Source organism: Rhodococcus sp. SMB37, assembly GCF_004345605.1.
Lineage (GTDB): Bacteria > Actinomycetota > Actinomycetes > Mycobacteriales > Mycobacteriaceae > Rhodococcus.
In genome coordinates this window covers 57,249-114,919 of sequence record NZ_SLVY01000017.1, presented here as the reverse complement: position 1 = coordinate 114,919, position 57,671 = coordinate 57,249, and the positions used below count along the sequence as shown (strand labels likewise).

The 57,671-nt window shown below is 65.5% G+C and carries 52 protein-coding genes and 1 pseudogene (2 of these 53 cut by a window edge); 34 read left to right on the top strand and 19 right to left on the bottom strand.

Translation table 11 applies throughout. From position 1 onward, the window contains the following. Nucleotides 1-819, bottom strand: the 5' portion of a protein-coding gene (locus EV641_RS23475; protein ID WP_132474979.1) for a mycofactocin-coupled SDR family oxidoreductase. Its footprint begins 12 nt before the window's first position; only the first 819 of its 831 coding nucleotides appear in the window; the start codon lies at nucleotides 817-819; its stop codon lies off the left edge, out of view. 197 nt (nucleotides 820-1,016) lie between these two features. Between EV641_RS23475 and EV641_RS23470 the strand changes: the two genes are divergently transcribed. Further along, nucleotides 1,017-2,006, top strand: a complete 990-nt coding sequence (locus EV641_RS23470; RefSeq protein ID WP_132474977.1) for an intradiol ring-cleavage dioxygenase — start codon at nucleotides 1,017-1,019, stop codon at nucleotides 2,004-2,006. 26 nt (nucleotides 2,007-2,032) lie between these two features. On the opposite strand, the gene EV641_RS23465 is transcribed toward EV641_RS23470, so the two are convergent. The 4 genes from EV641_RS23465 to EV641_RS29940 form a co-directional block, all read right to left on the bottom strand. Then, nucleotides 2,033-3,322, bottom strand: a complete 1,290-nt coding sequence (locus EV641_RS23465; protein WP_132474975.1) for a hypothetical protein — start codon at nucleotides 3,320-3,322, stop codon at nucleotides 2,033-2,035. Nucleotides 3,323-3,385: 63 nt separating this feature from the next. Beyond that, complete coding sequence (locus EV641_RS23460; RefSeq protein ID WP_132474973.1) at nucleotides 3,386-5,185, bottom strand: Hsp70 family protein; 1,800 nt, start codon at nucleotides 5,183-5,185, stop codon at nucleotides 3,386-3,388. A 19-nt stretch (nucleotides 5,186-5,204) separates the two neighbouring features. Continuing rightward, nucleotides 5,205-5,513 (bottom strand): nucleotide exchange factor GrpE, encoded by a 309-nt coding sequence (gene grpE / locus EV641_RS23455; RefSeq protein WP_054716499.1) that lies wholly within the window; start codon nucleotides 5,511-5,513, stop codon nucleotides 5,205-5,207. Nucleotides 5,514-5,519: 6 nt separating this feature from the next. Continuing rightward, a complete protein-coding gene (locus tag EV641_RS29940; protein ID WP_241997415.1) occupies nucleotides 5,520-6,545 on the bottom strand; it encodes a hypothetical protein in 1,026 nt (341 codons plus the stop codon). A gap of 330 nt (nucleotides 6,546-6,875) precedes the next feature. Here EV641_RS29940 and EV641_RS23445 point away from each other — a divergent pair, with 330 nt between their 5' ends. The 3 genes from EV641_RS23445 to EV641_RS23435 all read left to right on the top strand — a co-directional run bounded on the left by EV641_RS23445 (nucleotide 6,876) and on the right by EV641_RS23435 (nucleotide 11,416). Beyond that, a complete protein-coding gene (locus EV641_RS23445) occupies nucleotides 6,876-8,090 on the top strand; it encodes an acetyl-CoA C-acetyltransferase (RefSeq protein WP_132474971.1) in 1,215 nt (404 codons plus the stop codon). Nucleotides 8,091-8,124: 34 nt separating this feature from the next. Further along, entirely contained in the window at nucleotides 8,125-10,257 is a 2,133-nt protein-coding gene (locus EV641_RS23440; RefSeq protein ID WP_277874523.1) for a 3-hydroxyacyl-CoA dehydrogenase NAD-binding domain-containing protein, read from the top strand. Between the two features lie 121 nt (nucleotides 10,258-10,378). Next, nucleotides 10,379-11,416 carry a type IV toxin-antitoxin system AbiEi family antitoxin domain-containing protein gene (locus EV641_RS23435; protein ID WP_132474967.1) on the top strand — a complete coding sequence of 346 codons (1,038 nt, stop codon included), beginning with the start codon at nucleotides 10,379-10,381 and terminating at the stop codon, nucleotides 11,414-11,416. 38 nt (nucleotides 11,417-11,454) lie between these two features. On the opposite strand, the gene EV641_RS23430 is transcribed toward EV641_RS23435, so the two are convergent. Together EV641_RS23430 and EV641_RS23425 are read right to left on the bottom strand one after the other, a co-directional pair. Next, the gene (locus EV641_RS23430) at nucleotides 11,455-12,762 is read right to left on the bottom strand and encodes a class I SAM-dependent methyltransferase (RefSeq protein ID WP_199233365.1); all 1,308 of its coding nucleotides are present in this window, start codon (nucleotides 12,760-12,762) and stop codon (nucleotides 11,455-11,457) included. Continuing rightward, nucleotides 12,759-14,189 carry an FAD-binding oxidoreductase gene (locus EV641_RS23425; RefSeq protein ID WP_132474965.1) on the bottom strand — a complete coding sequence of 477 codons (1,431 nt, stop codon included), beginning with the start codon at nucleotides 14,187-14,189 and terminating at the stop codon, nucleotides 12,759-12,761. Before EV641_RS23425 ends, EV641_RS23430 begins: the two co-directional genes overlap by 4 nt. 153 nt (nucleotides 14,190-14,342) lie before the next feature. Here EV641_RS23425 and EV641_RS23420 point away from each other — a divergent pair, with 153 nt between their 5' ends. The 5 genes from EV641_RS23420 (at nucleotide 14,343) to EV641_RS23400 (ending at nucleotide 18,056) form a co-directional block, all read left to right on the top strand. Further along, the gene (locus EV641_RS23420; protein WP_132474963.1) at nucleotides 14,343-14,777 is read left to right on the top strand and encodes an SRPBCC family protein; all 435 of its coding nucleotides are present in this window, start codon (nucleotides 14,343-14,345) and stop codon (nucleotides 14,775-14,777) included. A gap of 186 nt (nucleotides 14,778-14,963) precedes the next feature. Beyond that, nucleotides 14,964-15,287 (top strand): YbaB/EbfC family nucleoid-associated protein, encoded by a 324-nt coding sequence (locus tag EV641_RS23415; protein ID WP_054713262.1) that lies wholly within the window; start codon nucleotides 14,964-14,966, stop codon nucleotides 15,285-15,287. 8 nt (nucleotides 15,288-15,295) lie between these two features. Beyond that, nucleotides 15,296-15,904, top strand: a complete 609-nt coding sequence (gene recR, locus EV641_RS23410; RefSeq protein ID WP_054713255.1) for a recombination mediator RecR — start codon at nucleotides 15,296-15,298, stop codon at nucleotides 15,902-15,904. Continuing rightward, nucleotides 15,901-16,497 carry a TetR/AcrR family transcriptional regulator gene (locus EV641_RS23405; RefSeq protein WP_054713254.1) on the top strand — a complete coding sequence of 199 codons (597 nt, stop codon included), beginning with the start codon at nucleotides 15,901-15,903 and terminating at the stop codon, nucleotides 16,495-16,497. The genes recR and EV641_RS23405 overlap by 4 nt, the downstream gene beginning before the upstream one ends. A 179-nt stretch (nucleotides 16,498-16,676) precedes the next feature. Continuing rightward, entirely contained in the window at nucleotides 16,677-18,056 is a 1,380-nt protein-coding gene (locus EV641_RS23400; protein ID WP_241997425.1) for an MFS transporter, read from the top strand. Between the two features lie 49 nt (nucleotides 18,057-18,105). Here EV641_RS23400 and EV641_RS23395 read toward each other — a convergent pair whose 3' ends face one another. Both EV641_RS23395 and EV641_RS23390 read right to left on the bottom strand, forming a co-directional pair. Then, on the bottom strand, nucleotides 18,106-19,068 hold the full coding sequence (locus EV641_RS23395) for an oxygenase MpaB family protein (RefSeq protein WP_132474959.1): 963 nt from the start codon (nucleotides 19,066-19,068) through the stop codon (nucleotides 18,106-18,108). 4 nt (nucleotides 19,069-19,072) lie between these two features. Beyond that, nucleotides 19,073-20,605 carry an aldehyde dehydrogenase family protein gene (locus EV641_RS23390; RefSeq protein WP_132474956.1) on the bottom strand — a complete coding sequence of 511 codons (1,533 nt, stop codon included), beginning with the start codon at nucleotides 20,603-20,605 and terminating at the stop codon, nucleotides 19,073-19,075. Between the two features lie 203 nt (nucleotides 20,606-20,808). Between EV641_RS23390 and EV641_RS23385 the strand changes: the two genes are divergently transcribed. After that, nucleotides 20,809-21,507, top strand: coding sequence for a GntR family transcriptional regulator (locus tag EV641_RS23385; RefSeq protein WP_132475056.1), 699 nt, complete (start codon nucleotides 20,809-20,811; stop codon nucleotides 21,505-21,507). A gap of 81 nt (nucleotides 21,508-21,588) precedes the next feature. Next, nucleotides 21,589-22,443, top strand: a complete 855-nt coding sequence (locus EV641_RS23380) for an oxygenase MpaB family protein (protein WP_132474954.1) — start codon at nucleotides 21,589-21,591, stop codon at nucleotides 22,441-22,443. 76 nt (nucleotides 22,444-22,519) lie between these two features. Here the strand turns inward: EV641_RS23380 and EV641_RS23375 are convergent, their stop codons facing one another. From EV641_RS23375 to EV641_RS23365, 3 genes are read right to left on the bottom strand one after another with little or no spacing between them, the layout of a single operon-like run. After that, complete coding sequence (locus tag EV641_RS23375; RefSeq protein ID WP_132474952.1) at nucleotides 22,520-22,996, bottom strand: DUF4334 domain-containing protein; 477 nt, start codon at nucleotides 22,994-22,996, stop codon at nucleotides 22,520-22,522. 11 nt (nucleotides 22,997-23,007) lie between these two features. Beyond that, nucleotides 23,008-24,117 carry an NAD(P)-dependent alcohol dehydrogenase gene (locus EV641_RS23370; protein WP_132474951.1) on the bottom strand — a complete coding sequence of 370 codons (1,110 nt, stop codon included), beginning with the start codon at nucleotides 24,115-24,117 and terminating at the stop codon, nucleotides 23,008-23,010. After that, entirely contained in the window at nucleotides 24,114-25,319 is a 1,206-nt protein-coding gene (locus tag EV641_RS23365) for a TetR/AcrR family transcriptional regulator (protein WP_241997424.1), read from the bottom strand. The genes EV641_RS23370 and EV641_RS23365 overlap by 4 nt, the downstream gene beginning before the upstream one ends. A 329-nt stretch (nucleotides 25,320-25,648) precedes the next feature. On the opposite strand from EV641_RS23365, the gene EV641_RS23360 reads away from it, so the two are divergent. The 14 genes from EV641_RS23360 (at nucleotide 25,649) to EV641_RS23295 (ending at nucleotide 40,248) form a co-directional block, all read left to right on the top strand. Next, complete coding sequence (locus EV641_RS23360; protein WP_132474949.1) at nucleotides 25,649-26,638, top strand: nitronate monooxygenase family protein; 990 nt, start codon at nucleotides 25,649-25,651, stop codon at nucleotides 26,636-26,638. After that, nucleotides 26,635-27,426, top strand: coding sequence for an enoyl-CoA hydratase (locus EV641_RS23355; protein WP_132474947.1), 792 nt, complete (start codon nucleotides 26,635-26,637; stop codon nucleotides 27,424-27,426). The genes EV641_RS23360 and EV641_RS23355 overlap by 4 nt, the downstream gene beginning before the upstream one ends. A 279-nt stretch (nucleotides 27,427-27,705) precedes the next feature. Continuing rightward, a complete protein-coding gene (gene fadD5, locus EV641_RS23350) occupies nucleotides 27,706-29,286 on the top strand; it encodes a fatty-acid--CoA ligase FadD5 (protein WP_132474945.1) in 1,581 nt (526 codons plus the stop codon). Nucleotides 29,287-29,365: 79 nt separating this feature from the next. Further along, the gene (locus EV641_RS23345; protein ID WP_054713694.1) at nucleotides 29,366-30,175 is read left to right on the top strand and encodes an ABC transporter permease; all 810 of its coding nucleotides are present in this window, start codon (nucleotides 29,366-29,368) and stop codon (nucleotides 30,173-30,175) included. Next, nucleotides 30,175-31,038 carry an ABC transporter permease gene (locus EV641_RS23340; RefSeq protein WP_132474943.1) on the top strand — a complete coding sequence of 288 codons (864 nt, stop codon included), beginning with the start codon at nucleotides 30,175-30,177 and terminating at the stop codon, nucleotides 31,036-31,038. Before EV641_RS23345 ends, EV641_RS23340 begins: the two co-directional genes overlap by 1 nt. Continuing rightward, entirely contained in the window at nucleotides 31,035-32,327 is a 1,293-nt protein-coding gene (locus EV641_RS23335) for an MCE family protein (protein ID WP_241997414.1), read from the top strand. The genes EV641_RS23340 and EV641_RS23335 overlap by 4 nt, the downstream gene beginning before the upstream one ends. Beyond that, nucleotides 32,324-33,346: an MCE family protein gene (locus EV641_RS23330; protein ID WP_132474941.1), complete on the top strand. Its 1,023-nt coding sequence runs from the start codon at nucleotides 32,324-32,326 to the stop codon at nucleotides 33,344-33,346. The genes EV641_RS23335 and EV641_RS23330 overlap by 4 nt, the downstream gene beginning before the upstream one ends. Beyond that, nucleotides 33,343-34,380, top strand: coding sequence for an MCE family protein (locus EV641_RS23325; protein WP_132474939.1), 1,038 nt, complete (start codon nucleotides 33,343-33,345; stop codon nucleotides 34,378-34,380). Before EV641_RS23330 ends, EV641_RS23325 begins: the two co-directional genes overlap by 4 nt. Next, complete coding sequence (locus EV641_RS23320; protein WP_241997413.1) at nucleotides 34,377-35,492, top strand: MCE family protein; 1,116 nt, start codon at nucleotides 34,377-34,379, stop codon at nucleotides 35,490-35,492. The genes EV641_RS23325 and EV641_RS23320 overlap by 4 nt, the downstream gene beginning before the upstream one ends. Then, nucleotides 35,489-36,550 (top strand): MCE family protein, encoded by a 1,062-nt coding sequence (locus tag EV641_RS23315; protein ID WP_132474935.1) that lies wholly within the window; start codon nucleotides 35,489-35,491, stop codon nucleotides 36,548-36,550. The genes EV641_RS23320 and EV641_RS23315 overlap by 4 nt, the downstream gene beginning before the upstream one ends. Further along, complete coding sequence (locus tag EV641_RS23310) at nucleotides 36,547-37,758, top strand: MlaD family protein (protein WP_054713691.1); 1,212 nt, start codon at nucleotides 36,547-36,549, stop codon at nucleotides 37,756-37,758. The genes EV641_RS23315 and EV641_RS23310 overlap by 4 nt, the downstream gene beginning before the upstream one ends. Then, nucleotides 37,755-38,330: a hypothetical protein gene (locus EV641_RS23305; RefSeq protein WP_054713692.1), complete on the top strand. Its 576-nt coding sequence runs from the start codon at nucleotides 37,755-37,757 to the stop codon at nucleotides 38,328-38,330. Before EV641_RS23310 ends, EV641_RS23305 begins: the two co-directional genes overlap by 4 nt. Before the next feature lie 131 nt (nucleotides 38,331-38,461). Further along, complete coding sequence (locus EV641_RS23300; protein ID WP_054713693.1) at nucleotides 38,462-39,367, top strand: LLM class F420-dependent oxidoreductase; 906 nt, start codon at nucleotides 38,462-38,464, stop codon at nucleotides 39,365-39,367. A 5-nt stretch (nucleotides 39,368-39,372) separates the two neighbouring features. Continuing rightward, on the top strand, nucleotides 39,373-40,248 hold the full coding sequence (locus tag EV641_RS23295; protein ID WP_132474933.1) for an SDR family oxidoreductase: 876 nt from the start codon (nucleotides 39,373-39,375) through the stop codon (nucleotides 40,246-40,248). 13 nt (nucleotides 40,249-40,261) lie between these two features. On the opposite strand, the gene EV641_RS23290 is transcribed toward EV641_RS23295, so the two are convergent. Then, nucleotides 40,262-41,641 carry an MBL fold metallo-hydrolase gene (locus EV641_RS23290; protein WP_132474931.1) on the bottom strand — a complete coding sequence of 460 codons (1,380 nt, stop codon included), beginning with the start codon at nucleotides 41,639-41,641 and terminating at the stop codon, nucleotides 40,262-40,264. 286 nt (nucleotides 41,642-41,927) lie between these two features. On the opposite strand from EV641_RS23290, the gene EV641_RS23285 reads away from it, so the two are divergent. Further along, on the top strand, nucleotides 41,928-42,776 hold the full coding sequence (locus tag EV641_RS23285; protein ID WP_132474929.1) for an alpha/beta fold hydrolase: 849 nt from the start codon (nucleotides 41,928-41,930) through the stop codon (nucleotides 42,774-42,776). Here the strand turns inward: EV641_RS23285 and EV641_RS23280 are convergent. Both EV641_RS23280 and EV641_RS23275 read right to left on the bottom strand, forming a co-directional pair. Further along, on the bottom strand, nucleotides 42,773-43,483 hold the full coding sequence (locus EV641_RS23280; RefSeq protein ID WP_054720597.1) for a glutamine amidotransferase: 711 nt from the start codon (nucleotides 43,481-43,483) through the stop codon (nucleotides 42,773-42,775). The genes EV641_RS23285 and EV641_RS23280 overlap by 4 nt on opposite strands. After that, nucleotides 43,476-44,729 carry a Mur ligase family protein gene (locus EV641_RS23275; RefSeq protein WP_132474927.1) on the bottom strand — a complete coding sequence of 418 codons (1,254 nt, stop codon included), beginning with the start codon at nucleotides 44,727-44,729 and terminating at the stop codon, nucleotides 43,476-43,478. The genes EV641_RS23280 and EV641_RS23275 overlap by 8 nt, the downstream gene beginning before the upstream one ends. A gap of 187 nt (nucleotides 44,730-44,916) precedes the next feature. Between EV641_RS23275 and EV641_RS23270 the strand changes: the two genes are divergently transcribed. Then, entirely contained in the window at nucleotides 44,917-46,338 is a 1,422-nt protein-coding gene (locus tag EV641_RS23270; protein WP_199233364.1) for an NAD(P)-binding protein, read from the top strand. Here the strand turns inward: EV641_RS23270 and EV641_RS23265 are convergent. Then, complete coding sequence (locus tag EV641_RS23265) at nucleotides 46,237-47,232, bottom strand: EamA family transporter (RefSeq protein WP_132474925.1); 996 nt, start codon at nucleotides 47,230-47,232, stop codon at nucleotides 46,237-46,239. The two genes, EV641_RS23270 and EV641_RS23265, sit on opposite strands and share 102 nt — an antisense overlap. Nucleotides 47,233-47,303: 71 nt before the next feature. Between EV641_RS23265 and EV641_RS23260 the strand changes: the two genes are divergently transcribed. Beyond that, complete coding sequence (locus EV641_RS23260) at nucleotides 47,304-48,203, top strand: LysR family transcriptional regulator (RefSeq protein WP_132474923.1); 900 nt, start codon at nucleotides 47,304-47,306, stop codon at nucleotides 48,201-48,203. A 16-nt stretch (nucleotides 48,204-48,219) separates the two neighbouring features. On the opposite strand, the gene EV641_RS23255 is transcribed toward EV641_RS23260, so the two are convergent. Both EV641_RS23255 and leuA read right to left on the bottom strand, forming a co-directional pair. Beyond that, on the bottom strand, nucleotides 48,220-48,597 hold the full coding sequence (locus EV641_RS23255; RefSeq protein WP_054713924.1) for an SHOCT domain-containing protein: 378 nt from the start codon (nucleotides 48,595-48,597) through the stop codon (nucleotides 48,220-48,222). A gap of 267 nt (nucleotides 48,598-48,864) precedes the next feature. Beyond that, nucleotides 48,865-50,676 (bottom strand): 2-isopropylmalate synthase, encoded by a 1,812-nt coding sequence (gene leuA, locus EV641_RS23250; protein WP_132474921.1) that lies wholly within the window; start codon nucleotides 50,674-50,676, stop codon nucleotides 48,865-48,867. Between the two features lie 624 nt (nucleotides 50,677-51,300). Between leuA and EV641_RS23240 the strand changes: the two are divergent. The 4 genes and pseudogenes from EV641_RS23240 to EV641_RS23225 all read left to right on the top strand — a co-directional run. Continuing rightward, nucleotides 51,301-52,404, top strand: a pseudogene (locus EV641_RS23240) (sigma-70 family RNA polymerase sigma factor); the annotation flags it as partial. A 134-nt stretch (nucleotides 52,405-52,538) separates the two neighbouring features. Next, nucleotides 52,539-53,765, top strand: coding sequence for a DUF4185 domain-containing protein (locus EV641_RS23235; protein WP_132474915.1), 1,227 nt, complete (start codon nucleotides 52,539-52,541; stop codon nucleotides 53,763-53,765). A gap of 78 nt (nucleotides 53,766-53,843) precedes the next feature. Beyond that, nucleotides 53,844-55,109, top strand: a complete 1,266-nt coding sequence (locus EV641_RS23230; protein WP_132474913.1) for an aspartate kinase — start codon at nucleotides 53,844-53,846, stop codon at nucleotides 55,107-55,109. A gap of 3 nt (nucleotides 55,110-55,112) precedes the next feature. Beyond that, complete coding sequence (locus EV641_RS23225) at nucleotides 55,113-56,150, top strand: aspartate-semialdehyde dehydrogenase (RefSeq protein ID WP_132474911.1); 1,038 nt, start codon at nucleotides 55,113-55,115, stop codon at nucleotides 56,148-56,150. Between the two features lie 81 nt (nucleotides 56,151-56,231). On the opposite strand, the gene EV641_RS23220 is transcribed toward EV641_RS23225, so the two are convergent. Beyond that, nucleotides 56,232-56,711, bottom strand: coding sequence for a MaoC family dehydratase (locus tag EV641_RS23220; RefSeq protein ID WP_054713914.1), 480 nt, complete (start codon nucleotides 56,709-56,711; stop codon nucleotides 56,232-56,234). A gap of 168 nt (nucleotides 56,712-56,879) precedes the next feature. Between EV641_RS23220 and EV641_RS23215 the strand changes: the two genes are divergently transcribed. Both EV641_RS23215 and EV641_RS23210 read left to right on the top strand, forming a co-directional pair. Further along, nucleotides 56,880-57,458 (top strand): TetR/AcrR family transcriptional regulator, encoded by a 579-nt coding sequence (locus EV641_RS23215; protein ID WP_054713911.1) that lies wholly within the window; start codon nucleotides 56,880-56,882, stop codon nucleotides 57,456-57,458. Then, nucleotides 57,455-57,671: the 5' portion of an NAD(P)/FAD-dependent oxidoreductase gene (locus EV641_RS23210; protein ID WP_054713908.1), read on the top strand. It continues 1,325 nt past the right edge of the window; only the first 217 of its 1,542 coding nucleotides appear in the window; its start codon is at nucleotides 57,455-57,457; its stop codon lies off the right edge, out of view. Before EV641_RS23215 ends, EV641_RS23210 begins: the two co-directional genes overlap by 4 nt.

The following is a 57,671-nucleotide window of genomic DNA, read 5'->3' as shown; positions in this document are numbered from 1 at the left end:
GTTGCCGAGATCGATCGGCACCTGCGCACCGGTGATGTACTTGGCCTCGTCGGAGCAGACCCACGCAACCACCGAGGCGACGTCGTCGGCCTGAAGAATCTGATATGGCAGCGAATTCATGTAGATAGGGCCGAGCGTGGAGCCGTATTCCGCGATCAGCGGATGCAGATCCGAGACGGTCATACCTGTCTCGACCCCGGCGGGATGAACGGTGTTGACCCGGATGCGATGCTCGCCAAGCTCGTTGGCCATGGTCTTCGCGAGACCGACGATTCCGTGCTTCGTCGCGGCGTAGTGCCCCGTGAACGGGGTGCCCTTGATTCCCGACACCGAGCTGGTGAACACGATCGAGCCGCCGTCGCCCGTCGCGAGCAGGTGAGGTACTGCGGCCTTCGCAGTGTGGAACACACCGGTCAGGTTCACATCGACGGTCTCTTTCCACTGTTCGAGGGTGATCTCCCACGACAGCCCGCCCGAGCAGATGCCGGCGTTGGCGATGACGACGTCGAGCCGCCCGAATGCGTCGACCCCCGCTGCGAGAGCCTGCGAGAGTGCATCGAAGTCGCGCACGTCGGCGACGGTGGCGGCGATGCGTCGCCCGGTCGCCTCCACCAGACGGACGGTCTCGTCGAGATCGTCGCGCGTGGCCCCGGCATACGCGGTCGACGAGAACTCGATGCACGCGTCGACGGCGATGATGTCGGCGCCTTCCTGCGCGAACCGGACTGCTTCGGCGCGACCCTGTCCGCGCGCTGCCCCGGTGATGAACACGACCTTGTTTGCGAATCGGTGGGATTCGGGGTGGCCGATCGAGGTCATTCGGGGCTCCTTGGGATCTGATGTGCCTGTCCGGCGATTCTGTGGGGAGTCGCCGTGTTCAGGGCCGGGCACTCCCGCTGAGCGAGAAGCCGCGATTCACAGCGAACTCCCAGCAATACCGCAGCGGAGTCACTGCGTGCCGCCTCAGACTGGGTGGTGATCTGCGGCGACCCTCGGTCGGTGCACGGGAAGGAGACATGGTGAGGAAACAGTCCTCGAACACCCACCAGGACACATACGAAGGGCGCAGCCTGCCCAGGCCACACGACGAGATCGTCGACCAGGGCTTGGCGTTCGACGTCGGTACCTTGCTGAGCCGACGCAAGATGCTCACGTTCTTCGGGTTGGGTGCCGCAACGGTGGGCCTGGCTGCGTGCGGGGGCGGGAACAGCGGCACTACCGCATCCGCGACGTCGACGACGGCTGCGGCCTCCGGCCTCACGGAGATCCCCGACGAGACGGCCGGGCCCTACCCGGGTGACGGATCCAACGGCCCGGACGTGCTCGAACAGAGCGGGATCGTGCGCAGTGACATCCGTTCGAGCTTCGGTGACGCATCCGCGACGGCCGAGGGGATCCCGATGACGCTCGAGTTGTCCATCGCCGACCTGGCGGCGGGAGGAGTTCCCTTCGTCGGGACGGCGGTGTACGTGTGGCACTGCAACCGCGAAGGCGGCTACTCGTTGTACTCGGAGGGCATCACCGAGGAGAACTACCTGCGCGGCGTGCAGATCGCGGACGCTGACGGAAAGGTGCGGTTCACCAGTATCTTCCCTGCGGCCTATCCCGGCCGGTGGCCCCACATCCACTTCGAGGTGTACCCGGACGAGGCATCCATCACCGACTCGACCAATGCCATCGCCACCTCTCAGGTGGCTCTCCCGCAGGACGTGAGCGAAGCGGTCTACGCCACACCGGGTTATGAGGCGTCGGTTGCCAATCTGGCGGCGCTCACCCTCGAGACCGACAACGTCTTCGGCGACGACGGCGGTGCGAGCCAACTCGGCACGGTCACCGGCGACATCACCAACGGATACCACGTCGTTCTTGCTGTCGGTGTCGATACGACCACGGAGCCCACGGGCGGAAACATGCCGGGTGGAATGCCGCCCGGTGGAATGCCGCCCGGTGGAATGCCCCCGGGAGGAACACCGCCGAGCGGTATGCCCGGCCCTCCCACCAACTGACGGGAGATGCCGGGCCGGGTTGCGGCTCAGTTCTCGCCGAGCCCCATCTCCTCTGCCCGGACGAACTTCTTGTACTGGGCGGCCACCCGCTGCGGCACCGTCCGCAGGGTGTCCGAATCGGGGTCGGTGTTCCCGACGGACCGGTGTCCCACGATCTGAGCGACGTACGGACCGTATGTCATCATGCAGTCCATCAACCTGCCCTGAGCGGTGTCACCGGCCCTGCAGACTGTGTCGGGAATATCCTGCGGTGCAGGCTCATCGACCAGATCGGGATATGTTTCGAGGGTCTGCTCGAGAAACGCGTCGCGCAATTCCCGGGCGGACTCGGGCCCGCTGGTGCGGTAGACGGTCGAATTGGCCAGAGCAATGCGATCGGTTCCCGTGGCTTCGAAGAGTTCGGCGGTATCGGCGGGATGCGAATCGAAGTGCAGCCACCCGAGCGGTCCGTAGACGGCCGTGTCGGAATTCCTGGCGTACTCGTTCTCGGTGAAACCGACCGCGCGTGCGAGAACCTTGTCGAGATCCACCGGGAGCGACTCGATCTCGTCGGTCGGTGAGAACGGGAACTGCTCGATCAGCGGAAGTTGCGCTTCGACGGCGCGCGTCGTGGTGTCGGAGTTCCACTCGACGTCGTTGTCGTCGGCGGAGGTGTAGGTGTAGACGACGTGCGGTCCCCGCGCGGTGAAGGTCGACATGCTTGCGGTGTCGATGCCGTCCCAGTGATAGGTCGTCGCGAGTGTATCGGGCAGCTGCGGAATCGATGTCGGTGTCTGTGGGCCCGAGGCCAATCCGACGTCGTCCGGGGCAAGTGCATTGTCGTGCAGGGCGGCAGCGGCCTGGGCGGCACTGTCCGCGTCGGGGAAGCGCCACACAGCGACACCGAGCTGGCGGGAGTCGTCGGGTGTACTGCTGAAGCTGCCGAAACCGGTGATGACGCCGAATGATTTGGCCACGTCATCGGCACCGCCACCGCTCAGGACCTTACCGATTCCGCCGACGCCGACTCCCGTTGCCATGCCGCCACCGTCCGTGAGGGTGGGGTCGATGGCGTAGGGGTGGATCACGAACTCGGCCATGCGCTGACCCTCGACTGCGGGGCCGAAGTCCCCGGCCGACTGGCCTTCGGCCATGAAGTCGCGTGGTTCGACGTTGTAGTCGCCACTGTCGAGTGCGGTGCTGTCGAATGTTCCTGTGGAGCTGTTGGTTCCGGTCGCGGTGCCTTCGGCGATGGCAGCACCGTCGGCGGTGCTGCTGCAGCCGGCCAGAGCGAGGGAGACTGCCGTGGTGGCGAGAAAGACGCGTGAGGTACGCATGCTGGGGTGATACTCCTTGTCCTGCAGTCGCGGCAGGGTGTCGTGAGGATGGGGCAGGATGGATCAGGCTGGGGTGAAACCGATTTCGGTGAGGAGTGTCATTCCCTGTTCGATGGAGTCGGCAGAGAACTGGACGAGCAGTCCCGTCGATCGGTCGATGGCGGTGAAGTACGTGCCGTCCTGGCCCTGATCGATGATTCGGTTGTTGTCCGACGAGACGATCTTGGTGTTGCCGTCGTTGCTGTCGCGGAGGCGTATGAAGTTCGAGCGCGCGTATTGGTCGTCGCGCCACGCGGTGACCGCTTCGTAGTCGTGCTGGTCCATACCGATCGCTTTTCCTAGTGAGGAATCGGGATTGACCAGGCAACGCACCTGCAGGGCTCCCTGGGTACTGAATCCCGATTTGTTGCATTCGCTGCTCGCGTCGATGAGCTTTCGTGGAAGCAGCGCGGTGACGTCGTCGTAGGTCTCGCTGACGTAGCTCGAGTCCGGCGTGGCGGGCGGTTTACCGCCGTTGTCCGGTGCGGCCGCGGCTTCGGTGGTTGTCGCGGTTGCTTCTGCGGCCTGGGCATCGTCCTGGGTTCCGTAATAGAAGCCCGCCGCCGCGATGAGCACGGCTGCCACAGCTCCTCCGGCGAGCACCATCACCCTCCGGTTGTTGCGCGTCGACGTCGACGAAGAGGTATTCGGTTCGACGAACGCCGCAGCCCTCGGCGGGGGAGCCGACGTGGCGTTCCGGGAACGCCTCCGCTCGAGCACCTCGGTGTCGACCATCGCGGGCGGGTCGGTGACACGACCACCGGCGACGAACCCGGCGGCGCCCTTCGCTACGACGGTTTTCGGGTCGTCGAGTGTGGCGATCGGTCCGAGCTCGGCCAGCCTACGGTGCACGTAAGGGATTCGGGACGATCCGCCGGTCAGGTACAACGCCTGCAGGCCGCCGCCACCGATACCGGCGTCGCGCAACACTCCGCGGGCGAGGTGGACGGCACGGGTGATCTGCGGTTCGATCAGCTGCTCGAATTCGTCCCGGGTGAGGGTCAGGGTCATGTCCGACCCGTTGCCCCGGACCCGGATCGTTGCCGACGGAGCTTCGGAGAGGAGTTCCTTCGCCTTACGGATCTGGTCGTCGAGGGTCCGGCGGGTCTCGAGACCGTCCGGTGTGCGCAGCCACGCTGCGAGCTGCGGGTTCTCCTCGGCCAGATGCTGTTCGACCCACCGTGCGATCGCACCGTCGAGGCTCTTGCCGCCGAGTGCATTGTCGCCACCGGCACGCAGAACCTCGAAGGTCCACTCGTTCGTTGCGGTGAGGACGGCCACGTCGAGCGTTCCGCCACCGAAGTCGAACACGGCGATCGTCGAGCCCTTCACGATTTTCGCGTCGTGCTGACGTGAGTAGTAGAACGCCGCTGCGCGAGGCTCGGAGATCAGCGAGACGCTCCCGCCGAGCCCTGCGATCGACGCGGCCTCTCGCAGCACCGACAGTTCTCGTGACGACCATGCCTCGGGGTGTGTGAGCACGACCTCCGCCGGCGGTTCGTTGTTGTGGCGTTGGAGTGCCTGTCCGTACACGGTGCGCAGCACGGCCGCGATGATCGACGAGACGGGAACCTCCCGGTCTCGGACGACGATCGAGCCTGCGACCACGAGTGACTTCGGTGCGACCACGAATCCGGCGGGGTCGAGCGACGCCTGGTTGAGCGCCACATCCCCGGTCGACATCGCATTCTGACCGACGAATACCGACGACGACAGGGCGTTGCCCGTGTGCGTCAGCGGAAGTGTCTCGACCCGGTCGGGTCCGATACGGTGCGCTGCGGCGGTGTTGGACGTGCCGAAGTCGACCGCTAGGACCCAGCTCATCGGTAACTCTCCCTCATGATCATCGGTGCACACGCACCTTCACTTCGACGTAGCGGATCATATGGCCGCGGTGTCGCCAGCCTGCTCGGACGGTCGCCTCGATCGTGTTCACGTCCGTCTCGCACGTTGCGGGCACCACCTCGATCGCGCGGTGGAGGGTGGGGTCGAACGGCGTGCCCGCCGGAGCGGTCACGCGGTCGACCCCCAACCCGGCGAGTCGGTCGATGATGTCGGTGCGCTCGTCGCCCTCTGCCGCCACGTCGGCCGCGGTGATCAGGTCGTCGATCCGATCGGCGATCGGAGGCGTACCTGCATCATCGGTCGTCATGGGCGATCAGGCGAGGTCGGTGTTGTACTCCGAGCTGCTGCCGGAGTCGAACTCGCTGACATCGATGTAGTCGTCGGCGACACCGTCACCGTCGTAGTCCACCGCACCGGTGTGCAGATCGACCACGGCGTCGACCTCGCCGTCTCCGTCGGCATCGATCGCGGCGATATCGAGGCTGCCGTCGCCATCGGAGTCGACTGCGGAGATGTCGACCAGTCCGTCGCCGTCGGTGTCCAGCGAGATCTGGTCGAGCACGCCGTCGCCGTCGCTGTCGGTGATGTTGGCATCGATGCGGCCGTCGCCGTCGAGGTCGACGGTGGTCAGATCCACCACGCCGTCGCCGTTGGTGTCGTAGTCGACGTAGTGCGAGCCGTCCGAGCCCGAGTACTCGTCGAGGACCACCGGCTCGGAGCCGGATGCGCCGGAAGTCGCGGACCCGGAGTTGCCCGACGTGACCGCACCCGTCTCGCTCGAGCCGGACGATGCGGCGCGTTCGCTCGAGTCGGAGGCCGACGAGTTCGAACCGGCGACACCGGTGTCGAACGATGCGGAGCGGTCGGTGGAATCAGTGGCCGAGGAGGAGATTCCGGCGTTGGCGGAGTCGGACGACGAAGCGCTGTTGCGCGAGTCGGACGCCGAGGAGGACGCACCGACCGAGGCAGACGAGCCGCTGTCGCTAGCCGATCCGTACGACGAGTCGGAGCTGCTCGACCCCGACGAGTCGTAGCGCTCGTAACGCTCGTACGACTCGTAGCTCACGGAGCCCTGGTCGCTGGCCGAGGACGATCCGAACGAGGAGTCGCTGTCGTACGAGGAGTTGGAGCCGTAGGACGAGTCGGCGCGGTCGCTCGCGGCGGCCGCGGAGTCTGCGGAGGATGCGGTCGAGCCGAACGATGCGTCCGAGCGGGTGCTGTCGGTCGACTCTGCGGTCTCCGCGGACGATGCGGCACCGAAGCCGGCGTCGGAGCGGGTGCTGTCGGTGGACTCGGTGGCGGAGTTGGCCGAGGTGTTGGAGAAGAATCCGCTGGTCATGGTGTGCTCGCTTTCCATCGGTACGTTCGGATGCCGGTGACGGGGCGTTCGTGTGTGTCGGTGATATGAGGCGTGGGCGGGGCGAAAAGTTCCCGTCGAACTCGAGATTCTCGCAAGTTCTCCTATTTCGGCAGGTCAACGCGACGTGAAGCGCAGAAGAATGTGTAGTGGAGCGCCTCCGCCCGGGTCGGTTCGGTCACGGAGCCCGATCGGTTCGGTCCTTATCGCGGCCGAGATGCGCTCTTACGGTGGAATCGGAAGGTTGGGCGCGGACGTCCCCATGTGATGTCGCGTCACCACACCGTCAGCACGGGAAGGAACCTGCGCACTGTGACCACCGAGGCATTCATCTATGAAGCCATCCGAACCCCCCGCGGCCGCGGCAAGAAGAACGGCTCGCTGCACTCCGTCAAGCCGATCTCCCTGGTTACCGGCCTGATCGACGAGCTGCGTGTCCGCTTCCCCGATCTCGACGAGGATCGCATCTCCGACCTGATCCTCGGCATCGTCGGTCCGGTGGGCGACCAGGGCGCGGACATGGCCCGCGCCGCCGCCACCGCGGCCGGACTGCCCGACACCGTCGGCGGAATCCAGATCAATCGCTTCTGCGCGTCCGGCCTCGAGGCTGTGAACACCGCAGCACAGAAGGTGCGATCAGGCTGGGACGAGCTCGTCATCGCCGGTGGCGTCGAGTCCATGTCGCGTGTGCCGATGGGCTCCGACGGCGGCCCGTGGGGCCTGGACCCGGCCACCAACTACGACACCTACTTCGTGCCCCAGGGTGTCGGCGCCGATCTCATCGCGACGATCGAGGGCTTCTCCCGCGAGGATGTCGACGCCTATGCTCTGCGTTCGCAGCAGCTCGCCGCCGCTGCGTGGTCGGGTGGATACTTCGCCAAGTCCGTCGTCCCCGTGAAGGACCAGAACGGCCTGACGATCCTCGACCAGGACGAGCACATGCGTCCCGACACGACTCTCGCGGGTCTGGCAGGCCTGAAGCCGTCGTTTGCCACGGTCGGTGAGGTCGGCGGATTCGACGCCGTTGCCCTGCAGAAGTTCCACTTCGTGGAGAAGATCAACCACGTCCACCATGGCGGCAACAGCTCGGGCATCGTCGACGGCGCCGCGCTGGTACTCGTCGGCACCGAGAAGGTCGGTAACGACCTCGGCCTGACCCCGCGTGCACGCGTCGTCGCGACCGCCACCTCGGGTGCCGACTCGACAATCATGCTCACCGGCCCGACGCCGGCGACGAAGAAGGTTCTCGCCACCGCGGGCCTGACGGTCGACGACATCGACCTGTTCGAGATCAACGAGGCCTTCGCCTCGGTCGTCCTGAAGTTCCAGAAGGACCTGAACATCCCGGACGAGAAGCTCAACGTCAATGGTGGCGCCATCGCCATGGGTCACCCGCTCGGGGCGACCGGTGCCATGATCCTCGGCACGATGGTCGACGAGCTCGAGCGTCGCGGCCTGCGTCGTGCCCTGCTCACCCTTTGCGTCGGTGGCGGCATGGGCGTGGCCACCATCATCGAGCGCGTCTGATACCGGAAGGATCCGAAATACAGTGACCGACAACATGATTTCCTGGGATCAGGACGCCGACGGCATCGTCGTCCTCACGCTCGACGACCCCAACCAGGGCGCGAACACGATGAACGCGCTCTACAAGGCGTCGATGAAGGCGACCGTCGATCGTCTCGTCGCCGAGAAGGACTCCCTCAGCGGTGTCGTCATCACCTCTGCGAAGAAGACCTTCTTCGCCGGCGGCGACCTGCGCAACATCATCGAGATCGGACCCGGCGACGCGCAAGCCGCGTTCAACGAGGTCGAGGACATCAAGTCCGACCTGCGTCGCCTCGAAACCCTCGGTAAGCCGGTCGTGGCCGCCATCAACGGTGCAGCGCTCGGCGGTGGCCTGGAGATCGCACTCGCGACCCACCACCGTATTGCTGCCGATGTCAAGGGCATCCAGATCGGCCTGCCCGAGGCGAGCCTCGGTCTGCTGCCCGGAGGCGGAGGTGTCACCCGCACCGTTCGTCTGCTCGGCCTGCAGACCGCTCTGCTCTCGGTTCTGCTGCAGGGCAACAAGTACAACGCGGTCAAGGCCAAGGAGCTCGGTCTCGTCCACGAGGTCGTCGGCAGCATCGAGGAGCTCGTCCCTGCCGCCAAGGCCTGGATCAAGGCCAACCCCGAGGGTGGCGTGCAGCCGTGGGACACCAAGGGCTACAAGATCCCCGGTGGTACCCCGTCGTCGCCTGCGTTCGCGGCGAACCTCCCGGCCTTCCCCGCAAACCTGCGCAAGCAGCTCAAGGGTGCCCCGATGCCGGCTCCGCGTGCGATCATGTCCGCAGCCGTCGAAGGCGCGCAGGTCGATTTCGACAATGCGTCGACCATCGAGTCTCGGTACTTCACCGAGCTCGCCACCGGCCAGGTCGCGAAGAACATGATTCAGGCGTTCTTCTTCGACATGCAGTCCATCAGCTCGGGCGCGTCGCGTCCGAAGGATGTGCCGAAGCGCGAGATCAAGAAGGTCGGCGTGCTCGGTGCGGGCATGATGGGCGCCGGCATCGCATACGTGTCGGCGAAGGCCGGGTTCGACGTCGTGCTCAAGGACGTCACCGCCGAGGCCGCAGAGCGCGGCAAGAACTACTCGGTCAAGATCGAGGAGAAGGCGCTCTCGCGTGGCAAGACCACCGAGGAGAAGTCGAAGGCGCTTCTGGATCGAATCCACCCGACCGCCGACGCCGCAGATCTGTCGGGCGTCGACTTCGTCATCGAGGCCGTCTTCGAGAACACCGAGCTCAAGCACAAGGTGTTCCAGGAGATCGAAGACGTCGTCGAGCCCGACGCGCTGCTCGGTTCCAACACGTCGACGCTGCCGATCACGGGTCTCGCGACGGGCGTGAAGCGTCCCGAGGACTTCATCGGTATCCACTTCTTCTCGCCGGTCGACAAGATGCCGCTGGTCGAGATCATCAAGGGTGAGAAGACCTCCGATGAGGCGCTGGCCCGCGTGTTCGATTACACGCTCGCGATCCGCAAGACCCCGATCGTGGTCAACGACAGCCGCGGCTTCTTCACCTCGCGCGTGATCGGCACGTTCGTGAACGAGGCCATCGCGATGCTCGGCGAGGGCATCGAGCCCGCGACGATCGAGCAGGCCGGCTCGCAGGCGGGATACCCGGCGCCGCCGCTGCAGTTGACCGACGAGCTGAACATGAAGCTCATGCAGAAGATTGCGAAGGAGACCGCGGAGGCTGCGGCGCAGGGCGACACCAAGCTCGGCACCACTCGCCACCCCGCGATCGACGTCGTCGACTTCATGGTCGAGGCCGGTCGTCCGGGTCGTCTCGAGAAGGCCGGTTTCTACGAGTACGACGAGAACGGCAAGCGTCTGGGCATCTGGCAGGGCGTGCGCGATCACTACAAGACCGTGGCGACCCTCGATGTGCCGGTGCAGGATCTGATCGACCGCATGCTGTTCGCCGAGGCCATCGAGACCCAGAAATGCTTCGACGAGGGCGTGCTCACCACGACCGCCGACGCCAACATCGGCTCGATCCTCGGTATCGGCTTCCCGGCCTGGACCGGTGGTGTCGCGCAGTACATCGTCGGATACCCGGGTGGTAAGGAAGGTTTCGTGAAGCGGGCCGAGGAACTCGCCGCCAAGTACGGCGAGCGTTTCACACCGCCTGCGAGCCTGCGCTAGCGCGCCCGTGCGTGGTTCTGGTAGCACGCACTACCGAAACCACGCACGATTTATCCACAGACAGGGGCCCTCGAACGTGTTCGAGGGCCCCTGTCGTGCGTGGGTGCTACATCATCGTTGCATGGGGGACAACGGGGAATCACGAGAACTGCAGGAACTGTTCGACGACCGCTCAGGACTGGTGACGCAGACGCGGCTCACCTCCCTCGGCGTCGGGCGCGGGCGCGTCCGCCATCTGCTCGACACCGGACGCTGGCAACGTGTGCTGCAGGGAGTCTATTCCGCGACGAACGGGCCGCTCACGAGGAGCATGATCCTCGAGGCGGCCCTCCTCTACGGAGGTGACGCGGCGATACTCAGTCACCGAACGGCTGCAGAAGAATGGGGGATGAGTCCGATCGACGACACCGAACCGGTGCATATCACGGTGCCGGTGGGACGATCGGCCCTATCGCAGAGACCCACGATCAGGCGAGCGGGAGCAAAATCGAACCTTCCGGTACCGCACCCGAATTCAGTGGTGCATCCCGGGGTCGTGGTGCACAGGTCCCGAGCACACGCACACATCGCGGTCGACCGCCGCCCACCGTGCACGACGAAAGCCGACACGGCTCTCGACCTCGCGACGGCGCAGGCGACCGCGCACGACGCGTACTTCTCGTTGATCGCGACGGTCACGAACGGAAGCATCCGGTTGCTCGACGTGCGTAGGCGCCTCGAAGAGCGACCGCCGTACCGGTATCGGCGAGCGCTCGAAGGTGCGGTCGCGTTGCTGGCAGATGGTGTCCAGTCGGTACTCGAATATCACTACGCAGTGGACGTCGAGAAAGCTCACGGCCTGCCGTCGGCCACACGACAAGAGCCGATCGTGGTCGATGGCCGGACGCTGTACGAGGATTGCGTATACGACGGGAGTGGCCTTCCGCTGACCGTTCGACTGGACGGTCGCCGCGTGCATTCGATGCGGGAGGTCGCCTTCCGAGACCGTCGCCGCGACAATGCGGCCGAGTTGGCAGGCAGAGCGCGGCTGGTCTTCGGGTACGAAGAAGTCACGCGCTCCCCGTGCGAGGTGGCGAGAGAAGTGGCGACTGTGCTCACCCGCTTGGGATGGGAGCGACATGTCCCGAACCCCTGCGACCGCTGTGCGCGGTTTTGGTAGCTTCCACTACCAAGACCGCGCACGGGTGGCGGAGCCGCCTACGCGACCCACCAGGGACGTAAGGGGACCTGGGGCGCCTGGTCCTCACCCAGTTTCACACCGAGAATCTGGTGGAGCTGGACACCATTGGTCTCGAAGCCCACCCGCGACCCCGCCATGTACAGACCCCACAGACGAGCAGTTGCCTCGTCGACCTCGGAAAGTGCTGAATCCCAGTGCTCCTCGAGGTTCTCGCACCATGCCTTCAATGTCAGGGCGTAGTGCTGGCGCAGGTTCTCCTCGTGCATCACCTCGAAGCCGATGTTCTGGGCCTCCGAGATGAGCCGACCCGATCCGGTGAGCTCCCCGTCGGGGAATACGTAGCGGTCGATGAAGCCGCCTGCCTTCATCCGTCCGCGGTTGTGCGGGCGAGTGATGCTGTGATTGAGCAGCAGACCGCCGACGCGGAGTTTGTCGTGCAGGAACCGGAAGTACGACGGGTAGTTCGCAGCGCCGATGTGCTCGGTCAGGCCGATCGACGAGATCGCGTCGAACCCGGTTTCCGACACGTCGCGATAGTCGGAGTGCCGCACCTCGGCGAGGTCGCCGAGACCTTCTTCGGCAATGGCCTTCTGCGCCCACTCCGCCTGTTCTTTCGACAGGGTCGCGCCGATGGCCTTCACGCCCCGGCGGGCGGCGTAGCGCACCATGCCGCCCCAGCCGCAGCCGATGTCGAGCAGGCGATCTCCGGGCTTCAACCGAAGCTTCTCGAAGACGAGGCGGTACTTGTTCTCCTGGGCGTCCTCGAGACTTTGATTCTCCGACTCGAACACCGCGCACGTGTACGTCATGGACGGACCGAGAACGTACTCGTAGAACTTGTTCGATACGTCGTAGTGGTGATGGATCACCTCGGCGTCGCGTGCCTTCGAATGGCGAAAGCCTTCGGCGACACGGCGCCAGCGGGGGAGATGCTCCTGCGGCGGAGGGGCGATCGGCCTGATCAGGTCGGGGCCCAGTGACCGCACGATCTGCGCGAGAGTCCGTGCCGGCGGACGCTCGAAGTGCACGCCGCCGAGTGCCTTGAGCAAGGGGTACGGATCGGCGGGGTGCACCCCCTCGGCCTCGAGCGTGCCCGAGACGTACGCGCGCGCCATACCGAGGTCGCCCGGGGCGGTGACGATGTAGGTAGCGCCTTCGGGGGCCGTCAGATTGAGTCCGAACTGGGCGTCGGCGGGGCCCGTCGTCGAACCGTCGTATGCGCTGAACCGCAGCGGCATCTGACCGCCTGTTGCGATCTCGACGATCTGAGCGAGGTTGAGTCTGTCGGTCTGGCGCCCGGAGGGTTCCGCTTTGAATGTGGTCAATGTCGTTGCACCGCCTTCGCGAACAGGTCCGTCAAGCGGGACCCGGGATCGTATTTATCCTTGAGCGCGGGGTATTCCCCCTCGCCGTAGTAGAGCTTCTCGAATTCGTCACGGCTGTAGTAAGAATCGGAATACAGCGACTTGTGACCGTCGAGTTCCGCCACCTTACGCTCGATGCGGCGGTTTGCGGCGCCTTCGACCTCGCCGCGGACAACCGGCACCGACGACCAGAAACCGATGTTGACGTAGGTGCGTTTCGGTTCGAGTGGATACAACGGCCATGGGCGACGGGGGTCGTACGACGCGGACTGATCGCGTAGTCGCAGGGGGCACAGCCAGATCGGCTCGATAGGAATCTCGTCGAGGAACCACTGCATGAACTCGTGGGTTCGTTCGATGGGGACCTCGATGTCCTGGACGACGCGTTCTCGCGGTGGGTTTCCCTTGCGTGCCTCGATGCGATCCGCGATCGAGTACTTGTGGTCGAGCGCGATGAGCTTCCAGTAGAAGCTGCTGCGCAGCAGTTTCTTCGGCCACAACCTCCGGATACGAGGATTTTGGGCTCCGAAGGCGCGGGAGCACCAGAACCAGTCGGTGTCCCAGCGCCACAGGTAGTCGCGGATGGTGAGGCGGTCGGTCTTGGGATGGTTGACCGACTGGTGCCGGATCGACTGGTAGAAGATGTTCCTGTCGGTGTAGTCGGACACCGGCCCGGCCTCGACGGTCTGGATGCCGAGAGTGAGGTAGCTTTCGTCGGCCGAGAACACGACTCCGTCGACGTAGTCCACGGCGATTCCGGCGTACACGCGTTCGGCGGTGATCCGGTCGAGCGTCGACTGGAGGTCGACCAGCGAGGTGAACCGCAGGTGGCGCAATGCGACGAACGGCTTCACCGGTTCGAGTTCGATCCGTAGCCGCGTCGCATATCCCAGCGAGCCGTACGAGTTCGGGAAGCCGCGGAACAGGTCGGCGTGTTCGCCGTCCGGTGTGGCGGTGATGATCTCGCCGTTGCCGGTGAGGATGTCCATCTCGAGGACCGCCTCGTGCGGTAATCCGTTGCGGAACGAGGTGGATTCGATGCCGAGTCCGGTGACTGCTCCGCCGAGGGTGATCGTCTTGAGCTGCGGCACGACCAGTGGCGCGAGTCCGTACGGGAGTGTCGCGTCGACGAGGTCTTCGTACGTGCACATTCCGGCGACATCGGCTGTGCGTGCCTGCTCGTCGACGGAGATGACGCCACCGAGCCCCGACACGTCGAGGCCCGGCGAATCGATCTCGGCGCGGGCCCGGAACAGGTTCGAGGTCTTCTTGGCGAGTCGCACCGGCGCATCGGCGGGGATGGTGCGATACGAGTGCAGCAGACGTTGCACACCTTCGCGGTGAATCGAGTCTCCGTACGGCCCGACACTTCGTGACGTTCTCAGCATTCGACTCCCCTGCAGCAGCGCACCAGTGGTCCAATCCACAATAGCCCTGCCGGACACCCACGTCCTGATACCGGCAGGCAGGATGTAGGGAGCGTGGCGAGCCGCACCGGCTCGAACCGGAGAATCGAATCGACAGTTACAGAGGAGTCCACCGTGGCACAGGTCAGTGCAAGCAGCTCGATCCAGTTGGCAGCGGCACCGGAGAAGGTGCTCGAGGCACTTGCCGACTACGAGACCGTGCGCCCGCGCATCCTCTCCGACCACTACCGGGACTACCGCGTGATCTCCGGTGGGCAGGGAGACGGCACGATCGTGCACTGGCTGCTCCAGGCCACCGAGAAGCGGGTGCGCGACGTGCAGGCGAAGGTAACGGTCTCCGGCTCCACGATCACGGAGACCGACGCGAACTCGTCGCTCGTCACCACGTGGAGTGTGGTCCCCAACGGCACCGGATCGACGGTCGTGTCCCTCACCCAGTGGAACGGCGCGGGCGGCATCGGCGGGTTCTTCGAGAAGACGTTCGCGCCGATCGGCCTGCGCAAGATCCAGCAGCAGGTTCTCGAAAATCTGAAGAACACCGTCGACTGACTGTTGCGTGCATGCCGGCCGGGCCGGCGTGCGACTAACCTGGCAGTCGAAAAGCCAGGTAGACGATCTGAGTAGACAGAAACCTCGGTAGTCGATACCTCTGTTGTCGAACACACGCGGTCGAACACGCCGGGTCGAGAACATAGGGTCCAACACAGGAAGGACGTGCCCGTGCAACCCGGTGGTATGCCCGACATGCAGCAACTCCTCGCCCAAGCCCAGCAGATGCAGCAACAGCTCATGACCGCGCAGAACGAGATGGCGCAGGCCGAGGTCACCGGCCAGGCCGGCGGTGGCCTCGTGACCGCAACCGTGAAGGGCACCGGAGAGGTCGTCGCTGTCCGGATCGATCCGAAGGTCGTCGACCCGGAGGACATCGAGACCCTGCAAGATCTCGTCGTCGCTGCGGTGGCCGACGCATCTGCGAAAGCTCAGGAAATCGCTTCCGAGAAGCTCGGTCCGCTCGCGGGTGGACTCGGCGGCGGCATTCCCGGCCTGCCCGGTTTCTAGAGGTCCGCGTGTACGAAGGACCAGTTCAGGACCTCATCGACGAACTCGGCAAGTTGCCGGGTGTCGGTCCGAAGAGCGCTCAGCGGATCGCGTTTCATCTGCTGTCCGTCGAGCCTCCGGAGATCGACCGGCTGCAGGCCGCGTTGCAGAGGGTCCGCGACGGGGTGCAGTTCTGCGAGGTGTGCGGCACGGTGTCGGATCAGGAGCGGTGCCGGATCTGCGCCGATTCGCGCCGCGACCGCACTCAGATCTGTGTGGTCGAGGAGCCCAAGGACGTGCAGGCGATCGAGCGGACCCGTGAGTTCCGGGGGCGGTACCACGTGCTCGGTGGGGCGCTCGATCCGCTGAACGGTATCGGACCCGACCAGTTGCACATCCGCGAACTGCTCACCCGGATCGGCAATCAGGAGGACGGTGTCGATGTCGCCGAGGTGATCATCGCGACCGACCCGAACACCGAAGGGGAGGCAACGGCGACCTATCTGGTTCGGATGTTGCGCGACTTCCCGGGGCTGGCGGTCACCCGATTGGCATCGGGCCTGCCGATGGGCGGCGACCTCGAGTTCGCCGATGAATTGACGCTCGGTCGCGCGCTGTCCGGAAGGCGGGCGATGTGACCGAGCACGAAGCCGGAACGGCCACGAGCGCACCGGACAAGAGGCGGCGAACGTCGGAGGAGACGCGTCGGCTGATCTTGGATGCAGCCGGACTCGCTTTCGCGACGCGCCCCTATCGCGAGATCACCCTCAAGGACATCGCCGAGGACGCCGGGGTCAGCGCGCCGCTGATCATCAAGTACTTCGGGTCGAAGGAGCAGCTGTACGACGAGCTCGTCGACTTCAAGGCCGCGGCGGAGCTGTTGTACGAGGGCCCGTTCGAGAACTTGGCGGAGCGCATGGTTGCGATCTTCGCGAGGCAGTCCGCGCGACACAAGCCGCTGTCGATGGCTCTGCTGTTCATGAGCGGATCCAGCGAGGAGAGCAACCGCAAGCTCCGTGAGAATTATTCGTCGCAGATGATCGACGCACTGGTGGCGCAGATGAGGGGGCCGGACGCTCGGATCCGTGCGGAACTCGTGTTCTCGATGCTCCTCGGGGTCGCATTCATGCGCCGCCGGATGATGCAGGAGAAGGCTGCGGGATCGGTCGACGAGGTGGTTGCGCTGTATGCACCCCTCGTGCAGTTGCTGCTCGACGGCCGAACGCTTTGAGACAATCCCCACTTCGCTTGTGAGGTAAATGGCTGTTTACCTAAGGTGGTGAACAGCCATTTACCTATCTCGGAGGGGGCCGCGTGACAGTCTCGTTCCCACTGCGGCTGCACGCTCCGGGAAAACACCGTGCCGTATCCGCGCAGGGGCGCGCCTCGGCATCGGCCGACCGGCCAGACCTGTCGAAGTTCGCCTTCCCCGTCCTTGCAGTGGGGGCGATATTCCAGGCGATCATGCAGACCGTCATCGTGCCGTTGCTGCCGAGCCTTCCCGGTTTCACCGGTGCGGGGCCCACCGCAGTGTCGTGGCTGGTCACAAGCACGCTTCTCGTCGGTGCCGTGATGACGCCCATCTTCGGGCGCCTCGCCGACATGATCGGCAAGAAGCAGATGCTTCTCATCGCGTTCGGACTGATGACCATCGGGTCACTGATCTGCGCACTCACCTCGAACATCGGGTTGCTCATCTTCGCCCGCGGACTCCAGGGCGCGGGTGCCGCGGTGCTCCCGATCGGAATGGCGATCCTGCGCGAGGTGATGCCGCGTGACCGCGTCGATCGCTCCATTGCGATCCTCAGCTCCACCCTCGGTATCGGTACGGCCGTGGGAATCCCATTCGCTGCCGCGATCGTCCAGTTCGCGGATTGGCATCTGCTGTTCTGGGTGACCACGGCGATCGGGTTGGGTGTCACCGTTGCGGCGTCGTTCGTCATCCGCCCGTCGAGTACCCGTACCGGCGGTCGTTTCGATGTTGCTGGTGCCGCCGGGCTCACCGGCGCGCTCATCTGCCTGTTGGTGCCGATCACGCAGGGCAGTGCGTGGGGGTGGACGAGCGCCGCGGTCCTGACGATGTTCGTGTGCTCGATCCTGCTGTTCGCGATCTGGGGTTTCCAGCAGTTGCGCAACCGGAACCCGCTCGTAGACCTGCGGGTGTCCGCACGGCGTTCGGTTCTGACGCCGCACCTGTCCGCGCTGCTCGTCGGCTTCGCCTTCTACGGAAACACCCTCATCACGACGCAGCTGCTCCAGGCACCGCCCGAACGCGGCGCCGGATACGGCCTGACCATTCTGCAAGCGGCAGCATGTCAGTTGCCCGCGAGCTTCGCGATGATGATCTTCGCGCTCGTGGCATCGCGCGTCTCGGACCGGTTCGGCCCGAAGATCGCGATCATGATCGGTGCGACGTTCCTGATCGTGGGTTACTCCGTGCACGCGGTCCCGGACAAGCCGCTGTGGACGGTCGTGGCGGCCATCTTCATCGCCGCGATCGGAACGACCTTCGTCTACTGCACGCTACCGATCCTGCTGCTCGGCGCTGTCCCGCTCTCGCAGAACGCCGCCGCCAACGGTGTCAACGTCCTGCTCCGGACCGTCGGTAGCACCGTGTGCAGCGCAGTGGTCGCGACGGTCCTCGCCGCGCACATGGTTGCGGGCGGTATCGGCTCGAGCGGGTTCGTCATCGTGTATCTGGTGTGCGGCGCGTGCGCTGTCGTCGTCTTCGTGTCGGCGTTCGCGCTGCCGTCCGTCGGGTCGAGGATGCCCCGGCCCGCAGGCGTATGAGCCTGCGCGCGGGAGCGTCCTGTTCGGTGTACGGCGGCAGAGATCGGTGTCAGACGCCGAGATCCCGTGGACGATAGCCCAGCGGGTAACCGGGATACGTGCGGTTGGAGGCGTTGCCTCCCGACACCGACACCCTGCGTTTGGGGAGCCTGCGCACAAGAGCGGACCGCATCCGCAGAGCGCCCTCCGACATTGCACGCATGCGCGGTGACCCCTTGGGGAAACCGAACGCCCTCGCCATCCGGTCGTCGATCAGGGAATACACGACCTTCTCGACACCGGGACCGAGTGCTTTCGGGTACCACGACTTGAAGAGTCCGAGCGTGTAGGTGCCGATGGCGTGGTTGTCGTCGCTGTAGTCGAACATCTTCCGCTCGTATTCGAGCTTGAACCGATGGAACTCCTGGAACGACTCCGGGATGTCCTTGATCCCCATCCGGATGCCGACCTGCCGGTAGAAGTAGAACGACGCGAGCCGCTCCTTCGGATGCAGGCGGCGCCAACCGTAGTTGTCGATCCAGTCGAGCGGGTCGTACACGAAGGTCGACAGCACGTACAGCATGTCGTCGTTGTCGATCGAGTATTTGCCGTGCATGCGGTTGATGTTGCGCAGCGATTCACGTCCACGCTCGGCGTCGTACCCGTGCTCGATGAGTTCGGCCATCAACAGGGAGGTGTCGTCGTAGCGCTTCTGCGGCCGATGCTCGAACTCGCCGGTCCGGGCGAGCAACTCGGAGATGGTCGGTACACAGTACGTGCGGAACAACGCGAACTCGAGCGACCGCTGGTAGTCCCACGGGAACTCGTATCCCGCGGTGATCCGCAGGATGTCCTGATGATGGGTGACCGGGTCGAGGTCCTCGATCACCTTCAGCCAGCCGTTTCGTCCGGCCTTCGGATGAGGGTCGCGATCCGGTCCGGGGAACGTCCCGGCCTTCTCGATCCGCGCTTCGGGCGGCGCGACGACGGCCGGCTTACGCGATCGCTTCGCCCGCGGTCCTGTGGTGGTCATCTGTCTACCTCCCGTGCATGAACTTCAGCATCTTCGCGGACAGGTTCAGGTCGCGCTCGGGCCGCTCGAGGCTCATCAGCTTCAGCGGCGAGCTGAACCTCTCGACCGTCACCGACTTGGGTCGGCTGAACTCCCGGAGGCCGTCGGCGCCGTGGATGCGGCCGAATCCGGACTCGCCGATACCGCCGAACGGCAGCGACGGGATTCCTGCGAAGCCGAGCACCGAGTTGACCGAGACCATGCCATTCCGGAGGCGTTCGGCCAGTTCACGGCCCTTGGTCTTGTTGCCGATGAAGATCGATGCGCCGAGGCCGTACGACGTGCCGTTGGCCCGGTCGACTGCCTCGTCGAGGTCGCGCACCCTGTTGACGACGACGGTGGGGCCGAAGGTCTCCTCGCACACCGCGCGCGAGGTCTCGGGTACGTTCGTGAGGATCACGGGCTCGATGATGCGTTCGCCCACCGACTCGGCGCCGCCGACCACCGCGGTGCCGCCGCTCGCGAGTGCATCCTCGATGTGGCTGCGCACGATATCGATTTGGCGGGGCAACGTCATCGGGCCGTAGGTCGACTCGTCGCTTCCACCTGGCTTGGCACGCTTCACGATGGCCGTCAGCTTGTCGAGGAACTCCTGGTAGACGGGCTCGACGACGTAGATGCGCTCGACGCCCGCACAGGTCTGCCCGGCATTGCCGAACGCGCCGAACGCTGCGAAGTCCACCGCCTTGTCGATGTCGGCATCGGCCGCGACGATCATCGCGTCCTTGCCGCCGCACTCGGCGACGAGCGGGGTGAGGGACTCGGCGCACACGGCCATCACCTTGCGGGCCGTCGGGCCGGAACCGGTGAACGCGATCTTGTCGACGCCCGCGCGGGTGAGCGCAGACCCGGTCTCGCCGAGGCCGGTCACGACCTGGAACACGGGCTGGGTCGGTGCGATGGAGTTCCACTTCTCTTCGAGCCACTTGCCGACGCCCGGTGTCAGCTCGCTCGGCTTGAAGACGATGGCGTTGCCGGCGGCGAGGGCATAGGAGATCGAACCCATCGGGGTATACACGGGGTAGTTCCACGGGCCGATGACACCGACGACGCCGAGAGCCTTGTACTCGAGCGTTGCGGCCTGGTTGAAACTCGCGATTCCCGAGGGCACCTTCCGGGCTTTGAGCACCTTCTTCGCGTTCTTCGCTGCCCAGTCGAGGTGTTCGATCGCGAGCATGACCTCGAGGAACGCGTCACCGTACGGCTTGCCGGTCTCGCGTGAGACCAGAGTCGCAAGGGCGGCGGCATCCTGGGCGACGGCCTTCTTGAATTCGAGGAGCCATTCGCGACGCCCGCGGAACCCCTGTGCATCCCACCAGCGTGCGGCGATACGAGCACGGTCGACGGCCTCGTCCACCGCTGCCTGATCGGCGATCGGATACTCGGCGATCACGTCACCCGAGCGGGGGTCGAGGCTGGCGAAGGTGGTGGCGGACGACTCGGCCCCGGTCTTCGAGGTAGTGGTGTTCGAGTCCGTCGTACTGCTCTTTTGTGTCATCTTTTGACGCTTTCTGACGGATCACATCACATATATTTGATGTGATTAGCTGTAGTGGAGCTCACACTATGCGCCTGGTACCGAACGGACAAGCCCGATCCGCTCGCCCTGTGGACCGTCAGGAGAAGCACATGGCCCTACCGGCCCGCGCAACCGATGCCGTTGCTGCCGATCGCGATACATTGCACACGGATCCGTGCCGTATGCGTAGACGCCCTCAGCTCTCGGACGAGGTGGCCTCCCACCTGCGCAGTGCCATCATGTCGGGCTCGTTCCGGTCGGGTGAATTCATTCGATTGGATGAGACGGCAGCGGAACTCGGAGTCAGTGTCACGCCGGTGAGAGAGGCGTTGCTCACACTTCGGGGCGAGGGGATGGTCGAGTCCGCGCCGAATCGTGGGTATCGGGTGGCGCCGATGAGCGGATCGGACATCGATGACATCTTCTGGCTGCAGGGGCAACTCGCGGTCGAGCTTGCTCTGCGGGCAACCGACCATGCCGATGCCGGCGACCTCGAGATTCTGGCGGAGCTCAACGAGCGTCTGCGTGTTCGCGTGACAGCGTCGAATGGTTCGGCGGCGTCGAGCGGAGCGCCGGACGTCGAACGTATTGCCGACGCCGAGTGGTGCTTTCACCGCGAGGTGAACCGCATAGCGAACAGTCCGAAGCTCGCGTGGTTCCTCGATACCGCCGCGCGCACGCTGCCGTATCGACTGTTCGCGCGGGATCGGCAGTGGGGTGTCGTTGCAGTGCGGTCGCACGAGCGGCTCATTGCCGCGATGCGTGCGGGTGACCGGGGTGAGGTCGTCACTGAGACTCTCGTGCAGTTCGAGGACGCCGCGGCCCGGTTGCTGGCGCACCGGACTCAGGTGGCCGAGGCCGGCCCGGAAACCGGTGAGTAAGGCCCCTTGCCTATCTGACTACGGTCGTGCACAATTTGGATGACAGTGCAGCATCCGTACTTTCGCCGAGGAGGCGACCCCATGGCATCACCAGTGGAAGTGAACGAGCCCGGCGTGGTCGAGGGCGGCGTCACCGATCTCGCTCCGATCGAGCGGGGTTCGGTCGACATCGCGGACTTCGTCGGTGAATCGATGCTTCTCCTGGGGGCCGGATCGACTGTGCTGCTCCAACTCGCCGACCGAGGTACCGGACACGGCGTGGCCGACCACAGCACCACTCTCCAGCGTCCACTCGACCGACTGCGCACCACGATGACGTATGTCTACGCGGTTACTCTCGGCAGCCCCGAGGAGCGAAAGCAGATCGTCCGGATGGTCAACAGGGCCCACGTTCCGGTGCGGTCCGAGACCTACAACGCGTTCGACCCTGAGCTCCAATTGTGGGTTGCGTCAACGCTCTACCGCAACGGCGTCGAGATGTACGAGCGCATGTTCCACAAGCTCTCCGACGCCGACCTCGAGTGGATCTACCGACAGTCCGCGGTCTACGGCACGGCGCTCCAGGTCAAGGAAGACATGTGGCCGGCCACCCGCGCGGAGTTCGACGCGTACTGGGACAACATGATCGCGACGATGGAAGTCGACGAGAAGGTTCGTTCCTTCGCCCGCGGTCTGCTCCGGGGTGGGAACTCGCCCCTGCCCGTGAAGCTACTCATGCCGCTGCAGCGTTTCATGACCACCGGCCTTCTGCCGCAGCGCATGCGCGACGAGTTCTCCCTGCCGTGGAGCCCCCGCGACCAGCGTCGGTTCGATCTGTTCTGGAAGGTCGTTCCCCCGGTGTACCGGAAGGTGCCGCGGCCGATTCGGCAGCTGTCCTCCACGTTCTACCTGCGCGACATGCGGCGCCGCATGGCAGGGAACAAGCACCTCATCTGACGCCCCGTTGTGGCCGAATGTCACCTTCAGTCAATCTACCTGGCCGAAGGTGACATTCGGCTATCTGCAGGAAGCGTCAGAGTGCGACGTCGCGTTCGAGTCCGAACCAGTAATGCTCGCCGTCGTCGAAGACGAGACTGCCCTTGCCGTTCATCACGCCGATCACGGTATCGTCGTCGACCTTCTTGAAGTGGTCGAACACCGGCATCCCGTCGTAAACCATCGTAGCGGTCACCTCGCCCCGAAAGACGACGTCCCACAGGCTTGCCTCGCCACGACCGGTCTTCTTGTCGGAGAACAACTCCCCGTCCTCGCCCCGGCACACGAGAGGCTGTACCTCGGAGACCGAGACGAAGGACTTCCCGTACCAGCGGGCGCCGCCGAGCATCTGGTGGGTGCGATGGCCGGTGTCGAAACTGAATCCCTTCCAGCGATATCCGACCAGGTCGTCGATTCGTGCGGGCTCGAGTCGTTCCCAGAGGGCGTCGAGCTCGCGAGGATCGATCCGGTCGGTACGGGTACGCAGTGCTGCAAGCTCCTGGACGACGTCCATGTCGGTTCCTGTCAGTCGAAGGTGAGTACGGCCTTGACGACCTCACCTGCGGTCACTGCGGTGAAGGCGTCGTCGAGCTTCTCGAAAGGGAATGTGCTGGTGATCTTCTCGACCGGGAAACGGCCGTCGCGCCAGAATGCGGCAAGTTCGGGGAGGAAGATGTGCGGGTCGGCGTCGCCCTCGATGACTCCGGTCAAGGTGCGACCACTCAGCAGATGTGTCTGATCGATCGTGATGGGGTTCCGTCCGCCGCGTAAACCGAGGGTCGCGCACACTCCGGGGCTCGTGAGTGACGACATCGCCTGGCGGATCACTGCTTCGGACCCCACCGATTCCACCGCGTAGTCGACCCCGCCGCCGGTTGCCCGGCGCACATGGCGACCGATCTCGTCGACGCCGTCGGGAGACACTACCTCCGTCGCGCCGAGATCGAGTGCCAGCGCATGGCGACGAGGGTTCGGGTCGATGCCGATGATGGTGTCGCAGCGGGCGATCTTCGCCGCCATGATCGCCGCCATCCCCACCGCGCCGAGACCGAATACGGCTATCGACGAACCAGGTTCGGGCCGAAGCACCCGGAGGACTGTGCCGGCTCCGGTGGCGAGTCCACACCCGAGAGGCCCGGCGAGCTCGACGGGAACTCCCTCGGGGAGCCGAACGACGTTCCGATCGGTGGCGACCACCAGTGATGAGAACGAAGACTGACCGAACCAGTTGCCGTGAACCGGCTTGCCGGATCCGTCGTGGAACACCGAGGTGCCGTCGGGTCGTGTACCCGAATAGTTCAGCGGAGCGAATCGGGTGCAGTAGGCGGGACGGCCGCGACGACAGTTGCGGCACGTACGGCACGAATCGAAGCCGATGACCACCGAATCACCCACACGCAGGCCGACGACGCTCGATCCGACCTCCGCGACAACCCCGGACCCCTCATGGCCCAGAACGGCAGGAAGCGGAATCGGAACTCCGCCGGCCGCTGCGGTGAGATCGGTGTGGCAGATCCCGACGCCGCGGATCCTCACAAGGATCTCGTCGGGCCGAAGCTCAGGGACGACAACGGATTCGATCCGCAGGGGAGCTCCGTGTTCGCGCAACACGGCTGCGCGCGCGACGCGGGTCATGAGGACACTTCCTCGACCGGAACGCCGCGGTTGCCCACGAGCACCGCCAGCATCAATTGCTGCACTCGACGCTGGTTGGATTCCGTTCGCCGGAAGTGCATCACCTGCCCGACGTCGAGCGAGAGGATGAGCGCAGCGTGGACGAGGAAACGGCATTCGACGGCGGAGAGATCGGCGCGCAATTCTGCGACGATGCGTGCCCACTCCTCGATGTTCAGGCGCTGGATGTTGCGGAGGTCGCTGCGATGGGCCTTCGGGAGGTTGCCGATCTCGGCGAAATAGACCGACATCAGCTCACTGTGGTCGAACGCCAACCGAACGAACACGTCCACGAGATGCTCGAGGGCCTGGTCGGGGGTGGACGATCCGGTCAGGGCTGATTCCACGGACATCGCCACGCGGTCGCCCGCGCGGTGGAAGGCTGCGGCGAGCAGATCGGCCTTGCTCGGGAAGTGCCGGTACACGCCCGAGGCGTTGATGCCCGCGGCAGCGCCGATCTCCTCGATGCTCACATCGTGATAGCCGCGTGCGTCGAACAGCAGAACCGCCTCGTGCAGTAACACTTCACGCTTGTTGGATGTCGCGAGGCCGGATTTGGCCTGTGGTTCCTCGGAATCCGAATCGACGGGGACGAGCGGTGTCGCGAGGATCGAGTGGCACGCGTCGAGCAGGAGCTGCTGGAGTCGACGGTTCGACAGTGGAGCGCGGTGCGTGGTGATCGAACCGATCGTGCTCAGCAGCGCGGTGCTGAGCACGACGTCGTCGGAGTCGGTGAGATCGGGGCGCAGCTGTGCGGCGAGGTGTGCGAGGCGCCGATTGATCGCGACCATCTTGTCGCGAACCTGCAGGCCGTCGTCCTTCGACAGGTAGCGGCGTTCCCAGCGGTACAGGCCACCGGTCCGGCGGTTGGCGATGGTGGTGCGGATAGTCGCAGACAGTAGACGGTCGAGGGTGTCGCTCGGGTCGGTGTTGTCGACGGCGTCGAACTCGTCGACGGCCGCTCCGAGCGAGTCGGCCAGCTCGTTGACCGCATGCAGGAACAGTGCGTACTTGTTCGGGAAATGGCGGTAGAGGGCCGGCCCGGAGATTCCGACGGTCTTTGCGATCTCGTCGATGCTCACACCGTGGTAGCCACGCTCGCTGAACGCCTCGGCAGCGACGGCCGCGATCTGCGCCTTGCGGTTCTTGGGGCGGCGGCGCACCGCCGTGGTGTTGCCGGCCGTGGTCTTCCTGCCGGGGTTCGCTCGTGCGCGCGCCCCGACCTGCGCGTGTTCGGCCACCCTGAACTCCTCGTCGATTGTGTCGGACCCGCGACCGATCGCGGAGAGTCACCCAACTCTAAAGGTAACAGCTGAAACCTCTGAATCGGAACGTGAATGCGGCATCGAATTCACATCAAAACCGCAGAACACAGTGTATTGACAAATTCTGCGACGACCATCAAAGTTAACACCGATTCTTCCTGTTCACTTTGGAAGGACGGTGACGTGGGGGCGTAGTGCAGCGTCCTGCGCCGATTCGAGGAGGACACTTGAGGACCCGATTCACCGAGGCGTTCGGGGTCGAGCATCCCGTCGTCCAGGGCGGCATGATGTGGGTCGGTCGTGCCGAACTGGTCGCCGCTGTGGCCGACGCCGGCGCGCTGGGCTTCATCACCGCACTGACGCAACCCACACCGGAAGACCTGGTTCGCGAGATCGCCCGGTGCCGGGAGATGACCGACAAGCCGTTCGGTATCAACCTCACCATCCTGCCGTCGATCACACCGCCGCCGTACGCGGAGTATCGCGCCGCGATCATCGAGTCGGGCGTCAAGATCGTCGAGACTGCAGGTTCCAACCCGGTCGATCATCTGCCCTTCTTCAAGGATGCGGGGATCAAGGTCATCCACAAGTGCACGAGTGTTCGGCACGCCCTCAAAGCAGAGCGAGTGGGAGTCGATGCCGTGAGCATCGACGGCTTCGAGTGTGCCGGGCATCCCGGCGAGGACGACGTTCCCGGTCTGGTCCTCATTCCCGCCGCCACCCGCAAGCTCCGGATTCCGGTGATTGCGTCCGGTGGTATCGCCGATTCACGCGGTCTCGTCGCCGCGCTCGCTCTCGGCGCCGACGGCGTGAACATGGGCACCCGATTCATGTGCACCGTCGAGTCGCCTGTGGCGCAGCGGGTCAAGGAACAGATCGTGGCGAACAGTGAGCTCGACACGAAGCTGATCTTCCGCACGCTCCGCAACACGGCACGTGTCGCGGCGAACGCGGTGAGCACAGAGGTCGTCGAAATCGAGTCCCGCGGTGCCGAGTTCGCCGACATCGCGCACCTCGTCGCCGGCGCGCGTGGTCGCACCGTCTTCGAAGAAGGCGATATCGACGCGGGCATCTGGACGTCCGGGCAGAGCCAGGGGCTGATCGACGACATCCCGACGGTGGCCGAACTGGTCGACCGAATGATCTCCGAAGCCGAGGAGATCATCACCGGACGCCTGAACGGCATCGTTGCTGCGAAGGCCGGAGTGCGAGCATGACGGAGACGACGGAAGGAGTCGCCGTGGAAGGGCTGCGTTCGACGCTCGAGGGTGGAATTCTCCGCCTCACGATCAACCGTCCGAAGCGGATGAACGCGCTCGATCTCGAGACGATGGGTGCATTGGGTGACGCGGTGACCGCGGCCGGGAGGGACGAGCAGGTACGCACCGTCGTTCTCACGGGTGAGGGCGCCGCGTTCTGCACCGGAGCAGACCTCGCGGCTGCCGGATCGCACCCGGCAGATCCGAATGTCGTGATGGACACCGCTAACTCGGTGATTCGCGCGATCGTCGACTCGCCCGTGCCCGTCATCGCGGCAGTGAACGGGCCGGCCGCCGGTGTCGGTGTGTCGATCGCGGTGGCCGCCGATCTCACATACGCGGCCGAGACGGCATACTTCCTCCTGGCTTTCACCAACATCGGACTCATGCCCGACGGTGGATCGAGCCTGTTGATCCCGGCGGCCATCGGCCGTGCCCGCGCGGCAGAGATGGCGTTGCTCGGCGAACGTGTCTTCGCGGCCGACGCCGACCGCTTCGGTCTCGTGGCTCGCACCCTCCCGGACAGCGAACTCGCCGCGCACGTCGATGCAGTGGCAGCCCGCACGGCGAGCGGCCCCCGGCGGGCTCTGGCGCTCACCAAGGAGGCGCTCAACAACGCGACCCTGCCGGCTCTCGAGGATGCGCTGGCGTTCGAGAAGAGAGGTCAGATCGAACTGCTCGCCTCCGCGGATTTTGCGGAGGGTGCCATGGCCATGCTGCAGAAGCGACGGCCCAAGTTCGCCTAGAGGCCGCATGCACATGTCGTGAACGGAGCGGATGCGGGCACGGTCCCGCCACGCGTTTCCGTCCGATCGTCAAATAGCTGTTCACAGGCTATTTATCGTGCATCTCTTCGGGAGGTGTGCTGCGTGTCGGCGGATGATGATCTCGGTCGATTGCTATGAGAATCTCCGTTAACAAAGCTCTGGTCACAGTCGGAGTTTGCCTGTAGGGTGCATCACACCGGAACCCGGCAATTGCCGCGCCCTTCGTCCCGAACCTTTCCTGTCTCGAGAGGACCGTCGATGGTTTCCCCCTCTGTCTCGGATGCCCACCGCTACCGCAGCACCAATTGGAACAACCAGGTCGCGCGTCACGCGCTGATGACGCCCGACCGCACCGCGTTCCGTTTCCTCGGCGAGTCGATCACCTGGTCGCAGCTGGGCGAGCGCGTCGAGAAACTTGCGGATGCGCTGTCACGTCGCGGCATCGGATTCGGCGATCGCATCATCATCCTGATGCTCAACCGCCCCGAGTACGTCGAGATCGTCCTCGCAGCAAACGCGATCGGAGCGATCGCAGTACCGGTCAATTTTCGTCTCACCGCATCCGAGGTCGCGTTCCTCGTGGCGGATTCCGGTGCGAAGGCGATTGTGGCCGAAGGCCCGCTCGTGCCGCTTGCTGCCGCGGCCCGGGCTCAGTCCGAGGGCATCGACCTGGCGATCACCATCGGTGCAGAACCTGAGGGTGACGCGGTGTCGTACGACGCACTCGTGGCCGAAGAGGGCGATCCGCATCCGCAGATCGATATCCCGAACGACACTCCGGCGCTGATCATGTACACCTCGGGCACCACGGGTCGGCCGAAGGGTGCGGTACTCACCCACTCGAACATGGAAGCTCAGGCGCTCACCTGCATCCGGGCGTTCCAGCAGTTCGACGAGTCCGGCATCGGCTTCTGCGCTTCGCCGATGTTCCACATCGCTGCGCTCGGCTCGATCGCACCGAGCCTCATGCTCGGCAGCAGCACCGTGATCCACCCCGTCGGCGCATTCGACCCTGGCGCGCTGCTCGACGTGCTCGAGGCCGAGCAGGTTACCAGCCTGTTCCTCGTGCCGGTGCAATGGCAGGCCGTGTGCGCTGCACAGCAGGCGAACCCGCGCAAGCTCGCTCTGCGCAACATCTCGTGGGGTGCCGCGCCGAGCTCCGACACCATTCTGCGCGCCATGGCCGAGACCTTCCCGGACGCATTCAACGTCGCAGTGTTCGGCCAGACCGAGATGTCGCCGATCACGTGCGTGCTCGATGGCGCGGACGCGATCCGCAAGCTCGGTTCCGTCGGTCGCGTCATCCCGACAATCCAGGCGCGAGTGGTCGACGACGAGATGAACGATGTCACCACCGGTGAGGTCGGCGAGATCGTCTACCGCGGCCCGACCATGATGCGCGACTACTGGAACAACCCGACGGCCACGGCGGATGCATTCCACGGCGGATGGTTCCATTCCGGCGATCTCGTGCGCGTCGACGACGAAGGCTTCGTCTACGTCGTCGACCGCAAGAAGGACATGATCATTTCGGGCGGCGAGAACATCTACTGCGCCGAGGTCGAGAACGTCCTCTTCGGGCATCCCGCGATTCTGGAGGCAGCGGTGATCGGCCGGCCCGACGCGAAGTGGGGCGAGGTCCCTGTCGCAGTCATCGCGCCGAAGCCGGATCACGGAGATCTCACCCTCGAAGAGCTGCAGCCGTACTTCGACGAGCACCTCGCGCGCTACAAGCACCCGAAAGAGATCGTGATCGTGGAGGCGTTGCCGCGCAACGCCAGCGGCAAGGTAGTCAAGGGCGATCTGCGGGGCGGACTGTCCGCGGTCACGCAGGGCTGAGCTCCGAACGCAGGGGGCGAACCGGACGCGGGCCGTCGAGCCCCGGCATGTGAACAGTCGGCACCGAGGGGTGGGGAACGTGGCATTCGAGCTACCGAAGGCGAAAGGCCCGGCGCATGATCTGGCTATCCAGATCGGCGCGTTGGTCGGCTTCTCGCTCGAGACGCTCGTTGCCGCGTTCCGTGTCGTCGTCCAGCGGAAATTGTCTCTGGGGGAGACGATCACGCAGGCTCTGTTCATAGCAAGGGTATGCAGTGGACCGTCACTGCTGCTCATGCTGCCGATCGGCGTGCTCATCGCCGTGTCGGTGGGATCCCTCGCCGGACAGCTCGGCGCCGGCGCCTATTCCGGCGCGATCGTATCGTTCGTCGTCGTGGGGCAGGCTGCGGCACTGGTGGTCGCGCTGATGCTCGCCGGGGTCGGTGGTTCGGCGATCTGCGCCGACCTCGGTTCGCGTACTATCCGCGAAGAGATCGACGCGATGGAGGTATTGGGCCTCAACGTGATCGAGCGCCTCGTCGTGCCGCGGCTCATCGCGGCGGTGCTCGTGTCGATGATCCTGTGTGCGCTCGTCACGGTCGTCGGTATCGGCGCCTGCTATCTGTACGAGATCTATCTCAACGACGGGTCCGGTGGAGCGTTCCTTCGCACTCTCTCGGAGTACGGACGGCTGTCGGACTTCGCCATGGCGATGGTCAAGTCGGCCTGCTTCGGGGTCACGTCGGCTCTCATCGCATCGTTCAAGGGGCTTCATGCCAAGGGTGGTCCGAGTGGTGTCGCCGACGCGGTCAACGAAGGCGTGGTTCTCGCCTTCATCATGGTGTTCGTCGTGAATACTGTGCTGTCCCAGATGTACACGGTTATGGTGCCGGCTGTGGGTACGTACTGATGATCTCGTATTCCACCGCGACCCGGGCGCGCTCGGCAGCAGGACGGCCGGTCACCGCCCTCGTCGACGGATGTGCCGAAGTCGGCCGCCATGTCGTCTTCGCTTTTCGCGCGATAGCGGGTATCCCCACGGCGCTGCACCGGTATTTCTCGCACGTCCTACGCCACATCGGGGAAGTCAGCTTCGGTTACGCGTCGCTGTTGGCCGGGGGCGGGACGATCGGCATCGTCCTCGCGATGTCCGCTGTCGCCGCCATGATGGTGGGCGTCGAAACCCAGCGAGGCCTCGAACTCATCGGCATGACCTCGCTATCGGGGATGCTCTCCGCGATCGCCAACACCCGCGAACTCGCTCCGGTCGTCGCATCGATCGCGTTGGCCGCCAAGGTCGGTACCGGCTTCACCGCGCAGCTCGGCGCGATGAGAATCTCCGACGAGATCGACGCACTCGACGCAATGGCAGTGAAATCGGTTCCGTTCCTTGCAAGTACCCGCCTCATTGCGGCCGCGGTGTGTGTCATCCCGATCTACATGGTGGGTCTGCTGGGTTCCTATGTCGCGACCCGCCTCGTCATCGTGAACTTCCAAGGAAACTCCGCGGGTACCTACGACTACTACTTCCATCTCGCATTGTCGCCGACCGACCTGTGGTACTCACTCACCAAGGCCGTGGTGTTCGCGATAATCGTCGCAATTGTCCACTGCTCGTACGGGTTCTACGCCTCCGGCGGGCCCGAGGGTGTCGGCCGCGCCGCCGGGCGTGCATTGCGCACGAGCATCCTCGCGATCGGGATCACCGATGTGGTCCTGACGTTCGCGTTGTGGGGGCTGGTTCCGACGATCCCGGGGGTCGGGCTGTCGTGACTACCACTGCCACCGTCGAACGAGCGAGAACCGAGAGCAGGGCCGGGATGCGACGCAAGAACCGGACCGAAGGGCCGAGCAAGGGCGTCCTTGCCGTCATCGGTGCGGTCGCGTCCGTCGTCCTGCTCGTGGTCGGAGGGCTGCTCGTGGCTTCGGGCGCGGGTTCGCTCTCGCGTGATCCGCGGGTCACGGCGACGGTGCCGGCCGAAGCGGGCCTGATCCACGGTGCCGCGGGTGTGCAGTACCAGGGGGTACATGTCGGTTCCGTCGTCGGTATCGACGCGGGGGTCGCCAGCTCTCGCCTGACCATGCAGCTGGGCCAGGACCGGATCGCCGAGATCCCCGCGTCCGTCATGGTGCGGATCGTGCCGCGCACGCTGTTCGGCGACGTGTTCATCGAACTCGTCCCGCCGGGGAATCCGGCGATCGGCCCGCGGCTCTCGGGTGGCGACGAGGTCACCGTCGATACGTCGGACGAGGCCGTGCAGCTCGCCAATCTCTACTATCGAGCCGCCGACCTGCTCGAACAGTTGCGTCCCGAGCAGCTGGCCACCGCGCTCGACGCCGTGAGCCAGGCTCTGGAGGGTCGCGGAGAATCCCTGGGCGCGACGATCGACCGGATGGCTGCGCTGACCGAGGACCTGGGTCCGCTCGTCGACGCCGGTATCGCAGCGGCGCCGCAGATGGCTGCCGTGGCCGAATCGATGTCCGCCGCCACCGACGATGTCATCACGGTCATGCAGAACGCCTCGGAACTGTCGCGGATCGCCCTCTCGAACGAAGACGGGATCGCCCGTCTGCTCTCCGGCGGTGCCGCACTCGGAGCACAGGGAGCCGACCTCCTCTCCTCGAACACCGGCAATATGATTGCGGTCGTGCGCAACGGAGCGCCGGTCGTCGGAGCTTTTGCCGGCAACACGGAGGGGCTCGACGAGACATTGAAGTACCTGGGAATCTTCGGTGAAGCGGGCGCGCGAGTGTTCTCGACCGGACGTTTCAATATCACCGCCATCGCCGATCTGGCCGACCCCATGCCCTACACCAGCGCGGATTGTCCGCGATACCCCGGCATGGAGGGATCGAACTGCGGCGACCCGGTCCAGACCTCGGCGACCGCTCGCCGACAGGTCGTGTCGGCCGCCGAGGAGAGCGAGCCGCTCGGATTCCTCGAGCAGATCTCCGCCGGCGTCGACCCCGCCGACCCTGCAGCGCTACTACGCGATCCGTCCACTGCGGCCTCGGTCCTGCTGGGCCCGCTCGTCCGAGGGGCGGCGGTGAGTATTCCGTGAAGTCGAATATCGGTCCGGGGATCCAGCTCGCCGGGTTGTGCATGGTCGGAGTGCTTGCCGCGGTCATCGTCGGCAACACCCTCGAGCGTCCCGTCATCGGACCCACCAGCGACTATGCCGCGGAGTTCACCAACGTCGAAGGCCTCACCCCCGGCAGCGACGTCACACTTGCGGGCGTGCGTGTCGGCCAGGTGTCGAAAGTGAGGTTCGAACCGCAGGAGGACGGAACATACCGTGCTGCTGTCGAATTCGAGATCGAGTCCGGTCACGAACTCACCACCGACGTACTCGCCGACATCAACTACGGCGACATGATCGGTGTCCGGTACGTCGCCCTGAGCCTGCCCGAAGGCGCATCCGGCCAGGTGCTCGAACCCGGCTCGACGATCCCGATCGAACAGACCACACCTCCCGTCGACCTCACGGCCCTGCTCAACGGGTTCAAGCCGTTGTTCGAAGCGATCGATCCGGCGCAAATGAACTCATTGGCGTCCTCGGTCGTCGACGCGTTCCAAGGGCAGGGTGCGACCCTCGAATCCCTGCTCCTGCACGTGGCTTCCGTCAGCACCGACATCGTCGAGCAGGAGCAGGTCTTCAATGATGTCATCGTGAACCTCGAACAACTCGCCACGGTGGTCGACCGCCGCAGTGATGAAGTATCGCAACTCATCTCGGGTATGAATGTGGTAGGGCAGGCGCTCGCGGGCGACACCGGCCAGCTCGCCACCCTCATCGACCGCGGTTCCTCGGCGGTGCGATCCACCTCGGTGCTGATGTCCGGTGCCATGGCGCCGCTCGACACCACCGTCACCGACCTGCGAGCCATGACCGATGCCTGGATTCCGCAGACCGACGAGTTCAACCGATCGATGGCGCTGCTGCCGGAACTCGGCTACAAGATCAACAGGATCGGCGACTACGGGGGCTGGCTCAACCTCTACATGTGCAACTTCACGATCGAATCGAACGACTTCGAGGCGAACATCTTCGGGTCGACCTATTCGGAGGTGTGCCGATGAGTATCGGACGCACACTTCGTGACACGTTTGCCGCGATCTTCTCGGGCCGGCACGACCGCAATGCGAACCCGATGGTGCTGGGAGTCGCCGGTATTGCGTTGGTCGCAGTCCTCATGCTGGCGGCGTTGGCAGCTCCGACGGTGATGTACTGGCTCCGCACGAACTCGTACACCGCCGAACTCGCCAATGCGGCCGGTCTGAAGCCGAACGACCCCGTCTACGTGGCCGGAGTCCCGGCCGGAAGGGTCGAGTCGATGGAGTTGTCCGGCGATCGCGTGATCGTCGACTTCCGAGTGGATCGGTCGCAGAACCTCGGCGACCGCACCACAGCAGAGGTGAAGCTCGAGACCGTCCTCGGCAAGTTGTATCTTTCGGTGAGTCCCGCCGGAGCCGGAGAACTCGACGACGGACTGATTCCGTTGGCGCGCACCGGTGTGCCCTACAGCCTCGACGAGCTCGCCACCGATGCCGAGCACGTGGCCGACGGACTCGACGTCGAGGGGATCGAGGCGATGATGCAGACCCTCGCCGACACGATGCCCGCAGATTCGGAGCAGATCTCCTCCGCACTCGCCGGGGTGGAGGCGACCTCGCAGATGCTGGTTCGCAACGACGCACGGATCACGTCCCTGCTGAAGGCCTCGAAATCACTCACATCGATCGTCACCGAGCAGAGCGAAGACGTTGCCGCGCTCGTGGAGAACTCGACCGCGGTGGTGAGCATCCTCTCCGCCAGAAAGGAAGCGCTCTCCCAGGTGGTCGAGGATCTTCGCGCACTCACGGAGTCGGCCGCGACGTTCCTGACCGACAACTCCGACGACCTGAACACGCTGCTCGTGAACATGCGTTCGGTGACCGACACGCTCGCGGCGAACGCCGACAACATCGACCGTATCCTTCTCGAATTCCCGTCGGCTCTGCGCGCAGCCACCAATGCCGCGGGTAACGGGACGTGGGTCGATGTCCATGCACCTGCCGGGCCGATTCCGGACAATTTCTTGTGCTCCATCGGAGTGATGGAGGGTTGCAAGTGAATCCGGTGGTCAAGACGTGGTCGATCCGCGGTGGTGCCATCGTCGCGGTGCTGGCGTTGTGTGCTGCGGGCGTGTGGTACGTCGTGGGTCCCGACCGGACCCGCACCGTCACCGCACAGTTCGCCACCGTGAGCGGGATCTACCCGGGTAGTCATGTCGCGGTGCTGGGTCTTCCTGTCGGTACCGTCGAAGAAGTCCGTCCCGCCGGGACGTACGTCGAAGTGACGATGAGCGTACCGTCCGACATCGCACTGCCCGAGGATGTCTCAGCGTTCGTGATGAATCCGTCCGTCATCAGCGACCGGTTCGTCGAACTCGCCCCCGCCTACCGCGACGGAGCGCAATTCGGCGACCGCAACGTGATTCCCATCGAACGCAGCCATTCGCCGATCAACTGGGACGAGATGCTCGAGAGCATCGATACTCTCGCCGCTGCGATGGGCCCGGAGGGCGGCGACCTCGGTCGCACACTGGATGTGTCCGCCGCCGCCACAGAGGGTCTCGGTGAGCAGATGAACCAGGCGATCATCGCGCTCAGCCAGGCGACATCGGTGGTCGGCGCCAAGTCGGAAGACATAGGCGAACTCATCGACACCCTCGGCGCGGCCGTGCACGCGGTGAACTCTCGTGAGGGATCGCTCGAAGCACTCGTCGACGGCGTCGCCGAACTCGGTGAGGAACTTCAGGGGCAGAATATCGATGTCTCGGCGCCGATCACGCAGCTGACCACGATCCTGGATCAGCTCGACACTCTCCTCGCCGAGCGCGGTGGCGACACCCGAGAGATCATGGCGAACGCCCGCGCCCTCACCGATACCTTCGCCGCGAACGAGGTGGGACTCGCAGAACTGTTCGATGTCCTGCCGCTCGCCATGCAGAACATCGACCAGGCGATCGGAGAGAACGGGCGTGGGCGGATCCGGTTGAACATCTCGACGCAGATCAGCCAGTTCCCGCGCGCGCAGGAGTTGTGTGCCCGCGAACCGTTGCCGCTGTGCACCGGTGCAGGCTTCACGAATCCGATCACGGTGCCGTTCGACCTGTCCGACCCGTTCGAGGACCTCGTGCCCGAGTCGCTGGATCGTGCGCTGGGCGAGGGAGGTCCGCGATGATGCGGAGTAAGACCGCGGTCGTCGTCCTGGTCGCGGCGGTCGGGCTGCTGACGTCCGGCTGCGGCCTGAGCTTCCAGAGTCTGCCCATGGGCCGGACCGGCCCCGGCTCCACCTACACCGTGACCGCGATCTTCGCAAGCGCCGATCGCGTCGACCTCGGTGCCGAGGTCCGCGCCGGACAGGCCATCGTGGGCCGCGTGCACTCGATGTCGACAGACGGTCGGCAGGCCTTCGTCGAACTCAGCATGACCGAGTCCGTGGACCTGCCGGCGAACGTCGGTGCATCCGTACGACTGCCGTCGGCCCTGGGCAGCCCGTACATTCGGATAGACATACCGGACGAGGCATCGAAGGAACTGCTCGCCGACGGAGACACCATCACCCGGACCGAGCTCGGCCCCGACATCGAGAGCACCTTCGCGATGCTCGGCAACGTCGTGAACGGCAGTGGGCTGGACCAGCTCCGCACCATCACCACCGAACTCGATGCTGCCTTCGGCGACCGAGGGGACTCGATCCGCACGATGCTCACCGAACTCGACTCCACGATGGCTCTGGCCGACGAGAACACCGAGTACCTCGAAAGGACGCTCGCGGCCGTCGATTCGGTGACCGCGCGGCTCGCACAGCAGCAGGAACTGATCGACAACGGGATCGCCGACAGCGCTGCCCTGATCGGGCTCCTCGCCGCACAACAACAGGACCTCCGGACATTGGTGTCGAGTACGGCGACAGCCGTGTCGTCGATCGACACGGTGATGGCCGACGAACCCACGATCGGTGTCGCGATCGACGACCTCGCAGAGATCACCGCAGGAATCCGCGACTTCAACACGACGGTGGGGTCGATGCTCGTCAACGTCAACGACTTCATCACCGGCTTCAACTCGGCCGTGCGGGGCGACTATCTGCTGTTCGACGGCACTTTCGACATTCCTGCCGCGATCGACCTGCTCGTCACCGGCGGTGTGCCGCCCGGCGCGGAGACCGACGCACCGTCGCCGCCGACCGACATCGCGTCGAGTCTGACCGATCTGCTGCAGGGGGGAATCGGATGACCCGCCCCGTTCTCATCCAGTTGGTCGCGTTCGTGCTGGTCGGTGTCTTCGCGACCGCGTTCGGCGTCCGGTACGTGCTCGGCCCGCAGAGCTTCGGCGGGGCCGTCGAACTGACAGCGCAGCTGGCCGATGCACGCAGCATCGGACCGGGCACCTCGGTCACCTACCGCGGTGTGGCGGTGGGGACGGTCGGGTCGGTCACGATCAACCCGGGCGGCGTCGGGTCGACAGCGAACCTCTCGCTCGACCCCGGAACGCAGATCCCGGTCGGTAGCGTCGGCCGGGTGTCCACTGCAACGGCCATCGGCATCCTTGCCCTCGATATCGAGCCCGAGACCGCGGACGGGCCGTATCTGCGTAGCGGCGACACGCTCGAGGTGCCGGAGGATATGCAGGGAATGCGTCTCGACGAGTTGCTCGTGCACATGACCGAGCTGATCGAGAGTGTCGACGCCGATTCGATCGTGTCGCTGGGCGACACCTGGGGTACCGCGCTGCGCGACACCGGCCCGGAACTGCAGGCACTGCTCGAGAACGCCGACGCGCTGTCGACGATGGTCGCTGAACGCGCCCCGACCATCGCGACGCTGCTCGACGAAGGCCTGGGCCTGGTCGACTCCCTCGCGCGCAATTCGGAGGGGTTCCCGGGCTCGATGCGTGCGTTCCGGGACGTGTCCGACCAGCTTGTCGGGAGCAAGGAATCGCTGGTGTACCTGCTCGATCGGTCGCCCGATGCGCTTGCACGCACCGAAGAATTGTTCGCCGGCACGAAGGACAACTTCGGCGTACTGATGACGAACCTCGTCACGATCGCGGAGGTGGCCGGCCCTCGCGCGCCGGCGGCCTCCGCGCTCCTCGATGCGATGCCGGCAACGCTCGCCGACCTGTCCGGCATCGTCAAGGGCGACCGCGCCGACTTCTCTCTGGTCGGGACGCAGGGGCCGGTCTGTGTTTACGACACTCAGCGGATGATGGTCGGTGACGAAAGTCCGCGCGAGCCCAACCGGACGCTGTACTGCCCGCCGGGAGAGGACCTCTCCCAACGCGGCGCACGGGTCGCGCCGAGGCCGAACGATCTGGGCCTGCAGGGACAGACCACCCCTGGGACCGTGGTGGGCCCCGACATGGCGGACGATCCGCTCCTGATCCCGACCGGGGTCGAGGCCCTGAACTACTGGCAGAAACTCCTGGAAGGACTCGGGCAATGACCGACGAGAACCCGACCCGAAAGTCGGCGAACGCCGCGACCGAAGAGTCGGCGTCGGCGAGTGCCGAGACCGGCGAATCGGATCAGCGGCCCACACGCCGCTCCGGAACCGGACGGGCTGTGGCCATCGCGGTGATCGTGCTGCTGGCGGTCGTCGCCGGCGTCTTCGGATTCCGCTGGTGGCAGGCAGAGCAGACCGATTCGTTGCGTACCGAGGCGGTCGACGCCGCTCGGGAGTATGCGACGACCTTGGGTACCTACGACTACCGGTCGTTCGACGATTCGCTCGCGGCCGTGACCGCGGCTTCCACCGAGGAGTTCTCGGCGAAGTACTCGGGCGTCGCGGGCGACCTGCGCGGACTCGTCGAGAACGGGCAGGGTTCGTCGGTCGCGACGGTCTCGCACGCCGGACTCGAGACGCTCGACGGCGAGACCGCCACGGTGTTGGTGTTCCTCGATCAGGACGTCAAGAACGTCGTCGTCCCCGAGGGGCGAACCGACGCAACGAGGTTCCTCATCACCTTGAAGCGCATCGACGGTCGGTGGATGCTCGACGGCGCCGACGCGAAGTAGCGACACCGAACCGAGGAATGGTCTCGCTGCGGGCCTGTTGCATCATCCGAGAATGCGACTATCTTGAATCGGAAGGATGATTTTCTCGATTCAGAATCCTGGTCGGATTCTCAGGTGCGACGAGGCAGGCGATGCGCTTCATCTTCCATTACCCCGAGATCAGCGGCTCCGACGGCGATGTTCTCGATCCGGGTCCACTGCGCGACGTCGCGGTCGCGGCCGAGCGGGCCGGGTTCGATGCGCTCTCTTTCAGCGAGCATCCGGCGCCGGGGGCGAAGTGGCTCGACCGCGGCGGGCATCAAACCCTCGATTCGTTCGTCGCGCTCGGTTACGTGGCCGCCGCGACCGAGCGACTGAGGCTGCTCACCTATCTCGCAGTGGTTCCCTACCGCAATCCGTTCCTGCTCGCGAAGGCTGCCGCCACACTCGACAAGCTGTCCGGCGGACGGTTCACGCTCGGCATCGGAACCGGATACCAGAAGCGTGAATTCCACGCACTCGGCGTCGACTTCGACGAGCGCAACGCCCTCTTCGACGAGGCGCTCGACGTGCTCCCGCTGCACTGGAGCGGCGAAACCTTCTCGTATCAGGGGCGGCATTTCAGTGCGCAGGACATCATTGCCCGTCCTCGCCCCGTTCAGGATCCCATCCCGATCTGGATCGGAGGCAACTCCAAACTGACCAGACGACGCGTTGCCCAGCGCGCTCAGGGCTGGATGCCGATGTCCGGCGGCGCGACCCTGAGTACCACGGCGCGCACCGCGGCGCTCGGCCCGGTGGAGCGGCTAGGCGGTGATATCGCCGAACTTCGTGCGCAGGCGGTCACGGTCGGCCGCACCGACCACATCGACGTCGTCTACTCGTACAGCCAGGAAATCATGTTGTCGTCCGTCGAGACCGACCGCCATCGCGACGTGCTGGACCAGCTCGAGAAGGCAGGCGTCGATTGGGTACTGGTGTCGTGTCCCATAGATGGACTCTCGGCCACCACAGATTTCCTCGAGTCCTTCGGCGCCACCTACATCGGAAGCAGATGAGCGACATGAGCTGGTTCGAACAGCGCGCGGGGCTCGACGGGACGGTCGCAGTGGTCACCGGCGGTGCCGGAGGCCTCGGTGCCGCCATCGTGGAGGATCTCGCCGCGAACGGAGTACGCCCCGCCGTCATCGACCTCGACGATGCCGCGGTGAAGGAACTACGCGATGTGCTCGACAAGCAGGGCGTCGACCATATCGTCACGCAGGGCGACGCCCGCGACCCCGACGCGCTGACAGCGCTGTTCGAGCAGGTCGACGAGCGTTGGGGTCGTGTCGACACCCTTGTCAACATCGTCGGCGGCACGTTCCGGGCACAGTTCGTCGACACCGGTGCGAAGGGATGGGACGCGATCCTGCGCACCAACCTCTCGCATGTGCTCCACGCGTGTTCGCTCGCGGTACCTCGAATGCAGGCCGGTGGTCGCGGCGGAAGCATCATCAATCTCACGACCATCGAAGCGCACCGCGCGGCACCGGGTTTCGCCGTCTACTCGGCTGCGAAGGCGGCTGTCGAGCAGTTCGCACGAACGCTCTCGATCGAGGTCGCGCCCGACGGAATCCGAGTCAACAATGTTGCGCCCGACTATGTTCCGACTCCCAAGCTCGCTTCGCTCGGCGGCGGCGACTCGTCCCTGTCCACGCCCGAAGGGGTCCGCGTCGCGATCCCGATGGGTCGGGCCGGGCACGTCACCGATGTGTCGAACAGTGTGGTGTTCCTGGCGTCGAAGCTGTCGTCGTTCATCACCGGCACCACACTGCACCCGGACGGCGGGACCTTCGCATCGTCGGGATGGTTCAACTGGCCCGATTCCGGGTGGGCGAACCATGTTCCGTCCCGGATCCTGGCCAACGCAACCCTGGCCGACGCAACCGAGGCGTAGCCGAGACGCTGGATCAGGCTGTGGCCTTCATAGCGACCCACGCGCCGTATCCGCCGATCAGATCGGTCACGTCCTGGAATCCTTTCGCGCGCAACAGTGATGCCGCGACACTCGACCGCCATCCGCCGGCGCAGTGCACGACGATCGGCTTTCCTGTCGGCACCTGATCGAGCCTGGTCCGGAGTTGTGCGAGCGGAACCGTGACGGATCCGGCGATGGCGCCGGCGGCGCGTTCCCCGGGATTGCGGATGTCGAGCAGCGTGACGCTGTCGGCTGCGAGAAGTTCCAGCAGTTCGTCGACGTCGATGCGATGAGCGGTGCGGACCAGGTCGGTGAGTTCGGTCGGGAACCGTCCGTCGTGGTCGACGCCGAGATAGCCGATCACATTGTCCTGACCGATGCGGGCGAGCCGGAGCGCGGCCATCTGTTCTTCGCCGGGGTACGTGATCAGCACGATCGGCTCGCCCACCTCGGCGACCATCCCGCTCGTCTCGGCGAAGCGCCCGTCGAACCCCACGTTCACGGAGCCGCGTAGATGCCCGGCGGCGAAATCGTCGACACCGCGGGCATCGAGAATCAATGTGCCGGAGTCCGATTGCTTCCGAACCTCCGCGGGGGAGAGCTCCGGGACGGTACGTGTGGAACTGAGCAGCGGATGGACGTGCTTGTTCATCTCGGCATCGGTCGAGAAATAGCCGGGCGCGGCGGGCTGTCCTTCGGTGATCAGGGCGACGAATTCGTCTTCGGGCATCGGCTGCGCCGATGGGTTGGTGAGGCGCTGCCGGCCGATCGTCGAGGTGAGTTCCGACGAGAGGTTCTTCCCACACGACGATCCGGCGCCGTGCGCGGGCATCACGGTGGTCTCGTCGGGGAGCTTCAGCAGGGTGTCGTGGATCGTGCGGTACATGGCGTGGGCGAGATCCGCCGTCGAACCGTCTCCGAGGTTCGCCAGGTCGGGGCGGCCGACGTCGCCGATGAACATCGAATCTCCCGTGAGGACGGCGGTGGGTTCGGCATCCGGGTTCTCGCGCGCCAGGATGCTGATCGATTCCCACGTGTGACCGGGTGTCGACAGAATCTCCAGGTCCACTTCTCCGAGCGAGATGTGCTCGCCGTGTGCGAGGCGGCGGATCGGGTATTCGGTTTCGGCCGCTTCACCGAATCCGATCCAGGCACCCGTGGCCTCGCCGAGTTCGAGGTGTCCGGATACGAAGTCGGCGTGGAAATGGGTGTTGACGACGCCTTCGATGCTCAGGCCGAGGCGGTCGGCGTCGGTCAGGTATTCGCCGATGTCGCGGCGGGGGTCCACCACGATTGCGCGGCCGGTGGTGTCGTCGCCGATCAGGTACGACGCATGGGAGAGACATTGGAGGTAGTACTGCTCGAGGATCATCGGGGGTCCTCCCCGTCGAGGGGTCGTGTCGACGACCGGTTCGTGCCGAGAATGTGCGGGTGGGAGTCCGCGGCCGTTGTGCATCATGCGTTGCGTGATGCGCCAGAAGTCCGACATCAGAATACTGCCCTTGACGAACAATGTGTGATGTATCTAACATTGGAAGTGCGAATCGAGCAGACGTCCGAGGACGACAGAGGCTCGTGAAGCAGAGATCCGGCCCGGAGATCGCGTAAAGCGAATCGACGGGCCGAACCCCTGCTCAGGGGCAGGTGGGGAGGCAGCGGTGGGGGAACGTATCGGTACCGTCGTGCGCGACGGCCTCACATTCGACGTGCGCGACCAAGGCCCGATCGACGGCGAACCGGTGGTCCTCCTGCACGGATTCCCGCAGGATGCACGGTCGTGGGACGGCGTCGCAGCGAATCTGCACGAGGCCGGGTATCGCGCGATCGCACCCGACCAACGCGGCTACTCTCCGCGGGCCCGTCCGCGGCGTCGCCGCGACTACCGGCTCTTCCACCTCGCCGACGACGTCGACGCCCTCATCGCACAGCTCGGGGCCGGCCCCGTCCACCTCGTCGGGCACGATTGGGGTGCAGCCGTCGCATGGGTGTTGGCCGCGCGGCGTCCGAGTGCGGTGCGCACCCTGACCGCAGTGTCCGTGCCGCATCCCGCCGCGTTCCTGCGGTCGATGGTCACCAGTACGCAACTGCTCAAGTCCTGGTACATGTTGGCGTTCCAATTGCCGTGGATCCCGGAGAGGTTGTTGAGCGTCCCGGCGGTGAGCAACGCGGTCCTGCGGAAGACCGGCCAGCTGCCGTTCGCCGCCGCGCGCGATGTCGAGCGTATGGGCGATCGCCCCGCGGTCCGTGGCGGGCTGAACTGGTACCGCGCGCTGCCGCTGACCGATCCACGCTCGAGTCTCGGTCGTGTCGAGGTGCCGACCCTCATGGTGTGGAGCGACGCCGATGTCGCGATCGGGCGCGCCGCAGTCGACGCCAACCCTCGGTACGTCGCGGCGCCCTACCGGCTCGAAACGCTCGGCGGGGTCAGTCACTGGATCCCCGACGAGGCCCCGGACAAGCTGGCCGACCTGATTCTCGCCCACATCGCTCAGGACCGAAGTCTTTAGGTGCGCAGGCGTTCCCGGCGGAGTTGTTCGACTTCCGGAAGGTCGAGCGGCGGCAGCGATTCGACACCCAGTGCGCGAGCGAGCAGGTGGTCGGCGAACTCGGGGTTGCGTGCCAGCACGGGGCCGTGCAGATACGTTCCGTAGACCGAACCCTGCACCGCGCCTTCGTTTCCGTCGCCGACGCCGTTGCCCACGCCGCGGGTCACCTTCCCGAGGGGTCTTGCATCGGATCCGAGAGTCGTTCCACCTCGGTGGTTTTCGAAACCGGATACCGGAAGGGCGAGACCCGAGATGCTCGGGGCGATGACGATTTCGCCGATCGCGCGGGTCTTCTGCGGCGACGTCGTCGCGTCGAGGAGGCCCACGCCGTCGACTCGCTCGCCGGCCGAGGTCTCGTACCAGTGTCCGAGCACCTGGATGGCCGCACAGATCGCCAGGACTGGTGCACCGCGTTCCGCCGCTTTCTGAAGGCCCGGGTAGCGCTGGAGGTGGCGTGTGGCGAGGCGCTGCGCTGCGTCTTCGGCGCCGCCGAGTGTGTAGAGGTCGAGCGAGTCGGGGACGGGATCGCTCAGGCCGAGTTCGATGATCTCCGCGTCGCGGCCACGCATGCGGAGGCGCTGGCGCAACACCAGTGCGTTGCCGCCGTCGCCGTAGGTGCCCATGACGTCGGGCAGGACGAGCCCGATCCGCACGGTCGACTCAGACATTCGTAGCCCCCTTGACGATCGCGGTGTTCAGATCCCGGAACGCCGTGTAGTTGGCGAGAACCTCGACGCGTCCGGGAGGGCACGAGGCGATGGCGCGCAGCGGATCCGCGACGAGTGTGTGCTCGACTCCTGCGTACGTCAGGCGCACGGCCAGGTCGGTGCCGCGCTCACCTGCGGCGACCACCTGGACGCCCTCGAAGTGCTCGAATCGCACGTCCCACAGCCACGACAGGTCTTCACCGTCCGGCACCTGACCGTTGACCGCGATCACCAGGCCGTCGACGGTCGGATCGATCATCGACAGTGCTTCCTGCCATCCGGCCGGGTTCTTCGCCAGCAGCATGTGCACCGAATGAGGCCCCACCTGAACGGTCTTGTAGCGTCCCGCGACCTCTTCGACCACGGACGTTGCTGCCGCGGCCTCGGCCGGATCGGCGCCGAGTGCGACGGCGGCTGCCACGGCCTGTGCCGCATTGCCGCGGTTCGCACGGCCCGGCAAGGTCAGTTTCAGGGGTAGGACGAGTCCGTCGGGCCCGTAGAGATTGTCGTCGTCGACCCACCAGTCGGGCGTGGGGCGGGCGAAGTCCGATCCCGTGCTGTACCAGTGGTCGCCGTCGCGCACGATGGGTTCGCCGGTGCGGGGGCAGCTGACGGAGTCGCCGGCCCACCCGGCTCCGGCCGCGACCCACACGACGTTCGGGTTGTCGAAAGCAGCGGAGGTGACGAGCACGTCGTCGCAGTTGGCGATGATCGTTGCGCTGGTGTGCCCCTGCAGCCCCGCGCGAAGTTTGCGCTCGATCATGTTGATCTCGCCGACGCGGTCCAGCTGATCTCGGGTGAGGTTGAGCAGCACGATCGCTTCGGGCTCGAGCGCATCGGCGACGTGCGGGGTGTGCAGTTCGTCGACCTCGATCGCGGCGAGTCGCGCGGTGCGGTTCGCAGCGAGGGTCGCGACGATGCCGGCGTCCATGTTCGCGCCGTCGGGTTGGGTCACGACGGCGTCGAGGGTCTCGAGTGCCGCCGCGGTCATCCGCGTAGTGGTGGATTTGCCGTTGGTGCCGGTGACGAGCACGGTGCGGCGGCCGCGGCCGAGCTGCGTCATCAGGTCGGGATCGATCTGGAGGGCGATGAGCCCGCCGATCATCGAGCCGTTACCCCGTCCGGCCTTGCGTGACGCCCACGCAGCGGCTTTCGCCGCGCGCAGTGCAAGCCTGCCGCGGGTGGTGATTCCAGTGCTAGTTCCCACCCGGGCGAGTTTTCCACAGCCGCGTTCCGGTCGCGGAGCCGCAGTGGTGTCCGCACGGTCACACAGCGGACCGGTGGCCGGAATCGCTCACAGAGGGGTGGTGGACAGGTGCAGTGCAGGGGCCGGCGTGCTCCCCTGGAAGCACACACAGGGTATCGAGGGAACGCGACCGGCGGAGGTGAGTTCCGTGCTCGAGAACGAAACGACGGGAATCAGGGCGGGTGCCTACGTGATCGTCGGCGACACCACGGTGGCGCGCCGAGTGTGTGCATCGTTGCGTGCCCAGGACATCGCGGTCCGGCACGAGCCCGAACCCGACGACGAACAGCTTCACGACCTGCTCACCGGCGAGCCGATCGCGGGCATCGCGATCCTGTTGCAGGACGATGTCGTGGCGCTGAGGTACGCGCTGGCTGCGGGGCACCTGCATCCGGAGGTGCCGATGGTCGCGACGATCTTCGACGGCACGATCGGTGATCAGCTCGCGCGCTTCCTTCCGCAGTGCGACGTGACCTCCCCGGCGGATCTGGCTGCGGCGTCGCTGGCGGGCCCGTGCGTGGCGCCGGATCTGTTGGCGGTGACGTCGACCGGGCGTGTTCCGCGCGGGGTCCGCAAGGTCGGGGACGTGCTCGACGAGGTGCCGATCACGGTGCTGCGGCTGCCGTGGTGGAAGCGCAGGCCGGGGCAGTTGACGGCCGCGGTGAGGGGACACGAGACCGGGACGCGGATTCTGATCGCCGGGCTGTTCGGTCTGGCCGTCGTGATGCTGGGGGACTGGGCGTGGTTGACGTTCGGTGAGGGCTACGGTGCTGTCGAGGCCTTCCACGAGGCGGTGCGGGTGGTCACGACGGTCGGCCCGGCGGCAGATCCGCACGGGAACGAGATGTACGGGCTGATCGCGTCGTCGGCGATGCTCGCGACGATCGTGTTCACCGCGATGTTCACAGCCGGTGTCGTCGACCGGCTCCTCGGTCCCCGGTTGACGGCACTGTGGGGGCGGCGGTCACTGCCGCGGTCGGGGCACGTGATCGTCGTCGGACTCGGACAGGTTGGTTTGCGGTTGTGCCGGGAGCTGCGCGAGCTGGGGATCCCGGTGGTCGGCGTGGAACGCGATACCGACGCGAAGCACCTGGGGAAAGTGCGGGAAATGGGCATCCCGGCGGTGCTGGGCAACGGCGGCGACCGCGGTCTGCTCGAGCGGATCGGAGTGCAGCGTGCCCGTGCGCTGGCCGCGGTCGGATCCGACGATCGTGATAACATCGCGGTCTCGCTGGCGGTGCAGGGCATTGCCCCGGGCCTGCGGCTGGTACTGCGCGCGGGTGAGCGGGAGCTTCTCGCCGAGACCGGTTCGCTGCTTCCGCTCGGAGTCATCCGCGACGTGACGAGCCTGAGCGCGACCTACGTGCTGGCGCGGCTGCTCGGCCGCGAACCTTCGGGAGTCGTCGCGGGGGAAGCACACGTGCACGTGCGGCGGCCGGGCGGGTGGTACGAGGAGTTGCCGATCGCGTCACCCGGGCGGTGCCGGCACGTCGAGCGACGCTCCGCACCGGCACGTCTCCTCGGCCCCTGGAGTAGCCCGAACTACGCCCCGGCCCCGCAGACGCCGTAGTGGTCGGGCGGCACTTGCCGCCCGACGCCCCGCCGACTGCGCGACGAGTGCCCCCGCGATCACCGCGACTCCGCCGGCGAGTGTCAGCGGTGTCGGTACCTCGCCGAGCGCGGCCCACGCGACCGTGAACCCGACGATCGGCACCATCAACGACAGTGGGGCCACGGTGCCCGCCGGGTAGCGACCGAGGAGGGCGACATAGATGCCGGTGCCGACGATGGTGCCCGCGATGGCGGTGTAGGCGAGGCCGACGAGTGCGATGCGTCCGTCTCCGGTGGAGAAAGCAGACCCGAGTGCCGCCCAGCCGGTGGTGGGACCTTCGACGATCCACGACACCGCGAATAGTGGGGCGGTGGCGATCACGCACATCCAGGACATCAGTTTCATCGGTTCGGTGGATTTCGCCTTCCGTGTCGCGATGTTGGCGATCGCCCACGAGAGGCCGGCGAGCAGCCCGAGCAGAAGGGGTACGAGTCCGATGCTGCTGCCACCCTGCGCCACTGCGACGATCAGCATTCCGGCGACTGCGACGAGGAGTCCGATGATCTGGATGCGCCCGAGTCGTTCCCCGAGCAGCAGCGCGCCGAGTGCGACGGTCATCGGGGCGGAGGACTGCAGGACCAACGACGCAAGACCCGTCGCGAGCCCGGCATTCATCGCCCAGAACAGGAATCCGAACTGCGCGAATCCGAATGGCAGGCCGTAGAGCAGAAGCCAGCGCAGTTCCACCTTGGGTCGCGGTACGAACAACACGACGGGGACGGCGATGACGAGGAACCGCAGACCCGCGAAGAAGATCGGCGGGAAGTGATCGATCCCGACTCGGATCGCGAGGAAGTTGCATCCCCACAGGAGGACGACGGTCAGGGCGAGGAGTCGGGCGCGGGCGGTCACTCCCATATTGTTCGCTAAGGCAACAATTTCGACAATCTGAACTTTCTTAATCTGATATGTAGATTTACTTCATGGATGCGACACGGTTGCGGATTCTGCGCGAACTCGCCGACCGAGGCACCGTTGCCGCGACGGCTGAAGCGCTGTCGATGACCCCGTCGGCGGTATCCCAGCAGCTCAAGCTCCTTGGCCGCGAGGCGGGTGTCTCACTGTTGGAGCCGTCGGGTCGTCGGCTGCGCTTCACGGATGCGGGCCGGGCGCTCGTCGTGTGCGCCGACGACGTGATCGCCGCGCTCGACCGTGCCGAGGCGGAGATGGCCGCGTACCGGACTCGTCCGCGTGGCCGCGTGCGCGTCGCGTTGTTTCCGTCGGGCGCTGCACTCCTGCTGCCCGCCGTATTGGATCTCATGGCGAACAGTGGCGTGGACGTCGACGCCCAGGACGAGGACGTGCCCGCCTCGGCGGTGCCGCCACTGCTGGCCGACTACGACGTGGTTCTCACCCACAGGGATGAACGTGCCCCGACTCTGGCCGGGCCTCGTGTCGCGACGACGGGGTTGCTACGTGAGCCGATCGACCTCGTACTCCCACCCGGACACCGTCTCACGGGCCGCGGCGAAGCACAGCTCGGTGAGCTTGCCGACGAGAACTGGATCAGTGTGCGAGGAGGATTCCCGGTGGACGACGTGCTGTTGTCCGTCGCCGCCGTGACCGGTGTGGAACCCCGGGTAGTTCACCGAATCAACGATTTCCACGTGATCGAAGAGCTCGTCGCCGCCGGTCGCGGTGTCGCGCTGATGCCGAGGTTCTCGGTGCAGCATCCGCGGGTGGTGCGGGTGCGGGTGGCCGGTGTCCGCGCAGCGAGGATCTATGACCTCGTCACGCGCCCCGGAGCGACGGAACGACCCGCGATCGCCGCGGTGCTCGAAGCATTCCGCACCGCGGCGACGCGGGTCGATCGCGCAGAGTAGGACTGATCAGGACGGATCAGGCCAGGGCCTTCGCTTTGAGGGCTTGGAACTCGTCCTCGGTGATCGTGCCTGAATCCAGCAGTGCCTTCGCATCGGCGATGTGCTCGGCGGCGGATTTCTCCCCTGCGACTTCCCGAATGTAGTTGTCCTGTGCCGACTTGAACTCGGCCGCTTCGCGGGCCGACCGCTTCGCCATTCCGTCGCCGTGCACGATCAGGTACACCAGGGCGGTGAGCCACGGGATGATGAACAGGAAGACGATCCAGATGGCCTTGACCCATCCGGACTGTTCCCGATTCCGGAACAGATCGCTGATGATCATCCACAGCATGATCAGGTAAGCGATGAAGGCGAAGCAAACGATGATGTACCAGATGATGTCCCAGAATTCCATGCAACTCTCCGTCTACGAATGGACCATCATGTGCACGAGCTGAATTCGGATATCGACGGAGTATCGCAGTTCCCAGGAAAATCGGAACGCGATCGAGTCGAGATGCCACCCGCAGAGTACAACCGGGATTGTCCTGTTGCAGGGGAATGCGAACTCTGGGTCCTGTGAGGCACAGAAGACGAACGCGGCGGGCCCCGGTCGGGGCCCGCCGCGTTCGTGCGGTCGGGATTGTCGCGTCAGCGGTGGGCGCGGTTCACCTACATCGCGTCAGCGGTGGGCACGATTGACTGCCGAGACGACGGCGCGCAGCGACGCGACGGTGATAGACGGCGCGATACCCGCACCCCACACCAGCGCAGTGGTGCCGTCGGGGCGTGTCACGTCGGCTTCGACGAAGGCTGCGGCGTTGGCGTCGTCACCGGCGGACATCGCGTGCTCGGCATAGCCGCGAACCGCCACCTGGTATCCGAGGGATTCCAGGCCGTCGACGAATGCTGCCAGCGGTCCGTTACCGGATCCGGTGATCTCCTTCTCGACGCCGTCGACCTTCAGCACGGCGACCACGGTGTCCTCGCCGTCGTCGGTCTCGGCCGCGGTCACCTTCTGCCGGATGCGCTCGAGCGGTGTGATGGGGGCCAGGTACTCCTCGTTGAAGATGTCCCACATCTCCTTCGGGCTGACCTCGCCGCCTTCGCCGTCGGTGACCTTCTGTACGGCCTGCGAGAACTCGACCTGCAGTCGGCGCGGCATGTTCAGCCCGTGGTCGTGCTTCATGATGTACGCGACGCCGCCCTTGCCGGACTGCGAGTTCACGCGGATCACGGCCTCGTAGCTGCGACCGACGTCCTTCGGGTCGATCGGCAGGTACGGAACCGCCCAGATGATGTCGTCGACGTCGGCGCCCGCGGCGTCCGCGTCCGCCTTCATGACATCCATGCCCTTGTTGATCGCGTCCTGGTGGCTGCCGGAGAACGCGGTGTAGACCAGGTCGCCGCCGTAAGGATGGCGCTCGGGGACGGGCAGCTGGTTGCAGTACTCGACGGTCCGTCGGATCTCGTCGATGTCGGAGAAGTCGATCTGCGGGTCGACGCCGCGGCTGAACATGTTCAGGCCCAGCGTCACCAGGCACACGTTGCCGGTGCGCTCACCGTTGCCGAACAGGCAGCCCTCGATGCGGTCGGCGCCGGCCTGGTAGCCCAGCTCCGCCGCGGCAACTCCGGTGCCCCGGTCGTTGTGCGGGTGGAGCGACAGGATGATCGAGTCGCGTTCGGCCAGATTCCGGTGCATCCACTCGATCGAGTCGGCGTAGACGTTCGGCGTTGCCATCTCGACGGTGGCCGGCAGGTTGATGATGACCGGGTTCTCGGGGGTACCGCCGAGGGTCTCGACGACCGCGTCGCAGACCTCCTTGGCATACGACAGTTCGGTTCCGGTGTACGACTCGGGGGAGTATTCCCACCGCCAGTTCGTGTCCGGATAGTTCTTCGCCGTCTCGATCACCAGTTCCGCCGCGTCGGTCGCGATCTTCTTGACGGTGTCCTGGTCGGCCTTGAACACGACGCGGCGCTGCAGGATCGACGTCGAGTTGTAGAAATGCACGATCACGTTCTGCGCGCCGGCGCAGGCTTCGAAGGTGCGGGTGATCAGCTCGGGTCGCGACTGTGTCAGCACCTGGATGGTGACGTCATCGGGGATGGCGTTGTCCTCGATGATCTCCCGGACGAAATCGAAATCGGTCTGGCTCGCGGACGGGAAGCCGACCTCGATCTCCTTGTAGCCCATGCGGACCAGCAGATCGAACATGCGGCGCTTGCGTGCCGGGCTCATCGGGTCGATGAGTGCCTGGTTGCCGTCGCGCAGATCGACGGCGCACCAACCCGGGGCGCGGTCGATGATCTTGTCGGGCCAGGTCCGGTCGGGCAGCGAGACGGGCTCCACCTCTTCGGCGAAAGGCCGGTACCGGTAGGTGGGCATCGATGAGTTCTTCTGCTTGTTCCACGGTGCCTGGTCGGCGGGAGCAGGCTTGGTCGGCGGCGTGATGTTGCGCGAACCGGAAGTGAAAGCGTCGGCGGGTGACATGACGTACTCCAAGAAAAAAGGGGACTTGTGAGTCCAGATCAGGATATCGACCGGCGCGACGAAACCCCGCGACGGGAGGCCGGTCTGGTCAAATCCCGCCGCGGCGGCCGAGAAGAAGCGCACGCTGCATGTCAAGCAGTGTAACGCGCAAGACCGCTCTCCGCCCGCGGGGCTGTCCGTAGGCGGTGCGGTGTCCGATCGGCACACGCTCGTTCGTCGTCATGGTGAGGGGCTTTCCTGCTCCTCACGGACACGAGAGGATGGCAATCATGGACTTTCTCGCGCTGTTGGTGGGTCCGGAGATCGGGCCGGAGGTCGTACCCGGAACCGACGAATTCGACGCGGAGGTCGCACTCCACGACGAGTTCGGGAAATACGCGGGCTCGGCGATCGTGGGCGGGGCTGCTCTGTATCCGTCGGCGGATGCGGTGACCATCCGCGGATCGGATGGTGCACCGCTGATCACGGACGGCCCCTTCGTCGAGCTGGCAGAGGTGGTGGTCGGTGGTTTCTACGTCTTCGCGGCCGACGACCTCGATACGGCGCTGGACCTGACGCGCCGTATCCCCGGTATGGACGAGGGCTATACCGAACTGTGGCCGCTGGAAAGCTGGACCGTGTCGGAAGAGTTGGCCGGAACGTGGCGTCCCCTCGAGCCTGGGAGCCTGGATCACCGCGGTTGCCCGCAACCGCGCAGTGGATCGGTTGCGTCGGGAGGCCGCACGCAGCGGGAAGGAATCCGCGGCGATCGCTCTCACACCGCTGCCGCGCTCGGGGGACGCGGAAGTCGGTGCGGTGCGCGACGAAGAGCTCGGCTTGCTCTTCACCTGCTGTCATCCGGCCCTTGCACGCGATGCGCAGGTCGCGCTGACCCTGCGGCTGGTGTGCGGCCTCACGGCGACCGAGATCGCGCGCGCATTCCTGAAGTCCGAATCGACTGTGACGAGGCGACTCACTCGCGCGAAGGCCAAGATCCGGGATGCGGGGATCCCGCTTCGGCTCCCTGCCGAACATCTTCTGCCGGAACGTGTCCCGCAAGTGCTGGCGTGTATCTACCTCGTGTTCACGGAGGGTTATTCAGCGACGGCGGGGGATTCCCCGATTCGTTCGGACCTGTGCGACGAGGCGATCCGACTCGGCCACCTCATGTGCATGCTCATGCCGGACGAGGACGAAGCGTGGGCGCTGCTTGCGCTCATGCTGCTCCTGGACAGCCGGCGCGGTGTGCGTCGTGACGGCAGTGGGGAACTGCTGCCGCTCGAAGATCAGGATCGAATGCAGTGGGATGCGGACTTCATCGCTCGGGGGTTGGCCGCGCTCGATCGCGCTTCCGGTTCGACGGGGCAGTACCTACCTCAGGCGGTCATTGCGGCAGTGCACGCCACCGCGCCGTCGTGGGAGCGCACGGACTGGTCGGTGATCGCCGCAGCCTACGACTGCCTGGTCGCGCTCACCGACTCACCGGTAGTCGAGATCAACCGGGCGGTTGCGCTCGGGTTCCGTGATGGATGGGATGCGGGGCTCGACGCGCTCGCTGCGGTACCGAAGAAAGCCGAGCTCCGCCGGTTGTACGAGCCGGCTCGCGCCGACCTTTTGCGTCGTGCCGGCCGATTCGGCGAGGCAGCCGAGGCCTATCGTGCCGCGCTCGCCGTGACGAGCAACGAATCGATCGCCCGAGTGCTGCGTCGACGCCTCGTCGAGATCGACATCGCCGGAGGTGGGGTGTGAACGCGGCGCGTTCGTGACCCGATCGCAATCAGTGCTTCCCGCATGTTCGCACCTCGACGCCTTATTGTGCTCAGAGATGAACTCGAGTATCACCAGTCACACTGGTACCAGGCGAGTGGCAAGGGGTGTGTTTCATGCAGTCTTTGAGGACGGCAGCCGTCGGGGGCTGCGCCCTTGTCCTCGCGCTGGCTGGGACGGTGCCGCTTGCAGCGCAAGCCGGTGCCGAGCCATGCGGCCACGAAAGTCCCAGTAGTAGCGGGCTCGGCAGCGGCGGCAGTTTCGATTTCCTGCCCGATGCGCCGAAGGACCTGCTCCCGGATCCGGGGCCCGGGCCTACGCGGACCGTCGCGTGGGTCACAGGGCCGCGCAGCGACAACCGGACCGATGCGCGGTTCTCCGTCTCGGGCACAGACCTGGCCATCATGTGGGACAACGGTGCAGCCGAGCCGGATCGCAGAATCCTCATGGCCTTCGGCGACACCTTCGGAGACTGCGCCGCCCCGGGTGAGGAATGGCGGCACAACGTCCTCATGCGCAGTGCGGACACAGACCTGACCGACGGGATCGACGTTCCCGATCCGGTTCCCGGCGACATCCATGCCGGTTCGCCGGTGGATGCCCACGCTCCCGGTTTCTCCCGCGAGCTCGTGGGGGCGCTCGGTATCGAAGGGATCGAGAAGACCGTGATTCCCACTGCGGGGATCGCCGTCGACGGGGTGCAGTACATCAACTTCATGTCGGTGCGGGCCTGGGGAGACCACGGCGAATGGTGGACCAACGCCTCCATGATCGGCACCTCCGTCGACAACGGCGAGACCTGGCATGTCGACCCGGCCACCGCGAGGCTGAACGTTCCCCTAGATATTCCGGGTGTCCAGCAGTTGTCGATGGGCAACGCGAATTTCCAGCAGCACGCGTACGTGCGCCACGACGGTTATCTCTACGACTTCGGGACACCGCAGGGGAGGTTCGGCGCGGCATTCCTCTCCCGTGTTCCCGAGCATCGGATTCTCGACCTCACCGCATATGAATACTGGACCGCCGACGGCTGGATTCCCGGTGACGTCGACCGTGCGGTTCCGATCATCCCGGGGACGGTCGGGGAGCTGTCGGTGCACTTCACCGGTGACCAGTTCGTCATGGTCTACGGCAACGACGTGACCGGCGGGATCGACCTGCGAACCAGCCCGTCGCCCGAGGGCCCGTGGAGCGAACCGCGGCAAATCGTGGCGCGGGATCGGCTCGGAGGGATCTACGCCCCGTTCATCCACCCGTGGTCGACCGGCGACGACCTCTATTTCACAGCCTCACGCTGGAGCGATTACAACGTCATGCTTCTGCATACGACCGTGTCCGGATAGGGCGGGACCCGCGCCGCCGGTCGACATCGGTAAGCTTGCTTCCTGGACTTGTACCCAAGACCCCGGAGGTTCGCCAGCGTGGCACTCGTCGTCCAGAAGTACGGAGGATCATCGGTCGCGACGGCCGAACGGATCCGGCGCGTCGCTGAAAGGATCGTCGAGACCAAGAAGGCGGGCAACGACGTCGTCGTGGTCGTGTCGGCTATGGGCGACACGACCGATGAACTCCTCGACCTCGCTCAACAGGTTTGTCCGGCGCCGCCGGTCCGCGAGATGGACATGCTCCTCACCTCGGGTGAGCGCATCTCCAACGCCCTGGTTGCGATGGCGATCCACTCGTTCGGTGCCGAGGCCCGGTCGTTCACCGGCTCGCAGGCAGGTGTCATCACCACCGGCAGTCATGGCAAGGCCAAGATCATCGACGTGACGCCCGGTCGTGTGCGTGCTGCGCTCGACGAGGGCAGCATCGTGCTCGTCGCCGGATTCCAGGGCGTCAGCCAGGACAGCAAAGACATCACGACGCTCGGTCGCGGCGGGTCGGACACGACCGCTGTCGCACTCGCCGCCGCACTGAACGCGGACGTCTGCGAGATCTACACCGACGTCGACGGCGTGTTCACCGCCGACCCGCGCATCGTCAAGGATGCGCAGCGGCTCGACAAGGTCTCCTTCGAGGAGATGCTCGAACTCGCCGCGTGCGGGGCCAAGGTCTTGATGCTGCGCTGCGTCGAGTACGCCCGCCGCTACAACGTGCCTGTGCACGTTCGTTCGTCGTACACCACCAAGCCCGGCACCCTCGTGACCGGATCGATGGAGGACATTCCCGTGGAAGAAGCCCTGATCACCGGCGTTGCACACGATCGCAGCGAATCGAAGATCACTGTTGTCGGACTGCCCGACACGCCCGGCTACGCCGCGAAGGTGTTCCGTGCTGTCGCCGACGCCGAGATCAACATCGACATGGTGCTGCAGAACGTCTCCAAGGTGGACACCGGCAAGACCGACATCACTTTCACGCTGCCGACCTCCGACGGCCCGCGCGCCGTCGAGCTGCTCAGCAAGCGTCAGGACGAAATCGGCTTCACGCAGGTGCTGTTCGACGACCACATCGGCAAGGTGTCGCTCGTCGGTGCAGGCATGAAGAGCCACCCCGGCGTGACCGCCAAGTTCTGCGAGGCATTGGCGGATGCCGGTATCAACATCGACCTCATCTCGACCTCCGAGATCCGCATCTCGGTGCTGGTCGACGACAACGACCTCGACGACGCAGTGCGGGTACTCCACGCCGCGTTCGAACTCGGCGGCACGGAAGAGGCCGTCGTGCATGCTGGGACGGGACGGTAAACCATGGCAATCACCATCGCTGTAGTCGGTGCGACCGGACAGGTCGGCATCGTCATGCGCACCCTTCTCGAGGAGCGCAACTTCCCGGCCGACAAGGTGCGGTTCTTCGCATCGGCCCGCTCGGCAGGCAAGAAGCTCCCGTTCCGCGGCCAGGAGATCGTCGTCGAGGATGCGGCCGCGACCTCCGACGCGGATCTGAAGGGCATCGACATCGCCCTGTTCTCTGCCGGCGCAACCCTGTCGCGTGAGCAGGCTCCGCGGTTCGCCGCTGCCGGCGCGACCGTCGTCGACAACTCCTCGGCGTGGCGCAAGGACCCCGAGGTTCCGCTCGTGGTGAGCGAGGTCAACCCTGAGGAGGCGAAGAACCCGCCGAAGGGCATCATCGCCAACCCGAACTGCACGACCATGGCTGCGATGCCGGTCCTCAAGGCTCTGCACGACGAGGCGGGCCTGCAGCGTCTGGTCATCTCGAGCTACCAGGCCGTGTCGGGTAGCGGTATCGCCGGCGTCGAGGAACTCCTCGGCCAGGCGCGTGCCGTCATCGGCGACGCCGAGAAGCTCGTGCACGATGGCAGTGCCGTCGATTTCCCGGCGCCCGACAAGTACGTCGCGCCGATCGCGTTCAACGTTCTCCCGATGGCAGGGGCGATCGTCGACGACGGCACCGGCGAGACCGATGAGGATCAGAAGCTGCGCAACGAGTCGCGCAAGATTCTCGGTCTTCCCGACCTGCTCGTGTCGGGTACGTGCGTGCGCGTCCCTGTCATCACAGGTCACTCGCTGTCGATCAACGCGGAGTTCGCGCGTCCGCTCTCGCCCGCACGCGCGCAGGAAGTTCTCGCGTCGGCTCCGGGGGTCAAGCTGGTCGATGTGCCGACGCCGCTCGCCGCTGCCGGCGACGATGTGTCGCTGGTGGGTCGTATCCGCCAGGATCCCGGCGCTCCCGAAGGTCGTGGTCTCGCACTGTTCGTGTCGGGCGACAACCTCCGGAAGGGTGCTGCGCTGAACACCATTCAGATCGCAGAACTCCTGGCGAAGTAGATCGCCCCTGCTTGTTCGTAGCCAACGGCACCTTCGATCGGTCGGATCGAAGGTGCCGTTCGCTCGTTCTGCGGGGTGCTGCTACTCGAACATGCGATAGATCGCCTCGACGACCACCGCGGGACGTTCACTGTCCTCGAGTTCGATCATGCCCTCGATCACGATCTGGACGCCGCCTTCGGGGAGTTCCTCGAGTGATTTCAGGGTTGCGTCGAGTCGTACTCGGCTACCGGACGGTACCGGGTTGGTGAAGCGGACCTTGTCGAGGCCGTAGTTCAGGGCCAGCGTCACGCTGTCGACCTTCAGTACCTCGTACCACATCGGGATGATCAGCGAGAGTGTCAGATAGCCGTGCGCGATCGGTCCGCCGAACGGGCTCTCCTTCGCCGCGCGTTCGGGGTCGATGTGAATCCACTGATGGTCGTCGGTGGCGTCGGCGAAGGTGTCGATCCGATCTTGTCCGACGGTGATCCAGGAGCTGAGGCCGAGGGGCTTGCCCACGTATTCGGCGAGTTCGGCGAGGGTGGAGACATGGGTACCGGTGGTTTCAGTGGACGTCATGGGGACTCCCTACTACTCGGTATTGCAGTGCGCGTAAGCGATTCTGCTCCGTGTGCCACCGTTTGGTCCCGGGTTGGGTATCGAATCGGTCTCGCCACCCTGCGGCACCGTAGGTAGAAGATAAAAACAGTCTGGACTGTTTGTTGTTTTGGCGCTACGCTCGGTAGCGTGATTCACGACACTGTGGCGCAGGGTTCGCGAACTCAAGCGCAACGCACCGCGGCAACCCGCGCGAAGCTGCTCGACGCGGCCGTCGACTCCCTCGTCGAGGTGGGGTACTCGGGCGCCAGCACCCACGGCATCGCCAAACGGGCCGGGGTCTCGCGCGGTGCGCAGCTCCACCACTTCCCGACCAAGGAATCCCTGGTGGTTGCTGCTGTGGAGCACCTCGTCGACAAGCGTCTCGTCGAAATCCTCGAAGCGGAACCGGATCCCGAACTGGGGATCGAGACGCTGATGGACGCGTTCTCCGGGCCGCTGTTCGACGCCGCACTCGAACTGTGGGTCGCGGCGCGCACTGATCCGGCGTTGCACGCCGCGATGATCCCACTCGAGCGCAAGGTATCCGACGCGCTACGTGTGGGACTGATGGAAATCATGGGTGATCGGCTGAGTCCCGAGGCGATCGATCTCAGTATCGAACTGGCTCGGGGGCTGGCGGTATCGGCCTTGATGCGCACTCCCGAATCCGATCGTGAGTTCCGGGAGCGGCTGATCCCGGCATGGAAGGCTCTGGTGATGCAATGAGACCCGGTGATGCAGTGACACCCGGTGATGCAGGGGGTCGGGCGACGCTCCCTCAGCACGTACATACCCTTATCGTCGGCGCGGGGTTCGGCGGTATCGGCATGGCCGTCACCCTCCTGCGCGACGACCCCGCAGCCGACGTGCTCGTCGTCGAACGTGGCGACGATGTCGGTGGAACCTGGCGGGAGAACACGTATCCCGGTGCCGCATGCG

Coding starts and splice junctions, on each gene's coding strand:
- EV641_RS23470 (WP_132474977.1), top strand. CDS start 1,017: ATGGTGAGGAAACAGTCCTCGAACACCCACCAGGACACATACGAAGGG.
- EV641_RS23465 (WP_132474975.1), bottom strand. CDS start 3,322: ATGCGTACCTCACGCGTCTTTCTCGCCACCACGGCAGTCTCCCTCGCT.
- EV641_RS23460 (WP_132474973.1), bottom strand. CDS start 5,185: ATGAGCTGGGTCCTAGCGGTCGACTTCGGCACGTCCAACACCGCCGCA.
- grpE (WP_054716499.1), bottom strand. CDS start 5,513: ATGACGACCGATGATGCAGGTACGCCTCCGATCGCCGATCGGATCGAC.
- EV641_RS29940 (WP_241997415.1), bottom strand. CDS start 6,545: ATGACCAGCGGATTCTTCTCCAACACCTCGGCCAACTCCGCCACCGAG.
- EV641_RS23440 (WP_277874523.1), top strand. CDS start 8,125: ATGATTTCCTGGGATCAGGACGCCGACGGCATCGTCGTCCTCACGCTC.
- EV641_RS23435 (WP_132474967.1), top strand. CDS start 10,379: ATGGGGGACAACGGGGAATCACGAGAACTGCAGGAACTGTTCGACGAC.
- EV641_RS23425 (WP_132474965.1), bottom strand. CDS start 14,189: ATGCTGAGAACGTCACGAAGTGTCGGGCCGTACGGAGACTCGATTCAC.
- EV641_RS23415 (WP_054713262.1), top strand. CDS start 14,964: ATGCCCGACATGCAGCAACTCCTCGCCCAAGCCCAGCAGATGCAGCAA.
- EV641_RS23395 (WP_132474959.1), bottom strand. CDS start 19,068: ATGACCACCACAGGACCGCGGGCGAAGCGATCGCGTAAGCCGGCCGTC.
- EV641_RS23390 (WP_132474956.1), bottom strand. CDS start 20,605: ATGACACAAAAGAGCAGTACGACGGACTCGAACACCACTACCTCGAAG.
- EV641_RS23385 (WP_132475056.1), top strand. CDS start 20,809: ATGCGTAGACGCCCTCAGCTCTCGGACGAGGTGGCCTCCCACCTGCGC.
- EV641_RS23380 (WP_132474954.1), top strand. CDS start 21,589: ATGGCATCACCAGTGGAAGTGAACGAGCCCGGCGTGGTCGAGGGCGGC.
- EV641_RS23375 (WP_132474952.1), bottom strand. CDS start 22,996: ATGGACGTCGTCCAGGAGCTTGCAGCACTGCGTACCCGTACCGACCGG.
- EV641_RS23370 (WP_132474951.1), bottom strand. CDS start 24,117: ATGACCCGCGTCGCGCGCGCAGCCGTGTTGCGCGAACACGGAGCTCCC.
- EV641_RS23355 (WP_132474947.1), top strand. CDS start 26,635: ATGACGGAGACGACGGAAGGAGTCGCCGTGGAAGGGCTGCGTTCGACG.
- fadD5 (WP_132474945.1), top strand. CDS start 27,706: ATGGTTTCCCCCTCTGTCTCGGATGCCCACCGCTACCGCAGCACCAAT.
- EV641_RS23340 (WP_132474943.1), top strand. CDS start 30,175: ATGATCTCGTATTCCACCGCGACCCGGGCGCGCTCGGCAGCAGGACGG.
- EV641_RS23325 (WP_132474939.1), top strand. CDS start 33,343: ATGAGTATCGGACGCACACTTCGTGACACGTTTGCCGCGATCTTCTCG.
- EV641_RS23315 (WP_132474935.1), top strand. CDS start 35,489: ATGATGCGGAGTAAGACCGCGGTCGTCGTCCTGGTCGCGGCGGTCGGG.
- EV641_RS23310 (WP_054713691.1), top strand. CDS start 36,547: ATGACCCGCCCCGTTCTCATCCAGTTGGTCGCGTTCGTGCTGGTCGGT.
- EV641_RS23305 (WP_054713692.1), top strand. CDS start 37,755: ATGACCGACGAGAACCCGACCCGAAAGTCGGCGAACGCCGCGACCGAA.
- EV641_RS23300 (WP_054713693.1), top strand. CDS start 38,462: ATGCGCTTCATCTTCCATTACCCCGAGATCAGCGGCTCCGACGGCGAT.
- EV641_RS23295 (WP_132474933.1), top strand. CDS start 39,373: ATGAGCTGGTTCGAACAGCGCGCGGGGCTCGACGGGACGGTCGCAGTG.
- EV641_RS23290 (WP_132474931.1), bottom strand. CDS start 41,641: ATGATCCTCGAGCAGTACTACCTCCAATGTCTCTCCCATGCGTCGTAC.
- EV641_RS23280 (WP_054720597.1), bottom strand. CDS start 43,483: ATGTCTGAGTCGACCGTGCGGATCGGGCTCGTCCTGCCCGACGTCATG.
- EV641_RS23260 (WP_132474923.1), top strand. CDS start 47,304: ATGGATGCGACACGGTTGCGGATTCTGCGCGAACTCGCCGACCGAGGC.
- EV641_RS23255 (WP_054713924.1), bottom strand. CDS start 48,597: ATGGAATTCTGGGACATCATCTGGTACATCATCGTTTGCTTCGCCTTC.
- leuA (WP_132474921.1), bottom strand. CDS start 50,676: ATGTCACCCGCCGACGCTTTCACTTCCGGTTCGCGCAACATCACGCCG.
- EV641_RS23235 (WP_132474915.1), top strand. CDS start 52,539: ATGCAGTCTTTGAGGACGGCAGCCGTCGGGGGCTGCGCCCTTGTCCTC.
- EV641_RS23225 (WP_132474911.1), top strand. CDS start 55,113: ATGGCAATCACCATCGCTGTAGTCGGTGCGACCGGACAGGTCGGCATC.
- EV641_RS23220 (WP_054713914.1), bottom strand. CDS start 56,711: ATGACGTCCACTGAAACCACCGGTACCCATGTCTCCACCCTCGCCGAA.